Genomic DNA, 57,671 nt, shown 5'->3' with positions numbered 1-57,671 from the left:
GACAATATGCGTGAAGTGGCGGTGACCGACGGCGATAAAGTCGCGGCACAGATTAAATTCGGCTTCTCGGTGAATACCTGGGCGGTGGGCGATCTGGTTCAGGTCGTCAATGCCGTGAGCGACGGTGATATTAGCGCCCTGGTCGATGAGTACGAAAGCAGTTATCGCCTGACGGAAGCGGCGCAAATCCACGGCGACAAACGGCAGCACGTGATCGACGCAGCGCGTATTGAGCTGGGGATGAAGCGCTTTCTCGAAGAAGGCGGTTTCCACGCGTTCACCACCACCTTTGAAGATTTACACGGCCTGAAGCAGCTTCCGGGGCTCGCCGTGCAGCGCCTGATGCAGCAGGGCTACGGCTTTGCGGGCGAAGGCGACTGGAAAACCGCCGCTCTGCTACGCATCATGAAGGTGATGTCAACCGGTCTGCAGGGCGGCACCTCATTTATGGAGGATTACACCTACCACTTTGAGAAGGGTAACGATCTGGTGCTCGGCTCACATATGCTTGAAGTGTGTCCGAGCATCGCCGTCGATGAAAAACCGATCCTTGAGGTTAAGCCACTGGGTATCGGTGGCAAGGCCGATCCGGCGCGTCTGATTTTCAACACCAAAACCGGCCCGGCGATTGCGGCGAGCCTTATCGATCTCGGCGATCGTTTCCGCCTGCTGGTCAACTGTGTTGATTCCGTCGAAACCCCGCACGATCTGCCGAAACTGCCGGTGGCGAACGCCCTGTGGAAAGCCCAGCCGGACCTCCCGACCGCCTCAGAAGCGTGGATCATCGCCGGTGGCGCGCACCACACCGTTTTCAGCCACGCGCTGACGCTGGACGATATGCGCCAGTTTACCGAGCTGCACGACATTGAGATTGCCGTCATCGACAACGACACCCGCCTGCCCGCGTTTAAAGACGCGCTGCGCTGGAACGAAGTTTATTTCGGCTCAAAACGCTAACCGCAATGCCCGGTGGCGCTTCGCTTACCGGGCCTGTGACGCGTTGTTCGTTATGAAAACCACCATCCACAGGCCGGATAAGCGCAGCGCCATCCGGCATGGAGACCAACATGTTAGACGATCTCAAACGTCAGGTGCTGGAGGCAAATCTGGCCCTGCCAAAACACAACCTGGTCACCCTTACCTGGGGTAACGTCAGCGCCGTCGATCGCGAGCGCGGCGTGTTTGTGATCAAACCTTCCGGCGTCGATTATAGCGTGATGACGGCCGAGGATATGGTGGTGGTCAGCATCGATACCGGCGAGGTCGTTGACGGTACGAAAAAACCGTCTTCCGACACCCCCACTCACCGCCTGCTCTATCAGGCCTTCCCGACCATCGGCGGCATCGTGCATACTCATTCGCGCCACGCGACCATCTGGGCGCAGGCAGGACAGTCCATTCCGGCTACCGGCACCACCCACGCCGACTATTTCTACGGCACTATTCCCTGCACGCGTAAAATGACCGACGCTGAAATTAACGGCGAGTACGAATGGGAAACCGGCAACGTTATCGTTGAAACCTTTGAAAAACAGGGCATTGACGCCGCGCAAATGCCGGGTGTGCTGGTCCATTCCCACGGTCCGTTCGCATGGGGAAAAAACGCCGACGATGCGGTGCACAACGCCATTGTGCTGGAAGAAGTCGCCTATATGGGCATCTTCTGCCGCCAGCTCGCGCCACAGTTGCCGGACATGCAGCAAACCCTGCTGGATAAGCACTATCTTCGCAAGCATGGGGCGAAGGCGTATTACGGGCAATAATTAACACCGGAGCCGTCGGAGAAGCTATTTTCCGGCGGCATCATGCCCTAATGCCCATAGCGCCGAATAATCATGTCTCTTATCCACAACGCTCACCTTGTTATGCTCCTGCATTAACCGGCTTATTTTGCCATTACGTTAATCATGCTATTTTAGTGCCGTCAGAACGGAGATAATGATAATGACGGAAACTAAATATACATTAAATAAATCAATCATTACGAAATCATTAATAAAAGATAACTATTTTCCCATCGCCACCATTCCGTGCAGCATACTGTTTTTAGTCATCATTGCCTGTTTTCTGGGGCTGCCTATCATTGAGATGATCGTAACAGGCATTATCGTCACGCTGGCAGGCGAGCTTCTTTTCCTGGTGCCAGTTTATGGCTGGGCCTGCTGGCGAAAATCGACGACGCCAGCGGAGATCGTTATCGCGCCGGGCCGGCTGAGTATCGATAACCAAAGCTGGGCGCTGAACGATATTCAGACGTTGCGGTTAACACCAAATATTCATCCTATAAATAAAAAATGCTTTTTAACGGTGCTTGAAACTAATGGCAAAAAACAGCTTTTTATTTAGGCTCCAGTGCTGCCGCTGAAGAAATGGTTTTCGACCAATATCCGCTATTTTGTGACCACATCGCTTTTTTATGCAAAGATAACCCGGGTCAATTTCAGGCAGAGTAATGCAGTAAGGACAAGCAGAGATGAAACTGAAATATGCAGGCCGGGGGGCAGGACTTATTCTTGTACTCATCGCTATCGTATTTATTTACAACGCCGTCGCGATTTACCACTTCAGCCAGCAGGATCAAACGCAAAAGGCTGACTGCGCGATTGTGGCCGGCGCTGGCGTCGAGGGGGAGCGCCCTTCCCCGGTCTTTCAGGCGCGCCTCGATCACGCTATTCATCTTTGGCAAGAAGGACTGGTGCGGATCAATATTTTAACGGGTGGGCTTAGCGCGCATGCACAGCACGCTGACGCCGCCATCGCCCGCCAGTATTTGCTTGAACAGGGCATTCCCGCCTCTGCCATTCTGACTGAAGAAACCTCGACAAAAACCCGCGATAATGTCCAGAATGCCAAAGCATTAATGCAGGCGCACCAGTTAACCACCGCGTTGATGGTTAGCGACCCGCTGCATATGTATCGTTTAATGCTTATCGCCTGGGATAACGATATTCAGGCCTGGTCCTCCCCCGCGCCGGGTTCACTATACCGAAGCTGGTCGACGCGTCTTTCCATGCTGACACGTGAATCGCTCTGGTATACCGGTTATCGTATTTATCGTCTGATGCCGCAAACCGCTGTACAAAAAGTCAGTACCTGACGCCAAAACAGGTTATAATTACGTCTGACTTTAGCGGACAGGAACTGAGCGTGGCGCAGGCGCGAGAAGGCTTTATTTTAACCCGGCACTGGCGGGATACCCCGCAGGGCACGGAGGTCACATTCTGGCTGGCGACAGATGACGGTCCCCTGCACATTACGCTGCCGCCGCAGGAGTCCGTTGCCTTTATTCCTGCCGACCATGTTGCCCGCGCGCAACAGGTACTCAGCGGCGAACACGGCTATCGACTGACCCCGCTTGAGCTAAAAGATTTTCACCGCCGCCCGGTTTACGGCCTGTATTGTCGCTCGCACCGCCAGTTGATGAATTACGAAAAACGACTGCGTGAGAATGGCGTGACGGTCTATGAAGCCGACGTGCGCCCGCCTGAGCGCTTCCTGATGGAACGGTTTATTACTGCGCCCGTTTGGGTTGACGGTGAAGAGCAGAATGGCGCACTGATCAACGCCCGCCTGAAGCCCAATCCGCACTATCGGCCACCATTGAAATGGGTATCGCTGGATATTGAAACCACCCGCCACGGCGAACTGTATTGCATCGGCCTTGAGGGCTGCGGTCAGCGGGTGGTGTATATGCTGGGTCAACCTGACGGCGAGGACCCACCGCTCGATTTTCACCTTGAGTACGTGGCCAGTCGTCCACTGCTGCTGGAAAAACTTAACGCCTGGTTTGCTGAGCACGATCCGGACGTGCTGATTGGCTGGAACGTGGTGGGATTCGATTTACGAATGCTGCAAAAACATGCCGAACGCTATCGCATTCCGCTGCGTCTGGGCCGCGGTAATAGCGAGCTGGAATGGCGTGAACACGGTTTTAAGAACGGCGTATTTTTCGCACAAATGAATGGCCGGGTGATTATTGACGGTATTGACGCGCTGAAATCGGCCTTCTGGAATTTCTCCTCTTTTTCACTGGAGTCGGTCTCGCGCGAGCTGCTGGGCGAAGGGAAATCCATTGATAATCCGTGGGACCGGATGGACGAAATTGACCGCCGTTTCGCCGAAGATAAACCTGCGTTAGCCACCTATAACCTCAAAGACTGTGAGCTGGTCACCCGTATTTTCCATAAAACGGAGATCATGCCCTTCCTGCTGGAGCGGGCGACGGTTAACGGCCTGCCGGTTGATCGCCACGGCGGTTCGGTCGCCGCCTTCAGCCATCTTTATTTCCCGCGTATGCATCGCGCCGGATACGTCGCGCCAAATATGGGTTCGGTGCCGCCACAGGCCAGCCCTGGCGGCTATGTGATGGACTCCCGGCCTGGTCTGTATGATTCGGTGCTGGTGCTGGATTATAAAAGTCTGTATCCGTCGATCATCCGCACCTTCCTGATTGACCCGGTCGGGTTAATTGAAGGGATGGCGCAGCCCGATCCTGAACACAGCACCGAAGGTTTTCTTGACGCGTGGTTTTCTCGTGACAAGCACTGTCTGCCGGAGATCGTCAGCCAGATCTGGCACGGGCGAGAAGACGCTAAGCGGCACGGCAATAAGCCTTTGTCACAGGCGCTGAAGATCATCATGAACGCCTTCTATGGTGTACTCGGCACCAGTGCCTGCCGCTTTTTCGATCCGCGGCTGGCGTCGTCGATCACAATGCGCGGCCATGCGATCATGCGCCAGACCAAAGCGCTGATTGAGGCTGAAGGTTATGATGTTATTTACGGCGATACCGACTCAACCTTTGTCTGGCTCAAACGTCCCCACAGTGAAGATGACGCCGCGCAGATTGGTCAGACATTGGTGCAAAAGGTCAACGACTGGTGGGCGACTGAACTGAGTAAGGAGCACTTAACCAGCGCGCTGGAGCTGGAGTTTGAAACGCACTTCTGCCGCTTTTTGATGCCGACGATTCGTGGGGCTGACACCGGCAGTAAAAAACGCTACGCCGGGCTGATTCAGGAAGGCGACAAACAGCGCATGGTGTTTAAAGGGCTGGAAACCGTGCGTACCGACTGGACCCCGCTGGCACAGCAGTTCCAGCAGGAACTGTATCTGCGTATTTTTCGTCGTGAACCGTATAAAGAATTCGTGCGTGAAACCATTGATAAACTCATGGCGGGCGAGCTGGACGACAGGCTGGTTTATCGCAAGCGTCTGCGCCGCCCGCTGAGTGAATACCAGCGCAACGTACCGCCACATGTGCGCGCCGCGCGGCTGGCCGATGAAGAGAATCTGAAGCGCGGTCGTGCGGCGCAATATCAGAATCGCGGGACCATAAAATATGTCTGGACCACTCATGGTCCTGAGCCGATTGACTATCAGCATTCGCCGCTGGATTACGACCATTATCTCACCCGTCAGCTGGAGCCAGTCGCCGAGGGAATACTCCCCTTTATGGATGATAATTTTGCTACACTAGTGACGGGGCAACTGGGGCTATTTTGATACGTGACGAATCCGTTGCCATCCAGTACCATAGCGCCCTTTCCATTCCTGGACCCAATTAATACCGCTGCCATTCCCGGATGGCAGCGGTAAGTTATTGCCTGTAATCAAAGAGATAGAGCCGAACACATATGCCTTTTACCCTTGGTCAACGCTGGATCAGCGACACCGAAAGCGAACTCGGACTTGGAACTGTTGTCGCGATGGACGCGCGTACTCTCACTCTGTTATTCCCGGCTACCGGAGAAAATCGCCTGTATGCACGTAGCGACTCACCCGTTACCCGTGTGATGTTCAATCCCGGTGATACAGTAACAAGCCATGAAGGCTGGCAGTTACATATTGATGATGTAAAAGAAGAAAATGGTCTGCTCGCCTACTCAGGTACGCGTCTGGATACCGAAGAAAAAGACGTGCTGCTACGTGAGGTGTTCCTCGACAGTAAACTGGTGTTCAGCAAACCGCAGGATCGCCTTTTCGCCGGGCAAATCGACCGGATGGATCGCTTCTCGCTGCGCTATCGGGCACGTAAATACCAGAGCGAACAGTATCGTATGCCGTACAGCGGCCTGCGCGGACAGCGCACCAGCCTAATCCCCCATCAGTTGAATATTGCCCATGACGTTGGCCGCCGCCATGCGCCGCGCGTGCTGCTGGCCGATGAAGTGGGTCTTGGAAAAACCATCGAAGCGGGGATGATCCTGCATCAACAACTGCTGTCCGGGGCGGCGGAGCGCGTGCTGGTGGTGGTTCCGGAAACATTACAGCATCAGTGGCTGGTCGAAATGCTGCGCCGCTTTAACCTGCGTTTCGCGCTGTTCGACGATGAACGTTATGCCGAAGCTCTGCACGATGCAGACAATCCTTTTGAGACCGAACAACTGGTGATTTGCTCGCTGGACTTTGTGCGCCGCAATAAACAGCGCCTTGAACATCTGTGTGATGCCGAATGGGATCTACTGGTGGTTGATGAGGCGCATCACCTGGTGTGGAGCGAAGACGCGCCGAGCCGTGAATATACGGCCATTGAAGAGCTTGCCGGGCGCGTACCTGGCGTCCTGTTGTTGACCGCAACGCCGGAACAACTGGGGATGGAAAGCCACTTTGCGCGTCTGCGCCTGCTGGACCCGGATCGCTTCCACGATTTCGCCCAATTTGTGCAAGAGCAGAATAATTACCGTCCGGTAGCCGATGCCGTCGCCCTGCTGCTGGCGGGCAACAAGCTCAGCGACAGTGAACTGAATACGCTGGGCGAGCTGATCGGCGAGCAGGATATCGAACCGCTGCTGCAAACGGCGAACAGCGATCGTGACGGTGCGCAGTCCGCCCGTCAGGAACTGGTTTCCATGCTGATGGACCGTCACGGCACCAGCCGCGTGCTGTTCCGCAACACCCGTAACGGCGTTAAGGGCTTCCCGAAACGCGAGCTTCACACTATTAAACTGCCGTTGCCGACCCAGTATCAAACCGCCATCAAAGTCTCGGGGATTATGGGCGCACGTAAAAGTGCGGAAGACCGAGCGCGCGACATGCTCTATCCGGAGCAGATTTATCAGGAATTTGAAGGTGATACCGGCACCTGGTGGAACTTCGATCCGCGCGTTGAATGGCTGATGGGCTATCTGACCAGCCATCGCTCACAGAAAGTACTGGTGATTTGTGCTCAGGCAACTACCGCCCTGCAACTGGAGCAGGTGCTGCGCGAGCGCGAAGGCATCCGCGCGGCGGTGTTCCACGAAGGGATGTCGATTATTGAACGCGACCGCGCCGCCGCCTGGTTTGGCGAAGATGACAGCGGCGCACAGGTGCTGCTGTGCTCGGAAATCGGCTCTGAAGGGCGTAACTTCCAGTTTGCCAGCAATCTGGTGATGTTCGACCTGCCGTTCAACCCGGACCTGCTGGAGCAGCGTATTGGTCGTCTGGATCGTATCGGCCAGGCGCACGACATCCAGATCCACGTGCCGTATCTTGAAAAAACCGCGCAGTCGGTGCTGGTCCGCTGGTATCACGAAGGTCTGGACGCGTTCGAGCATACCTGCCCGACCGGCCGTGCGATTTACGATACGGTTTATCACGATTTGATTAACTATCTTGCTGCGCCGGAAAACACCGACGGCTTTGATGATCTGATCAAATCCTGTCGCGCGCAGCACGATGCGCTGAAAGCCCAGCTTGAACAGGGGCGCGACCGCCTGCTGGAAATCCACTCTAACGGCGGCGAGAAAGCGCAGGCGCTGGCGGAAAGCATTGAAGAGCAGGATGACGACACTAATCTTATTGCCTTCGCCATGAACCTGTTCGATATCGTGGGCATCAACCAGGATGACCGGGGAGAAAACCTCATCGTTCTGACGCCGTCCGATCATATGCTGGTGCCAGATTTCCCCGGCCTGCCGGAAGATGGCTGTACCATTACGTTTGAACGTGATGTCGCACTGTCGCGAGAAGATGCGCAATTTATTACCTGGGAGCATCCGCTGATCCGCAACGGTCTGGATTTGATTTTGTCCGGCGACACGGGTAGCAGCACGCTTTCACTACTAAAAAACAAGGCGCTGCCTGTGGGCACACTGCTACTGGAACTGATTTATGTGGTGGAAGCGCAGGCACCCAAACAGCTTCAGCTAAACCGCTTCCTGCCGCCAACGCCGGTACGTATGCTGCTGGATAAAAACGGTACTAACCTCGCCGCGCAAGTCGAGTTTGAAACCTTCAATCGCCAGCTCAGTGCGGTCAATCGTCACACTGGCAGCAAGCTGGTGAATGCCGTCCAGCAGGACGTTCATGCGATCCTGCAACAGGGCGAAGCGCAGATTGAAAAAACTGCCCGTGCGCTGGTGGATGCGGCACGCAGCGAAGCCGATGAAAAACTGTCTGCCGAGCTGTCGCGTCTGGAGGCGCTGAAAGCGGTTAACCCGAACATCCGTGACGATGAGCTGGCGGCTATTGACAGCAATCGCCAGCAGGTGATGGAAAGCCTCGCGCAGGCGGGCTGGCGTCTGGATGCGTTGCGTCTGATTGTCGTCACGCATCAGTAACGGAAACGATGATGGGAATGGAAAACTACAATCCGCCGCAGGAGCCATGGCTGGTCATTCTGTATCAGGATGAGCATATTATGGTGGTCAACAAGCCGAGCGGCCTGTTGTCCGTGCCCGGGCGTCTTGACGAGCATAAGGACAGCGTGATGACGCGCATCCAGCGCGATTATCCGCAGGCGGAATCTGTGCATCGTCTGGACATGGCGACCAGCGGCGTGATTGTGGTGGCGCTGACCAAAGCCGCCGAGCGCGAACTAAAGCGTCAGTTCCGCGAGCGTGAGCCGAAAAAGCAGTACGTGGCGCGGATCTGGGGCCATCCGGCAAAAGCGGAGGGGCTGGTGGATTTACCGCTGATTTGCGACTGGCCGAACCGGCCAAAACAGAAAGTCTGTTTTGAGACTGGCAAAGCGGCGCAGACGGAGTATGAGGTGGTGGAGTACGCGGCGGATAATACCGCTCGCGTGGTGCTCAAGCCGATTACTGGTCGTTCTCACCAGTTGCGCGTGCATATGCTGGCGCTGGGTCATCCGATCCTTGGCGATCGATTTTATGCCACGTCGCAGGCGCTGGCATTAGCACCGCGCCTGCTGCTGCACGCGGAAATGCTGACCATTACCCATCCGGCGTATGGTAATTCAATGACGTTTAAAGCGCCGGCAGATTTCTAAAACGTTTCACCCCGGCCCTCTCCCTGAGGGAGAGGGGGAAAGATGGTCTCTGCCATATGGGAAGATGACCGGAAACGTCAGGCGTCTCACCCTCACCCCGGCCCTCTCCCTGAGGGAGAGGGGGAAAAATGGTCTCTGCCATGTGGGAAGATGGCCGGAAATGCCAGGCGTCTCACCCTCATCCCGGCCCGCTCCCTGAGGGAGAGGGGGAAAGATGGTCTCTGCCATATCGGAAGATAGCCGGAAACGTCAGGCGTCTCCCCCTCACCCCGGCCCTCTCCCTGAGGGAGAGGGGGAAAAATGGTCTCTGCCATGTGGGAAGATGGCCGGAAACGTCAGGCGTCTCCCCCTCACCCCGGCCCTCTCCCTGAGGGAGAGGGGGAAAAATGGTCTCTGCCATGTGGGAAGATGGCCGGAAACGTCAGGCGTCTCCCCCTCACCCCGGCCCTCTCCCTGAGGGAGAGGGGGAAAAATGGTCTCTGCCATGTGGGAAGATGGCCGGAAACGTCAGGCGTCTCCCCCTCACCCCGGCCCTCTCCCTGAGGGAGAGGGGGAAAAATGGTCTCTGCCATGTGGGAAGATAGCCGGAACCGTCAGGCGTCTCCCCCTCACCCCGGCCCTCTCCCTGAGGGAGAGGGTGAAAAATGGTCTCTGCCATGTGGGAAGATGGCCGGAAACGTCAGGCGTCTCACACTCATCCCGGCCCTCTCCCTGAGGGAGAGGGAGAAAGATGCTCTCTGCCATATGCGGTGAGCGATCCTAAGGGATACAAGACGGGTACGGAGTGCTCCCTCTCCCCTGGGGAGAGGGCTGGGGTGAGGGGAAACCCCAGCTACCTTACTTAAACCCTTTCTGCTCTTTAATCAGCTCGTACGCTTTCTGAATTTCCTGCGCTTTTTGCTTCGCCATCTCCATCATTTCCGGCGGTAAACCTTTTGCCACCAGCTTATCCGGGTGATGCTCGCTCATCAGCTTACGGTAGGCTCGCTTGATGGTCATTGCATCATCCGTTGGCTTGACCCCCAGCACATTACAGGCGTCTTCCAGAGTAGGGCCTCGCTGCGCCTGTTGCCAGCCACCGCCGGACTGCTGCTGATAACCGCCGCCAAACTGCGCGCCCCCCTGCATCATGCGCAGGAACTGATCGAACTGGGTGCGGGAAATACCCAGCTCTTCAGCGATGACATACAACACTGCGCGCTCGTTGGGATGCAGTTGGCCATCCGCAAATGCCGCCTGGATTTGAATTTCCAGAAACATCCGAATCAAATCGGCACGACCAAAACAGATGCTGCGAAACGCACGCATTTTATCGCGCAGCGGGTAGTTATCCGCTTTCCCCACACGAAATGCCTGCTGGGCTGCGCTACGCGATTCACCATGCAGACTCATGCGATCCATAAATACGCTGGCAATATGGATATCGGCTTCCGTGACCCGGCCTTTCGATTTGGTTAAATGTCCCATCACCTCAAAGGTGGTGGCAAAAAACAGCGATTGTCGCTCCTGTTGATTAGCAAACCAGTTCAGTCGACGGCTCCGCGCCTTGTCAAACATATGGCCTATCAGTAGCCCAAGCACCGCGCCCCAGAAGCCGCCGCCCATCATTAATGCCACCGCTACGCCAATCACTTTGCCCCAATACTGCATATACTCCCCAAATCGTCATGCCTGCGACTAAAATATGTTTTATCATACCCGTCATTCTATGCCGTGCCTAACATAAGGGCATGAAACGGGCAGGATTAAGACTAGCGCGATGTGGACGAGTAAGTTAGTCTCTGACCGTTTGCTAGCCGCTACGCCACTGATGACGGAACAACACATAAAACGTATGAAAAAACGTATTCCCACCCTTCTGGCCACCATGATCGCCAGCGCCCTGTACAGCCAGCAGGGTTTGGCCGCCGATCTCGCCTCGCAGTGTATGCTGGGCGTGCCGAGCTATAACCGTCCTTTGGTGGAGGGCGAGCCGAATGAATTACCGGTCACCATCAATGCCGATCATGCTAAAGGGAACTATCCCGATGATGCGGCATTTACTGGCAACGTGGATATCAATCAGGGCAACAGCCGCCTGCAAGCCGATGAAGTTCAGCTTCATCAGAAAGACGCCGAGGGCCAGCCTGAGCCGGTTCGTACCGTCGATGCGCTCGGAAACGTGCATTACGACGATAACCAGGTGATCCTCAAAGGGCCAAAAGGCTGGGCCAACCTGAATACCAAAGATACCAATATCTGGGAAGGTGATTATCAGATGGTGGGCCGTCAGGGCCGCGGTAAAGCAGATCTGATGAAACAGCGTGGCGAAAACCGCTACACCATTCTGGAAAATGGTACGTTTACGTCCTGTCTGCCCGGCTCCGATACCTGGAGCGTCGTCGGTAGCGAAGTGATCCACGATCGTGAAGAACAGGTGGCGGAAATATGGAACGCTCGCTTTAAGCTGGGCCCGGTTCCGGTCTTTTATAGCCCCTACCTGCAATTGCCGGTCGGCGACAAGCGCCGTTCAGGTTTCCTGATCCCCAACGCCAAATACAGCAGCAAGAACTACTTTGAGTTCACCCTGCCGTATTACTGGAACATCGCGCCCAACATGGACGCCACCATCACGCCGCACTACATGCACCGTCGTGGCAACGTGATGTGGGAGAACGAATTCCGCTACCTGACCCAGGCGGGCGCGGGCTTGATGGAACTCGATTACCTGCCGTCAGATGACGTGTATCAGGACGATCATGATAAAGAAGGCAGCCGCCATCGCTGGTTGTTCTTCTGGCAGCACGCTGGCGTGCTGGATCAGGTCTGGCGCTTTAACGTCGACTACACCAAAGTCAGCGACTCGAACTATTTTAACGACTTCGACAGTAAATACGGCTCCAGTACCGACGGTTATGCCACGCAGAAATTCAGCCTCGGCTACGCGGTGCAGAACTTTGATGCCACCGTATCGACCAAGCAGTTCCAGGTCTTTAGCGATCAGAACAACAGCAGCTACTCCGCAGAGCCGCAGCTCGACGTTAACTACTACCAGAACGATGTCGGCCCGTTTGATACCCGCATTTATGGCCAGGCGGTGCATTTCGTCAATACCGAAAGCAACCAGCCAGAAGCGACGCGTCTGCACCTTGAACCGACTATCAACCTGCCGCTGTCTAACGGCTGGGGCAGTGTAAATACCGAAGCCAAACTGCTGGCGACCCATTATCAGCAAACCAATCTGGACACGTATAACCGTAATAACACGACGCAGCTTGATGACTCGGTCAACCGCGTGATGCCGCAGTTCAAAGTCGACGGCAAAATGGTTTTCGAGCGTGATATGAACTGGGCCGCAGGCTATACCCAGACGCTGGAACCGCGTGCGCAGTACCTTTACGTACCGTATCGCGACCAGAGCCACATCAATAACTACGACTCATCCTTACTGCAATCTGACTATACCGGTCTGTTCCGCGATCGCAGCTACGGCGGTCTTGACCGTATCGCGTCGGCAAACCAGGTAACGACCGGGGTGACTTCACGTATTTATGATGACGCCGCCGTGGAACGTTTTAACGTTTCCGTGGGTCAAATCTACTACTTCACCGAGTCGCGTACCGGTGATGACGATAATATTCATTGGGAAGATGACGACCAAACCGGTTCACTGGTATGGGCAGGCGATACCTACTGGCGCATCTCTGACCGCTGGGGTCTGCGCGGTGGTGTGCAGTACGATACGCGTCTGGACAACGTGGCCACCAGCAGCGCAACGGTAGAGTATCGTCGTGACCAGGATCGTCTGTTGCAATTGAATTACCGTTACGCCAGCCCGGAATATATTCAGGCGACGCTGCCGTCTTACGCAACGTCAGACGAGTATAAAGAGGGGATCTCTCAGGTCGGTGCCGTCGGCAGCTGGCCGATTGCCGATCGCTGGTCGTTCGTTGGCGCATGGTATTTCGATACCAACGAGAAAAAAGCGGCCGATCAGATGGTGGGCGTGCAGTACAACTCCTGCTGTTATGCGATCCGCGTCGGTTATGAGCGTAAACTTAACGGCTGGGAAAACGATCAAAGCGTGTACGATAACGTCATCGGCTTTAATATTGAACTGCGTGGCCTGAGTTCAAACTATGGTCTGGGCACACAGCAGATGCTGCGCTCGAACATTTTGCCTTACCGTAGCTCTCTGTAATGCAGTTGTTTGAAAACGTAATCCGCATTGCGGTTAATTGAAATGGAAAATGTATGAAGAACTGGAAAACGCTGCTTCCTGCTTTCGCCCTCGCACTGGTGGTGAATTCAGGGTTCGCTGCCCCGCAGGTTGTCGATAAGGTAGCAGCCGTCGTCAATAACGGCGTTGTGCTTGAATGCGACGTCGATGGCCTGATGCAGTCGGTAAAAATGAATGCGGGTCAGGCCGGGCAACAGTTGCCGGATGATGCCACGCTGCGTCACCAAATCCTTGAACGTTTGATCATGGATCAGATCATCCTGCAAATGGGGCAAAAGATGGGAGTGAAAATCTCCGATCAACAGCTCGACGAGGCCATTGCCAACATCGCTAAACAGAACAACATGACGCTGGATCAAATGCGCAGCCGTCTGGCCTACGATGGTCTGGATTACAACACCTATCGCAGCCAGATCCGCAAAGAGATGACTATCTCGGAAGTGCGTAACAACGAAGTGCGTCGCCGTGTTACCGTGCTGCCGCAGGAAGTCGATTCTCTGGCAAAGCAAATTGGCAACCAGAACGATGCCAGCACCGAACTTAACCTGAGCCATATTCTGCTGCCTCTGCCGGAAAATCCGTCTTCCGAACAGGTCAGCGAAGCGCAGGAACAGGCCAATTCCATTATTGAGCAGGCCCGCAATGGCGCTGACTTCGGCAAACTGGCTATCAGCTATTCTGCCGATCAGCAGGCATTACAGGGCGGTCAAATGGGCTGGGGCCGCATTCAGGAACTGCCGGGCCTTTTTGCGCAGGCGCTGAGCACGGCGAAGAAAGGCGATATCATCGGCCCTATTCGTTCTGGCGTTGGCTTCCACATCCTGAAAGTTAACGACATGCGCGGCCAGAATCAGAACATTTCTGTCACTGAAGCCCATGCCCGTCACATCCTGCTGAAGCCATCACCGATCATGACTGACGATCAGGCGCGGGTGAAACTGGAAGAAATTGCAGCGGACATCAAGAGCGGCAAAACCACCTTCGAGAAGGCAGCAAAAGAGTTTTCTCAGGACCCGGGCTCGGCGAATCAGGGCGGCGATCTGGGTTGGGCGACCCCGAATATGTACGATCCGGCTTTCCGCGATGCATTAATGAAGCTCAACAAAGGCCAGATGAGCGCCCCGGTGCACTCCTCTTTCGGCTGGCATCTGATCGAAATGCTTGATACCCGCCAGGTAGATAAAACCGACGCGGCGCAGAAAGATAAAGCCTACCGTATGCTGATGAACCGGAAAATGTCAGAAGAAGCGGCGACCTGGATGCAGGAACAGCGCGCGACGGCCTACGTTAAAATTCTGAGCAACTAATGGCGCATCCGCATCGTGTGGCGATCACTCCCGGCGAACCCGCCGGGATTGGTCCGGACCTTGTGGTCCAGCTTGCACAGCGTGACTGGCCGGTTGAACTGGTCGTTTGCGCTGATGCTACCCTCCTGACAGACCGGGCAGCGATGCTCGGTCTGCCGCTTTCTCTGCTGCCTTATTCTCCGTCAAAACCCGCTCAAGCGCAGCGTGCCGGCACCCTGACGCTGCTACCGGTTGCACTACGTGCGCCCGCCATCGCAGGTCAGCTTAGCGTGGAGAACGGGCATTATGTCGTTGAGACGCTGGCGCGCGCCTGCGATGGCTGCCTGAACAACGAATTTGCCGCGCTGATCACTGGCCCCGTGCATAAAGGGGTGATCAACGACGCGGGTATTCCTTTCACCGGCCATACCGAGTTTTTTGAAGCGCGTGCGCAGGCAGAAAAAGTGGTGATGATGCTGGCGACAGAAGCAATGCGCGTGGCGGTGGCAACCACTCACCTGCCGCTAAGAGACGTGGCCGATGCCATCACCCCTGATTTGCTGCGCGAGGTGATTACCATTCTGCATGGCGATCTGCAGAGCAAGTTCGGTATTAAACATCCGCATGTGCTGGTGTGCGGCCTGAACCCTCATGCCGGTGAAGGCGGGCATATGGGCACTGAGGAGATCGACATCCTGATCCCGGTACTCGAAGAGATGCGCGCCAAAGGCATGAACCTGAGCGGGCCACTGCCCGCTGACACGCTATTTCAGCCGAAATACCTCGACAATGCCGACACCGTGCTGGCGATGTACCACGATCAGGGTCTCCCCGTGCTAAAATACCAGGGCTTTGGCCGCGGCGTAAATATTACGCTCGGCTTACCCTTTATTCGTACTTCCGTTGACCACGGTACCGCGCTTGAACTGGCGGGCCAGGGGAAAGCGGACGTCGGCAGTTTTATTACGGCGCTTAATCTCGCCATCAAAATGATTGTTAATAGCAAATGAATAATCGAGTCCATCAGGGCCACTTAGCCCGTAAACGCTTCGGGCAGAACTTCCTCAACGATCAATTTGTGATCGACAGTATTGTTGCGGCCATTAATCCGCAGAAAGGCCAGGCAATGGTTGAAATCGGGCCTGGTCTTGCCGCCCTGACCGAGCCGGTTGGTGAACGTCTTGATAAAATGACAGTGATTGAGCTGGATCGCGATCTGGCCGCGCGTCTGCAAACGCACCCGTTCCTTGGCCCTAAGCTGACTATCTATCAGCAGGATGCGATGACCATGAACTTCGGCGAGCTGTCAGAGACGCTGGGGCAACCGCTGCGCGTGTTCGGCAACCTGCCGTATAACATTTCCACCCCGCTGATGTTCCACCTGTTTAGCTATACTAACGCCATCGCCGATATGCACTTCATGTTACAAAAAGAAGTAGTCAATCGACTGGTTGCAGGACCGAACAGTAAAGCGTATGGTCGATTAAGCGTCATGGCGCAGTATTACTGCCAGGTGATCCCGGTGCTGGAAGTTCCGCCAACGGCGTTTACGCCCGCGCCAAAAGTGGATTCCGCCGTGGTACGTCTGGTGCCGCATGCTGTGATGCCGCATCCGGTAAAAGAAATTCGCGTGCTGAGCCGTATTACCACAGAAGCGTTTAATCAGCGCCGTAAAACCATTCGTAACAGCCTCGGCAACGTGTTTAGCGTTGAAGTACTGACGGAGCTGGGGATCGATCCGGCAATGCGCGCAGAAAATATCTCGGTTGCCCAATACTGCCAGCTGGCTAATTATCTGGTGGATAACGCGCCACCGAAGGAGAGCTAACCCATGATCGACTCGCCCCGAATTTGCGTACAGGTGCAAAGCGTCTACATTGAGGCGCAATCCTCTGCGGAAGATGAGCGCTATGTTTTTTCCTATACGGTGATCATTCGCAATTTGGGGCGGCATCCGGTTCAGCTTCTGGGCCGTTACTGGCTTATTACTAACGGTAACGGCCGTGAAACTGAAGTTCAGGGGGAAGGCGTGGTCGGCGTGCAGCCACACATCGCCCCCGGCAGTGAATATCAGTATACCAGCGGTGCCGTGCTTGAAACGCCGCTCGGCACGATGCAGGGCCACTATGACATGATCGATGAAGACGGTAATGCCTTCACCATCGATATACCCGTTTTCCGTCTGGCTGTTCCAACTCTAATCCATTAATACTATGTCGACTTATCTCATTGGCGATGTTCACGGTTGCTACGATGAACTGATCGCGTTGTTAAAACAGGTGGAATTTACCCCTGAGCAGGACACGCTATGGTTGACCGGCGACCTGGTAGCCCGTGGCCCCGGTTCGCTGGAGGTACTGCGCTACGTGAAGTCGCTCGGCGACAGCGTGCGTATCGTTCTTGGCAATCACGATTTACATCTTCTGGCAGTGTTTGCCGGCATCAGCCGTAATAAGCCAAAAGATCGCGTTACGCCGCTGCTGGAAGCGCCGGATGCGGACGAGCTGATTAACTGGCTGCGCCGTCAGCCGCTGTTGCAGGTCGATGAAGAGAAAAAACTGGTGATGGCGCATGCGGGCATCACGCCGCAGTGGGATCTTCCCACCGCTATCGCCTGCGCGCGCGATGTCGAAGCCGTGCTGGCCAGCGACTCCTACCCTTTCTTCCTCGATGCCATGTACGGCGACATGCCCAACAACTGGTCTACTGAGCTGACAGGGCTGGCGCGTTTACGTTTTATCACTAACGCTTTCACCCGCATGCGCTACTGCTTCCCGAACGGCCAGCTGGATATGTACGCCAAAGAAGCACCGGAAAACGCACCCGCTCCACTGAAACCATGGTTTGCCATCCCCGGCCCGGTATCAGAAGCCTACAGCATCGCTTTTGGTCACTGGGCGTCGCTGGAAGGCAAAGGCGCGCCGGACGGTATTTATGCGCTGGATACCGGCTGCTGCTGGGGCGGCGACTTAACCTGCCTGCGCTGGGAAGATAAGCAGTACTTTATCCAGCCATCGAATCGACAGATGGATTTAGGGGAAGACGAGGCGGTGGCGTCGTAACGCTTCATCAGATTGTAGATAGAATTATCATCAGGGAAGAAGAAATGGCTGACTATTTTGAGATTCGAGCCACCTACACTCAGCAAACCATAACGGTTTATCAGGCCTATAACGAACAAATCGCTGATGTCGCCATACGCCATCAGCGATTTGGTGCCCCCTTTTCGTTTAATCGTATGACATGGATTAAACCCTCCTTCATGTGGATGATGGAGCGCAGCAATTGGGGTCTGAAAAAGAATCAGGAGCGGATTCTTGCTATTGAGTTGAAGCGAACCTTCTTTGACTGGTTACTCGAACACGCGGTATTAACCACGCCAGAGCCACATGTCTATGCGCATGCTGGCGTGTGGGAAGAGTTGTTTAATCAGGCGAATGTCTATGTACAATGGGACCCGGAGCGAAGCCTCAACGGCAAAAAGCTGGAATATCGCTCATTGCAAATGGGTATTTCACGTAATTTAATTCGCCAATTCAATGACGAAGCCATCGTTGCTATTACGGATCTTTCTCCACTGGTGAAAAAATGCCATACCCTGCTTGTTAATGGAAAATCCAGCAAGGCTAAATCTTTTTTACCGGTGGAAAGGATTTATCCGGTGAGTTCTGCTGCCAGAAAAGCGACTGGAATGAAAAATATCTAGCCTTTAACCATACATACCATAATTATGTTTGATGAAAAAAGCACGATATTCAGGATAGCATCATGCTAAGCAGTCAGCGTGTTTAATAATATATCCCGAGACGCCCCATCACTCATGGCACGCAATAATGGAAACAAGGTTATGGTCAGATGGTTGGTATTAATGGATTGCATTCTATTTAGACATAAAGGAATAAAGTAATGTACTTAACAGACTGCCCCATCTGTGATGTTCATCCTGTTCATCTGCCCGATCATGTTTGTCAGCATTGCGCTGACAAATATAAAAAAGAATGTCTTATTGAATGTCCCGACATTATTTATACCAGGAATGATAGCAAATTTCAGCAGCAAACATTTGCCCGAGAAGCAACTCCATCCTACATGATTCATCCTGAAGAAGGTCTATCTGCTCACAGGATTATGGAGAAAATTCTTAATGATAATGATAACCCCACTTTTGCGGCTCAACGCGCCTGGCACCGCAGACGAATCGCTTTTTTATGTGACTGCATCGTGTTGCTCTCTAAAAGAGATTTTTTTGCCCCCCACTCCCGCAAGCAAATTAATCATATTGTCGAAATGGCATCCAATATTTGGCTGGCAGAAAATCGTGTGAATCATCTGTTTGATATCTGGAACACGCTTAAATTCCTTTATCCCCTGGAGATGAGAAATCAAGAACAGCGCACAGAAGAATTGCTTAGTCTACTACTCTGTAGCCCGGACGATCTCTCTATTTACGAAATCCCCTATATCATTGCTGAAGATTTTAGTGATGCCGATTGGATACCGTTATACAGGAAACACTTTGCGGATATTCTTCAGTGCTGGGCCGATAATCAAGCGTCGAATTGAAGAAGAGTGATTTCAGGCGTCGCAATAATCAGCCCTGCCATAACATCAACCATTGCTTCCGCTAAACCGCAGCGCATTTCCTCCACGCTATACATCCTGCTTAATACTCGCACTCATCACTAAAAGGCAACGCACGGTCCCGTGACCAGCGAGCATATAAGGCTAATATCGTATTAATGGCATCAGGCTCGAATTGAAATACCATTGCCTGAACATCAGTGACATTAAGATCGGTCAGGCCACTCATTTCCAGAAAAGCCTCATAATCCTCTTCATTATTTTGCGGGTCGAACACCGCTCGCAGGATGCGCATATAGCCAGCGGGGCCGCCGCAATCTTCGGGCGGGCAGGCCATAAGCCCTTCGATGCATTCAAAAGGGGTGAGCATGCGATCGTAAAAATAATTGTTATCTTCGAGCACAATGTCATGTTCCCAGCTATCACCGGGATCATACAGGTAACTTAAATGATTCCCCCGACTTTTTAACAGTGTATTCAAACGAACGGCGGCTTCGTCTTCCTCCTTCGCTGATGGCGGGGACGCGGTAAAAATTCGCTTCTTGAATTTGAAGTGATGCAAATGGTTGTCTTCCCATCCCATCACAATCTGAGCGACATCATGTAAACGATCGAGCGTGAGATTAGCGGGCACCACGAATCGCCGCCAGACAACCGGATCGATACCCTTGAGGGTGATTTTGAGTTGATAAAATGTAGTCATTCCACTCTCCATGAACAACGATACATTTTCCGGCGAACGGTGGTCGCCGGGAAGATTTAATTAGCGCCGCTCCAGAATCTCGAAGCAATAGCTGTGCGAGTTCTGCGCATCGGCATCGTGAAATTCGCTGAACACCGACTCCCATTCATCCGGCTCGTAATCCGGAAAATGCGTATCTCCTTCCACTTCGGCATCAATGTGCGTCAGATACAGCTTGTGGGCTTTTGGCAGGAACTGCTCGTAGACCCGCCCGCCGCCGATTACCATAATCTCCTCGGCATCACCGCAGGCGGCAATCGCGTCATCAACAGATTTCACCCACTGCACGCGTTCATCGGTACCAGGCTGGCTGCTGATGACGATAGTTTTGCGCCCCGGCAACGGGCGGCCAATGGATTCCCAGGTCAGGCGGCCCATGACCACCGGTTTGTTAAGGGTATTACGTTTAAACCAGGCGAGATCTGCCGGCAGGCTCCATGGCATGGCATTTTCCATACCGATGACGCGATCTACCGCTAACGCCGCAATCAAACTGATCATTGAAATGTTCCCGGATACAAAAAAATTGCCGCCACTATACGTAAAGCCTAATCTTTCGTCGACTGGCGGTAGAGTAAAGAATGAGAAAAATTTCTGTTTTGCGAAATCATCCATTACGGGTTGCGCATCCGGCCCCACTCACCAGAGGCTAAACAGCAAAAAGCCCCGACATAATTTGTGCCGGGGCTTTTGCTTTTTATTGATTAGTTATCGAGTTCATTCATGCCTTTAACCTGATCACGGTTAATCTGCTCTGTCTTGCCGGTTTCGGCATTTTCATAAGAGACCAGGCCGGTATCGCTGTCGACTTCCGGTTTACCATCGGTCACGATGGTTTTACCGTCTGTCGTTTTAACTGCCTGATTGGAGGAACAACCAGCAACGGTAAACAGGGCTGCGGCAGCAAAAATCGAAGAGATGAGTAAATGATTGCGCATGGTGTACTCCCTTGCTTTCAGTTGGATTTAGTGACTCACTTGATTATTTTAGGCTAAACGACTGAAAGCGCATGAAGATCCAGAAGGTTCTGAAATCAGGCATCCGGATGAGCAGATGCCTGAAGGTTGATCATTACTTTTTCAATTCCAGAATAGAACTCATCATCGTATGGTTCAGATTAGTCATGACTTCATAGTACTTAGTCGTTTCCTCACCGCCGGTTTGAGGATTACGCCATTTTTCCCGATTCTGCTTTTCAAATTCTTTCAGCAAATCCTTTTGATCGCTCGCCGAATCGGCATGAATAAATGCCGTATAAATTTTCGTCGCGTCATTCAGGTTAGTCTGCAGCTCCGGCGAATTGAAATGGGCGGTGATTTCCGGTGCCTGATAGCGAGATTCAGTGATCCGCATATTTTGGCTGTAATCCGTCGCTGGAGAGAATTCATTGGTGTAATAGTGCTTGAAATCTTCAACGCGGAAAATTTTAGTTTTGTAATTGTCTTTGGACGTCGAAGACATGGATTCCGGGAACGCCTCGACAGGAGCAAGCTCCCACTGATGGTTAAACGTATCAATAAACAACTCGCTTCCCAAATCGTCAAACGGCCCGGTGACCGTTTGACCATCAATGCTAAGCGTATGAACGTCGCTATTTTCAGTGGTAGGTTGTACGCCTTCCGCCAGATATTTTTGCACCACGTAGATATAGCGCGTGCGGGTCGGGTTAATTAAACCGCTGACGCCCGAGCGCGGCCAGGCGTCAAACACGCTGAACTTAACGCTTTCGCCATTTTCCAGTGCCAGAGTATGTTGCCCGGCATCCAGCTTAATATTTTGTGTTTCTTTTGCCGGAATAGTTATTTTTTCATTATCAATGGAAATAGCCAGTGGTTTGTCAGTGGGGTTATCAATGATGAATTCTTTACTGTCCCCAAAGCAGGCGGTCAGGGTAATACAGGCCCCCAGCAGCAACATTCTTTTAAACACGCGATTCTCCTTAAGCGTAAAAACAGAGGTGCATTCATTAAAACGTTTTAATGGTAATGGATGAATCTGGCGTTGTGAAAAGCTAATTGACTATTAAATCCAGGGGGAAAAGCGGAAAAACGGCGGACCTTACAGAGGACTGAAAATGGCTGAATTGGGAAATTTTGCCTGGCGGCGCGGCGCTTGCACAGGACTACAGATATAAATAAGCCATTGATATTAATAATGATGCAGGCCGGGTAAGGCGAAGCCGCCATCCGGCAGGGCGGCGCACTTCATAAAAAGTGAGATTTTTCAGCATTAAGGCCAGCTTTCGCTGGCCTTAATGGGAGAGGCTAACGCTTATTTCTGAATTTGCGCGTGCATTTCCTGCACCGAAATCACTTTCTCTGTCGCATCCGCATTCAGCGCCATCGCCGTGGCAAAACCGCCGTTCAGCGTGGTGTCGTAGTGCACTTTATACTGCAGCGCGCTGCGGCGAATCAGCTTGGAGTCCTCAATCGCCTGACGCCCTGCGGTGGTGTTGATGATGTAGGTGTACTCGCCATTCTTGATCCGGTCCTGAATGTGCGGACGACCTTCATGCACTTTATTGACCAAACGCGGGTTAATCCCGGCTTCGCCCAGCACCACTGCCGTGCCGTGGGTGGCATCCAGTTCAAAGCCCTGCTTAAGCAGCTTCGCCGCCAGATCCACCACCCGCTCTTTGTCGCCTTCGCGCACGGAAAGCAGCGCACGGCCCTTCTTCTTCATGGTTGAGTTACTGCCAAGCTGTGCCTTGGCGAACGCTTCGGCAAAAGTGCGGCCGACGCCCATCACTTCCCCGGTAGAGCGCATTTCCGGCCCAAGCAGCGGGTCAACGCCGGGGAATTTGTTGAACGGCAGGACCACTTCTTTCACCGAGTAATAAGGCGGGATAATTTCCTTCGTCACGCCCTGCTCAGTTAACGATTTACCTGCCATTACCCGCGCCGCTACTTTCGCCAGCGGTACGCCGGTGGCTTTGGAGACGAACGGGACGGTACGCGCCGCACGCGGATTCACTTCGATCAGGTAAACTTCGTTGTCTTTCACCGCAAACTGCACGTTCATCAGTCCACGCACCTGCAATTCAAAAGCCAGCTTCTGCACCTGCTGGCGCATCACGTCCTGAATTTCCTGGCTCAGCGTATAGGCAGGTAGTGAACAGGCCGAGTCGCCGGAGTGCACGCCTGCCTGTTCGATATGCTCCATAATGCCGCCAATCAGCACCATTTCACCATCGCAGATAGCGTCCACATCCACTTCTACCGCGTCGTCCAGGAAACGGTCCAGCAGTACCGGCGCGTCGTTCGAAACGCTAACCGCCGTCAGGAAGTAGCGGCGCAGGTCGGCTTCGTCGTAGACGATTTCCATCGCCCGACCACCGAGAACGTAAGACGGGCGTACCACCAGTGGGTAGCCAATCTCTTTCGCTTTCTCTACGGCCATTTCAATGGCGGTGACGGTAGCGTTAGCGGGTTGTTTTAGCTTTAAACGGTCAACTGCCTGCTGGAAGCGTTCGCGGTCTTCCGCGCGGTCAATCGCATCCGGGCTGGTACCAATCACCGGTACGCCAGCGGCTTCCAGCGCGCGCGCCAGTTTCAGCGGCGTCTGGCCGCCGTACTGGACGATCACGCCTTTCGGCTTCTCGATGCGCACAATTTCCAGCACGTCTTCCAGCGTCACCGGTTCAAAATACAGGCGGTCGGAGGTATCGTAGTCAGTCGAGACGGTTTCCGGGTTACAGTTAACCATGATGGTTTCATAACCGTCTTCGCGCAGCGCCAGCGAGGCGTGGACGCAGCAATAATCGAACTCAATGCCCTGTCCGATACGGTTTGGGCCACCACCAAGCACCATGATTTTGTCACGGTCAACAGACGGGTTTGCCTCACACTCATCTTCATACGTGGAATACATGTACGCGGTATCGGTAGCGAATTCAGCCGCACAGGTATCGACACGCTTATAAACCGGGTGCAGGTTATATTGATCACGCAGCTTGCGGATTTCCGCTTCACGTACGCCGGCAAGCTGGGCCAGACGGGCATCGGCAAAGCCTTTACGTTTTAACTGACGCAGGAAGTCGGCATCAAGACCGTTGATGCCGATGTCGGCCACCTTCTCTTCCAGGCGAACCAGCTCTTCAATCTGCACCAGGAACCAGCGATCAATGTTGGTCAGGTTAAACACTCCATCGACGGACAGACCCGCGCGAAACGCATCGGCGATGTACCAGATACGCTCGGCACCGGCATCTTTCAGTTCACGGCGGATTTTGGTTAATGCATCGGCATCGTCCAGATTTACCTTCGGATCAAAGCCGGTCGCGCCCACTTCCAGTCCGCGCAGCGCTTTTTGCAGGGATTCCTGCTGAGTGCGGCCAATGGCCATCACTTCGCCCACCGACTTCATCTGGGTAGTCAGACGGTCGTTAGCACCGACAAATTTTTCAAAGTTGAAGCGGGGGATTTTCGTCACCACGTAATCGATGGACGGCTCAAACGACGCCGGGGTACGACCGCCGGTGATATCGTTTATCAGTTCATCAAGGGTGTAGCCCACCGCCAGCTTGGCCGCGACTTTGGCAATCGGGAAACCGGTGGCTTTGGAGGCCAGTGCCGAGGAGCGTGACACGCGCGGGTTCATTTCGATCACAATCAGGCGGCCATTTTTCGGGTTGACCGAGAACTGGACGTTAGAACCGCCGGTTTCGACGCCGATTTCACGCAGCACCGCCATCGAGGCGTTACGCATGATTTGATATTCTTTGTCGGTCAGCGTTTGTGCCGGGGCAACGGTAATAGAGTCGCCGGTGTGAATGCCCATGGCGTCGAAGTTTTCAATTGAGCAGACGATGATGCAATTGTCGTTTTTATCGCGCACCACCTCCATCTCATATTCTTTCCAGCCAATCAGCGACTCGTCAATCAGCAGCTCATTGGTCGGTGAAAGATCCAGCCCGCGGGCGCAAATTTCTTCAAATTCTTCGCGGTTGTAGGCAATACCGCCGCCGGTGCCGCCCATGGTAAAGGACGGGCGGATGATGCACGGATAGCCCACATCAGCCGCCACCGCCAGCGCTTCTTCCATATTATGCGCAATGCCGGAGCGCGCGGTATCAAGGCCGATTTTCTTCATCGCCACGTCAAAGCGGCGACGGTCTTCGGCTTTATCAATCGCGTCCGCCGTCGCACCAATCATGGTGACGCCAAACTCGGCCAGCACGCCCTGACGCTCCAGCTCCAGCGCGCAGTTCAGCGCCGTCTGGCCGCCCATGGTCGGCAGCACCGCGTCCGGACGCTCTTTTTCAATAATCTTGCGCACCACTTCCCAGTGAATTGGCTCAATGTAAGTGGCGTCGGCCATTTCCGGGTCAGTCATGATGGTCGCCGGGTTGGAGTTCACCAGGATAACCCGGTAGCCCTCTTCACGTAGCGCTTTACACGCCTGTGCACCGGAGTAGTCGAACTCGCACGCCTGACCGATAACAATAGGACCCGCGCCCAGAATCAGGATACTTTTTATGTCTGTACGTTTTGGCATTTTCTCACTACTCCTGATTACTTAGCGGTTTTACGGTATTGCTCGATAAGTTCGATAAAGTGGTCGAACAACGGTGCGGCATCGTGAGGGCCGGGGCTGGCTTCCGGATGTCCCTGAAAGCTGAACGCCGGTTTATCTGTGCGATGAATCCCCTGCAACGTGCCATCAAACAGCGATTTATGTGTCACGCGCAAATTCGACGGCATTGATGCCTCTTCCACCGCAAAACCGTGGTTTTGCGCGGTGATCATCACGGTATTATTGTCGATATCTTTAACCGGATGGTTGCCGCCGTGGTGACCAAATTTCATTTTTACGGTTTTTGCACCGCTGGCCAGCGCCAGTAACTGATGGCCGAGACAGATACCGAACACCGGGATATCAGTGTCGAGGAAGGTTTTAATCGCCGTAATGGCATAGTCGCACGGTGCCGGGTCGCCGGGGCCGTTGGAGAGGAAAATGCCGTCCGGATTCATGTTCAGCACGTCGTCCGCTGGCGTCTGCGCCGGGACCACCGTCAGGCGGCAGCCACGGTCTACCAGCATGCGCAGGATGTTACGCTTTGCGCCGTAATCATACGCCACCACGTGAAACGGCAGTTCGTCCGCCGCTTTCGCTTCCGGCAATTCACCGGCCAGCGTCCAGCTTCCCTGTGTCCAGCTATAGGTTTCCACTGTGGTGACTTCTTTTGCCAGATCCATCCCATTCAGCCCCGGGAAGGCTTTCGCCTTCTCCAGCGCTAATTGTGCATCAGGATTATCGCCAGCGATGATACAACCGTTCTGTGCACCCTTCTCGCGCAGCAGGCGCGTCAGCTTACGGGTATCGATATCGGCAATTGCCACGATGTTATGGCGTTTAAGATAAGAAGAAAGGTCCTCGGTATTGCGGTAGTTGCTGGCAATCAGCGGCAGGTCGCGAATAATCAGCCCTTGTGCATGTACCTGAGAGGATTCTTCATCGGCTTCATTGGTGCCGACATTGCCGATATGGGGATAAGTAAGAGTGACGATTTGGCGGGAGTAGGAAGGATCAGTGAGGATTTCTTGATAACCGGTCATTGAAGTATTGAAAACGACTTCCCCAACCGCCGAACCCGTTGCCCCAATGGCCCGACCGTGAAACTGGGTTCCGTCTTCCAGAACCAATAGCGCTGACTTATTCAAAACACCCTCCAGAGAATATTCACTCACTTTATTTGCATATTAATTCATAATCGTGACCTGAATCAATGCAAATTTTGTTCACCGGCGGATTTCTGGCAAACGGCGGCATTCTGAAGAGAAGTCGGTCCAAAGTCAACTTAAAACGTGATTTAAACGCTTATTTCACTGCTCACACCAAAAACAGCCGTAAGTATCGGTAAAAAACCAAACCTTCACCACAACGAAAACGCTTGCGCACCGTAGTAAGAAAATAAAAACCCCAAAAGAGTAAAAAGCCAGCATGAGGGGAGCAAAATCGTGGTGAAAGGATATAAAAAACCCATTAAAAAATTTTTTTTAAGACTTAAAAGACAGAAAACACACAGAAAGCGATAAAATAAAAGGGCAATAAATATTGCCCCTTGTAATCAATGCATTAAGATTACAATAACCACATCACGATGGGTAATAAATCACTATAAATCGTGTAATCCAAGCACATCCCGCATATCAAAAAGACCATTTTCCTTCTTAAAAATCCACAATGCCGATTTAACTGCACCATTGGCAAATGTCATACGGCTTGAGGCTTTATGCGTGATTTCTACACGTTCACCGATATCAGCAAACATTGCTGTGTGCTCGCCTACGATGTCCCCGGCGCGTACGGTGGCAAAACCGATAGTGCCGGGCACGCGTTCACCGGTATGCCCTTCCCGACTGTAGACCGCGCAATCTTTTAATTCTTTGTTCAGTGCTCCGGCGATAGCGTCGCCCATCGCCAGCGCGGTGCCTGAGGGCGCATCCACTTTATGCCGATGGTGCGCTTCGATAATTTCGATATCGGTATAGTCGCCCATGACTTTCGCCGCTTTCTCCAGCAGCTTTAGCATAACGTTAACGCCGACGCTAAAGTTAGCGGCAAACACGAGGCCGATATCCTGCGCCGCATCGCGGATCGCCTGCTTACCTGCCTCATCAAACCCCGTGGTGCCGATAACCATGTTTTTGCCATGTTCACGGCAAAAGGCCATGTGTGTTAACGTGCCTTCCGGGCGAGTGAAATCGATAAAGACGTCAAAATCATCTTTTACTGCTTCAAGGCTGCTTTGCACGGTCACGCCCGTCATCCCGGCTCCCGCCAGTTCGCCTGCGTCGCTGCCGAGGAGCGACGAACCCTCGCGCTCCAGCGCTGCGCCCAGCGCCACGCCGTCCATTGCCAGAGCGGCCTGAATCAACTGGCGTCCCATACGCCCGCCCGCGCCCGCGATGGCGACGCGGATTTGTGCATCATGCATAGTCTTACTCTTATGTTAAAAAATGATTACAAAACGTTCTCAGGTTACCCAGCTCAATGAAAAGCTGCCAGCCGAAAACAGCGATAATTAGAAATTTATGTTAAAGCGCCGACGGTATCAGTAAAAAGCATAGTGGCTAGCGAAAACCGCACGACGTGCGGACCACTAGCGCCGGAGGAAGAATAATGCTTTTCGGCGGCTCATCATTACCCTGAATGCGACTAAACAGTAACTCCCCGGCTTTACGGCCGATTTCTTTGGCGGCCACTGATACAGTCGTTCGCGCTGGCTGCACCAGCGCCGCTTCGCTAATGTCGTCAAAACCCACCAGTGCAAAGTCACGGCCCGGCTCTCGTCCCATTTTACGCAACGCCTGCATTACGCCTAATGCCACAATATCCTGGTAACATACGGCGGCGGTGATTTGCGGATAGCGGTTTAACAATACTTCGGCCACGCGTGAACCGTCACTTTGGCTGGCCTCCGCGGTAACCAGCCATTCTGCTTTTGGCGCTATCCCATGCTCCAGTAGTTTACTGGTGAAACCACCAATGCGCTGCGAGCGCGTTCCTGAACGCAAGCTCCCCCCGATAAAAGCAATATTGCGATGCCCCAGTTGCAGCAGATGCGCCGTTGCCATTTGTGTTCCGAGAAAATTATTCGTGCCGACAAAGTCAAACCCCGGATCGTCAGGCGGACGCACCACCATAATGGCGGGAATATTACGCCGTTTCAGGGCCTCAAAAAATGCTCGCGGTGTTTCACGCGCCGCACACAGCACCATGCCACAGGCATTATTACGCATGAGTGAATCGACAAACTTTTGTTGCCGCTCACAGGACTCCTCGCTATTTGCCAGAAACAGTAACAGCTCATGGCGTTCCATTTCATGACTTAATCCTGCCGTCATTTCGCCATAAAACGGGTTAGTAATGTCATGCAGCAGCAATCCGACCTGGTTACTGCTCCGATTACGCAGATTGGCGGCGGTCTGGTTATATACATAGCCCGACTCGTCCAGCGCCTTCAACACCCGCTCCCGTGTTACCTGGGAGATGCGCCCCCGGTTGCGTAAAACCATCGATACGGTCGCTGTCGACACTCCGGCACGTTTGGCAACCTCTGCCAGCGTAATAGTGGTCATCGTTATCCTCTCTTTTTATAAAAGATTAATCGAATAACCGCTTCGTTGCCCATTTCTTTGTGATTCAATTCACACATCCCCTGTAAAAACGCCGCTAACTAAGCATTATGACGGGTTAATCGCGTTAACCACTCTTTCCATATCAGGTTAATCGATTAATCTTAGCTTAGCTATTACGGAGAAATAAAATGAGCAAAACTCGGTATGATAGATTTCCGGAGGTGGTCATTCCGGGATTTAATAGCCAGGCCTGGAACGGCTGGGAGTCAATCATGGCGGAACTTAACGCGCGGCTGGCTGACGGTGTGCGGACGGTATTAGTGATTGATTGCTACCCCGGCGTGCGGCTTAACGAACTCCAGACGGCTCTGTTAACGGGTATAAACCCGGTACTCACGCTGAATGTCGAAACGGCACAGAAAAACGCGCAGGCACTGCATGATCTCCTGGCCCGTAATCTGACGGATGACCGGGTGTTTGGCGTTCTCTCCTGCCACCAGCTTGACGAATTCTTCGAAGATGCCCGGCTCAACGCGTTGCGCGCTCAGGTTGAGCAGACTCAAAGTGGGTTGATTGTGATTTATGGACCTGGCGCATCGCTGGTCCATCCCGGCGACGTGCTTATCTACGCCGACATGCCACGCTGGGAGCTCCAACAGCGGATGCGCAGCGGCGAATTGGGCAACTGGGGCGCAGAAAATCAAAATGAAGATATGCTCCGCCGCTACAAACGCGCTTTCTTTGTCGAATGGCGGGTGTTCGACCGTCATAAAACGCCGCTGCTTAAAAAAATGGATTATCTGCTGGATACCACTATCGCTGATGCCCCGGCGATGGTCAGCGGTGAAGCGCTGCGCGCGGGGCTTGAGCAAACCACGTGCCGTCCCTTCCGCGTCATGCCATTTTTTGATCCTGGCGTCTGGGGCGGACAGTGGATGAAAAACACGTTTGATCTCGATCCCACGGCACCAAACTACGCATGGTGTTTTGATTGCGTGCCCGAGGAAAACAGCCTGCTGCTACGTTTTGGCGCTGTGCGGATCGAGATCCCCTCCCAGGATCTTGTCCTGCTTTATCCCCGTTCACTGTTAGGAGAGAAAGTTCACGCTCGTTTTGGGACGGAGTTTCCCATTCGCTTTGATTTTCTCGATACCGTCGGCGGGCAGAATCTCAGTTTCCAGGTGCATCCGGTGACGGAGTACATCCAGCAGCAGTTCGGTATGCATTACACCCAGGATGAGAGCTACTACATTCTGGATGCACAGCCGGGCGCGACCGTATATCTCGGCACTAAAACGGGTACCCAACCACAGGAGATGCTGGCGGATCTGGAGGCTGCACAACGCGGCGAGAAATCGTTTGACGATGTGCGTTTTGTCAATGCGATCCCGGCGCGCAAACACGATCACTTTCTTATTCCGGCCGGCACCGTCCACTGCTCCGGCGCGGGAACTATGGTGCTGGAGATCAGCGCCACGCCTTATATTTTTACCTTTAAGTTATGGGACTGGGATCGACTGGGAATGGATGGACTTCCGCGTCCGGTGCACCTGGAGCACGGCAAACAGGTCATCGACTGGCAGCGCGATACGGCGTGGGTAATGAATAATCTGGTCAATCGCATTGAACCGCTTGAAGAGGGAGACGGCTGGCGGGAGGAGCGTACCGGGCTACACGAACGTGAATTTATCGAAACTCGCCGTCACTGGTTTACCGCGCCAGTTACGCACCATACCCACGGTGGCGTGAACGTACTGAATCTGATTGAGGGAGAGGAAGCGCGAGTGGAAAGCCCAGGCGGCGCTTTTGAGCCCTTTATCGTGCACTATGCCGAAACATTCATCATCCCGGCAAGCGTAGGAGAGTACCGGATTTCACCATGGGGTAAAGGGATGAATCAACAACTGGCGACTATCAAAGCCTGGGTAAGGGGGTAACGATGATCCATTTTCTTGTTGCCACTCATGGCCCTCTGGCAACCGCGCTACTGGAGAGCAGCCGAATGGTATACGGCACACTTCCTAAAGTGACTGCCGTAACGCTAACTGAACAGGCGGGTATTGAGGAGTTCAGAGAGGATTTTTCTCGTGCCCTGCACGCCGCCAGCATCGGAGCCGATGGCGTGCTGGTGCTGTGCGATATGCAAAGCGGAACGCCGTGGAATGTCGCCTGCCAGTTTGCCTTTTCGCCTCAAATGATGCCCCCGGTGGCAGTCGTAGCGGGCGTCAACTTTCCGATGCTGCTGCAAACGGACGAGGTAAGCCATTATGGCGACGTACAGACCGCCGCCCGGCAACTTATTGCGCTCACTCATCCCTCGCTGATTCTGGCAGAGCTAACGGTATCCGATCCGTCGGATGATTTTTAAGGAGACACGATGAGCATTTCATTTGTTCGCATTGATGACCGGGTTATTCACGGGCAACTGGTGACGCGCTGGGCGAAAGAGTTACCCTGCGACGGCATCGTGGCTATTGATGACGCTGTCGCCGCCGATCCCCTCCTCTCTTCCGTCATGAAAGGTGCCGTGCCGGATACCAAAGTCTGGCTTTTTACGACCGCGACAGCGATTGAAAAACTGCCGAAAGTGATTGCCAGTGAGAAAAATTATTTCGTGATTGGTAAGTCGCCAGTGACGCTGCAACGCCTTGAACAAGCGGGGATCAGCCTGAAAAATGCCAATGGTAAAATTAATGTCGGCCCCATGAGTGCGCGGGCGAATACCACTACCATTGGCCCTAACCAATCGGTTAATGCAGAGGAGATTGCTGCGTTTGACTGGCTCACGGCGCAAGGGCATAGCGTGGAATTCCGTCTGGTTCCCGATGCCAGCGCTTATCAGTGGCAGGACGCCCGGCAAAAACTGAAATAAGGAGACGACGATGTTTATTGAAGCCACATTGATCGGCATTCTCTGTTATCTCGGCGCGCTGAGTTGCCCGTGGCTACTGGGGCTAACTGGTGGCTGGTATTTAATTACTCGCCCATTGGTCTCCGGTTTACTGGTTGGGCTCATTCTCGGTGATGTGAAAACCGGTATTATGATCGGCGTGGCGGTGCAGGCCGTATACATTGCCATGGTCACACCCGGCGGTTCGATGCCCGCCGATCTGAATTTCGTCGCCTTTCCGGCGATTGCGCTGGGGGTACTTTCCGGTCAGGGGCCGGAGGTGGCCGTCGCGCTGGCTGCGACGATTGGTATCGCCGGAACCATTCTCTTTAATGCCATGATGGTGCTGAACTCATTCTGGAACCATCGTGCTGACCGAGCCATTGAGCAAGATAGCGTGCGTGGGATTTACCTGAACAGCGTTATTTTCCCCCAGGCCACCAACTTTGTACTGCGTTTTGTGCCCACTTTTATTGCCGTCTATTTTGGCGCGCAATATATCAGCGGCTTTATGGAAAGCCTGCCAAAAATCGTGCTGTCGACAATGAACGTACTGGGCGGAATTTTGCCTGCCGTCGGGATCGCTATTTTGCTGAAACAGATTATCAAGAGCTACTCGCTGCTGATTTATTTCCTGGTGGGTTTTGTCTGCATTGTTTTTCTGAAGCTCAATATGGTGGCGCTGGTGATTGTCGGCGCGTTGTTGGCGCTTATTCACTATAACTACAAACCGGAACCGCAGCTGAGCGTAAATGCTCCGCCCGCGGCGGATGATGAGGATGAATTCTGATGGAAGAACGCAAACTGAATCGTCGCGATCTACGTCGCTGTTGGCGAGCATGGATGATGCACAATCTGTCATCGATGAGCTTTGAACGCCTGCAATCTCTCGGTTTTTGTCTCAGCCTGCTGCCTGTCGCCCGTAAGCTTTACCCGGATGCAGCGCAGCGCACAGAGATGCTGCGCCGTCACGCCTCATTTTATAATACCGAACCCCAGTTGGGTGCCATCGTCAATGGCATGGTACTGGGGCTGGAGGAGAAACGTGCTAATGGCGAACCGATTGACGGTGAAACGATTAATACGTTGAAAGTCGGGTTAATGGGTCCGGTGGCAGGGATCGGCGATTCGATGATTCCTGGTATGTTGATCCCCATTTTATTAAGTATCGGGATGGCACTGGCGGCGGGAGGTAACATCCTGGGTCCGCTTTTTTATACCGTTGCCTGGCTGGCGATCATTATTCCTGGCTCGTGGTTGCTGTTTCTGAAAGGCTACAAAATGGGGTCCGGCTCGGTGGAAATGCTGGTGAGCAGCAAATCGACCCGCCTGCGCGAAGCGTTATCCTTGCTGGGCGTTTTCGTGATGGGCGGCGTGGCAGCCAGTTACGTGAAACTGGGTACGGGCCTGGAATTCATCACTAAAGATGGCGTGAATATTCACGTTCAGCAAATGCTGGACGGTATATTTCCACAATTACTTCCTCTCATTGTTGTGCTGGGTACCTGGTATCTGATGGCAAAACGAGGCGTGTCACCGGTAAAAGCAATGCTACTGCTGCTCGTGCTGGCGGCGCTCGGCGTGCTAACCGGCGTATTTAGCGGATAAGTTACCGGCGGATCAGTCTTCTTTTCCATAATAAGGAAGACTGAGATTAACGAATAAACTAATAACATTTTCTGAACTGGCATCATTCATTTTGCTAATTTTATAATAAAAAATCATAACGGCGATTGCCGTCATTTATTTGTGCAGCCACTTTTTTATTCTGAACATCAGGAGATAATTATGAATAAGATTGAAGGGGTGCTGGAAAAATGGCTTATCCCGGTGGGAAGCTGGGTTTCACAAAATAAGACATTAACAATATTAAAGAATGCAATGGTGTCTTTGATACCGGTGACTATCGGTGGGTCATTTGCGCTTATTATTATGTATTTCCCCTTTATTGACTCCGTCGTGAGTGCAGAAGCATTATTATTAATCAGGCAAATTCTTTCTCCGATCGTTGACATCACGTTAGGGCTCATATCGCTTTATCTGATCGTGTGTATCGCCTGGTTTTATGCTAAAGAATACGAAATGTCAGTGCTGTTTACCCTCTTTGTGGTGCTGGGCTCCTTTCTGATTTTGATCCCTTTCTCGGTCATAACTGAAAATGGCACTAGCAGCGTGAATATTCCCACCCAATATCTTGGCTCTGCGGGCATGTTTGTTGGGATCTTTGCTGCTTTCTTCGCATGCACCCTGTACCGTTGGCTGACCTCTAAAAACCTGGCAATCAAGCTACCGGATATGGTGCCGCCGAATGTAGCAAATTCCTTTTTATTTTTGATCCCGCTTATCATTACCTTCCTGTGCATGGCGCTGATCCGCTTTGGTTTCTCGCTGACGCCGTATGGAAGTATCAATAAATTTATTTATGAAGTTCTGCAATCACCGATGGTCAACATCGGTACCGGCCTGATCCCTACGGTGATCGCTACCCTCTTCGTACAGCTTTTCTGGTTTATGGGGCTGCATGGCCAAAGTCTGGTCGGCGCAATTATGTCGCCGCTCTGGCAGGTGGCTTCAACCGCTAACGCCTCAGCTTTTGCCGCTGGCGAACCACTACCGTATATCGTCACCCAACAGTTTATGGAAGTGTTTATCTGGCCACAATTTTTCTCACTGGTCATTGCCTTGCTCCTCTTTGCTAAAAAAGCGACCGCTGGCGCTGAAATAGGCAAGATATCCGTGCCTGCAGGGCTATTTAATATCTCAGAACCCGTTGCGTTTGGCCTACCGGTAGTATTAAACGTATTTATTCTTATTCCCTGGGTACTGGTCATGGTGGTTTTTGTAATCAGTACTTATGCCTTTATGTATTTCGGCATTGTTCCCCGCCCTACCGGCGTGCAAATTCCCTGGACCACTCCCCCACTACTCTCCGGATTTCTGGCAACCAACTCCATTATGGGCGCGCTACTTCAGGCATTTAACCTGTTTATTGGCGTACTTATCTGGCTACCGTTTATTCGGATTATGAATAAACAGAACACAATAAAATAAAAGGAGCTTATTATGTTTTATCAATTTCCACACCATTTTTCCTGGGGCAGCGCCATTTGGGCGCAAGGAACGGAAGGAGCCTGGGATCAGGATGGCAAGGCACAAACGGTATATGAAAAATATTACCAGATGCAGCCCACGCGCTTTTATAACCAGCAAAGCCCCTATGACACGCTGGACTGGTACCATCGCTATCCAACTTATCATGATTATCTTTCCCGGTTAAATCATCAAAGCTTTCGCACCTCAATTCTGTGGGCAAGGTTAATGCCTGATGGCAAAAATGTTAACCCTCAGGCGGTAGAGTATTATCGGACGCTATTCCGTGACTTAAAGCAACGTGGTCTTGATGTCTATGTTGTGTTGTACTGGTTTGATATGCCTGTGCTGTTTGAAGATCGCGGTGGCTTTGGCAACCGTGAAGTTATTGATGATTTTGTGGCCTACTGCCAACAATGTTTTGAATTGTTCGATGACCTGGTCGATATCTGGCATATTTATAATGAGCCACGGGTCGATGCGGATCTGAAGTATTATGATGACCGCTGCTATCCAAATATTGTTGATTTTCGCTATCACAGCCAGGTGATTTTTAACATGGTGCTGGCACATGCTCGCGTGGTCGAATGTTATAAAAAGCATCACTTTACCAAAAAAATTGGCTCCGTTATTGATATCAACCATGTTTACCCGCGTAGCCAAAACGCGGAAGATGTGCAGGCGGCGGAGGCTTTTGCGTTATTAAACTACCGCTGTTTTCTCGATCCGCTCATCCACGGTCATTTCCCGGAAAATTATTTCACCATGCTTGCAGAGATCGAAGCGGCACCGGAATATACCACTGACGATCTGCGTATCATTGCCGACAACACTATTGATGTTCTCGGCATTAACTATTATTTCCCTGCTCGGGTCAAAGCAAAAGATCCTCAGTCTGCAACAACGCAAAAACAGGATCGCGATGCATTTTATGATCCTTACATTATGCCCGGACGAGTCATGAATACCTCTCGTGGCTGGGAGATTTACCCTCAGGCGCTATACGATACGCTGATGATGATTAAAAACGCCTATCGTAATGTTGAATGTTATATCAGTGAAAACGGGATGGGGGTTGAAAAAGAAGAGAAGTACCGGGGCGAAAACGGCGAAATCCAGGACGATTATCGTATCGAATTTTTACAGCAGCATCTGCGTTGTGTTCACCAGGCGTTGACTGACGGGGTTAATCTTCATGGCTACCATCTGTGGTCGTTTATTGATTTATGGTCGCCAAGCAATCAGTTTAAAAATATGTATGGATTAGTTGAGTTTAATCCACAAACAAAAGAGACCCGGTTGAAAAAAAGTGCTCACTGGTATCGTCAGGTCATTAACGATAACGGATTTACCATTGTCTAAAAAGCATCAGGTTGCAGGATACGCCTGCAACCTGATATTCACTTCTCAGGGGTGAAAATTAAGCCAGCTGGCTGCTGCTTTTTCCGGTTTTGAAATAAACTGAAAACGCGCCGGATCATTTATAAACTGCTGATAGACTGGCTCGTCGGTAATGCCAAATTCAGTATATTTTCTCGGCGTGACGACCTGAAGCCGCCCGGGCAGATAATGAGAATTATGTTGCCAGATAATGTTGTTATTTTGCACCAGCGGATACCAGGCCAGCCCCTTGTGAGCACGTACTGCCTCATACTCAAATCCATATTCCCGATCGCACCAGGCCCCGAAGGTTAGCGCTTCATCCGGACTGGCTGAAATCGTAGCATGTCCCCACCCTGGCGGTACCAGCACTTTTTCACCAGGCCCTGCCAGTACGGCAAAACAGCGCCCCGGTTCATCTTCAACGAACTCCTGCATGTAAATAATGGCCTTGCCCTGCCAGATTTCGTAAAGTTCAGGCGGCGACCAGCCGCTGTGCTGACTGATGCGATGTACGTGCCCCTGGCTACGAATGGGTTCGTCGCCTAGCTGGCCTGCCGCGTATGTCACCACGCCAAATAGCAGCATCCGCTTTTGTAATTCCTCCCGATCCTGAAGGCGCGCGACATCCATCGCAATGGCATACACCTGTTCCGGCCCGTCGCAGTCAGGATCGCGCAGCGAGCCACGGATCTGATCGAGAGTACGGATTTCCGGCATCGGTCCGATCACGTCATTGCCATAGCTGAACCCCAGTGGCTGTTGATGGACAGACATATCCAGACCATAGTCAGTCATGATGATATTCCTTCAACTGAACGCGCCCCACTTCTTCCACCACCCGCAGATTAAATCCCTGCGTCAATGCGGCATAATCATGCCCCGCTGCGCACGGCCAGACGGCCAGCGCGGAGAGAATATCATTGCCGGTGTTGATCAGTCGGTGAGCCGTAAAACCAGGGATGATATGCACCGAGCCGGGAAAGACAGGCTCAAGGCGCGCCGTGCCCTTCTCATCCTGGAGCAGCAACAAACCGCTCCCGCGCAGGCCATAGTAAACTTCCCCCTGCTCGCGCTGGGCATGAAAATGACCGCGGGTCATAAAATACTCATCGCCTACTTTTCCCGGCTGTAGATGCGTTACGCCGGTGTACAACGCGCCAGCAATCGGAGCGCTATCCACCATCTCCACGTCATAAACAATTTGCTGCGGATCGCACGCCAGCCAGGCTTTTTCATCCATAAAGACGTGAGTAAGGTTTTGCAGACGCGTTGATTTGCGGATGAGCGGTCCGTTGGTGAACTGACCACTGGCCCATGCCACCTGCGGCGGCTGAGTGATAGAGATTGTCATATTTTTCTCCGGCCCAAGGAGAACAGCGATAAAATAATAGCAGGTTAATCGATTAATCCTGAGGGATGGATCACTATTTTACCCTGGCAGCAGGCATGCTTCTGGCGTTCGGCAAGAGGTTAATGGCTGAGTTAACCGCATGTTTGCACGACAGACGTTACCGCCAGCGTCATCATCACGTTTTTTATGACTTTGACAGGTTAATCACATTTACCACTCATTTTACCTGAGATTAATCGATTAACCTGGTGTGTAATGTGACGTTGACATGGAATCACGCTCACGTAACGGAGGCAGCATGATATTAAGTCACGTCACATCCCCCGATCTGATTGTCCTGGATAGCCCCTGGCAAAACCGCACGGAGATCCTTGAACAGTTAAGCCAGCGCTTGTTTAACCTCGGTAAAATCAGCGACAAAGACCGTTTTTTACAGGCGGTCTGGCAGCGGGAAAGCCTTTCTGAAACCGGCTTTGAACAAGGTATTGCCATCCCTCATGGTAAATCAGATACCGTTATCCACCCGGCTTTCGCCGTCGCCCGCCTTACCCGGCCTGTTGAGGACTGGCCGACGATGGACGGTGAAGATAAGGTCGATTTAGTTTTTTTACTGGCCGTGCCAGAGCAAGATGATGCAGGCCATTTACGCTTACTGTCGGCGCTCAGTACGGCGCTGATGAATGAAGAAAATGTTTTAGCACTCAAGCAGGCACAATCGACAGCGGAATTCCTCTCTCTGCTGGATAGCGCGGAAACCACGCAGTCGCATTCGCTGGTCAACGATACTGGTAAAAGCATCATTGTCATTACCTCCTGCTCTGCGGGCATTGCGCATACATATATGGCCGCAGAAGCGCTGGAAAAAGCCGGTGCCGCCTGCGGGGTGACCGTATACAGTGAAAAACAGGGCGCGAGTGGCATTGAGGATGCGGTCAATGAGACGCAAATCAGGCAGGCCGAAGGGGTGATATTCGCCGCGTCCCTGCCGCCAAAGGGTAAAGCGCGTTTTAACGGTAAACCTTTTGTCGCCACGTCGGTATCAGAGCCGCTGAAAAATGCCGAAGGATTAATCGAGAGGCTACTTCATCATCCTGATGGTATCGTGACGGCGGCAAGTGAAACCGACGAGCGCCCGGAAGGCCAAAAACAGGGCTTTCTTTCTCAGCTTTATATGGGCGTCTCCAGCGGCATCTCTTACATGATCCCGGTGATCGTCGCAGGGGGTCTGATGATCGGTATCGGGCAGCTTGCCGCCAGTATTTTTGGCGTCACCGATATTGGCAACGCTACATTCGCCACGCACACCAATACCCTGCTGGTCATTTGTCACTTCCTGACGCTCTACGGCAACATGATCATGAAGTTCATGTATCCGGTATTTGCCGCCTATATGGCTTATAGCATAGCGGACAGACCGGGGCTGGTGCCGGGCTTTATCGGCGGCGCGTTTGCCGCCGGATTGCACTATACCTTCTGGGCCGTCAGTGGCGGCATACCTTCCGGTTTTCTCGGCGCGCTGATCCTCGGCATGCTGGCAGGCATCATCGCCAATTATCTCAATCGCCATATTCGGCTGCATAAACATTTGCAGGCCATGAAACCGATGCTGATCGTTCCCGGTCTTACGGTGCTGATACTGTTCTTTATTAACTTCTATTTTGTCGATCCGGTCTTCGGGAGCCTCAATCAGTTCTTCCAGCAATTTATCATCAACCACGGTAACGGCAGTGCGTTGACTCTGGCGGCGATTATTGCCTCACTGACAGCGTTCGATTTAGGCGGACCGGTCAATAAATCTGCCGGTGCCATCGCCATTGGCCTCGCCGCGGATCATATCTTCCCACTGACCGCCCGCACGTTAGGCATCGTTATTCCACCGATCGGGATTGGTCTGGCAACAGTGATTGACAAATACATTGTTCGTCAGCGGGTGTTTGATGCCAACCAACGTATTACCGGTACCACTTCGTTGATCCTCGGCTTTTTAGCCATCGGTGAGGGGGCGATTCCGTTCATGTTAAAGAATCCGGTGATCACCATTTCTATCAACATCCTTGGCGCAGTGCTGGGCGCGATTATTGCTATTAGTCTCGGCTCGGTGCAGTGGTTCCCCCTGCCCGCTATCTGGGGCTGGCCGCTGGTGGAACATCTTCCGGCCTATCTGGCCGGGATGTTCTCCGGCGTCATTTTTATTGCGCTGGCAAACGTACTGGTACGCTATCAGTTAATTAAGCGCGGTAAGATCATCATCCATTAACAGGGAAGTAAAATGCGTAAGAAAGAGGTTTATGTGGTGGCGCATTGCCACTGGGACGCAGAGTGGTATTTCACCTGTGAAGATTCCCACATTCTGCTGATAGAAAATATCGACTATCTGCTCAATCTGCTGGAATCCGATCCCATGTTTACCAGTTATACCTTCGACGGGCTGGCCATTGTGCTGGATGACTATTTACAAATCCGTCCGGAGAATGCCGAACGTCTGAAAGCCCTGATTTCGCAGCGGCGTCTGTTTGTCGGGCCGTGGTATACCCAGTGCGATTCTTTACTGATCCGCAGTGAGTCCCTGATCCGTAATCTGCAATATGGCATCGCCACGGCGGAACAATTTGGCCACAGCATGAACGTCGGCTATCTGCCGGATATCTTTGGTCAGCACTGCTACCTGCCATCGATTTTCCGCGATTTGGGCATTGATTACTGCGTGCTACAACGCGGGGTGTATACCGATCAGATTAACGGCAATCTGAATATGCACTGGCGCTCGCCCAACCAAAAAAGCGTGGCGATGAACTACCTCTATTACGGCTATGGTCCGGGTAAATTTCTCAGTGCTGACGAGGGTTACCTGAAAGGGCGTTTGCTGCCGATCCTTGATCAACTCAGTAAAATGAACACGGCTACCGATAAAGTCCTGCTGCCCTGCGGCGGCGATCAGGTCCTGCCCAACGCCACTTTTCCGGCCACGGTTGCCAGACTGAATCAGCAGGATCTGCCGTGGCACTTTACCATGGCAGACTACGAGTCCTATATGCGCGATGTCTGGTCAACTACTGAGTTCACTCATACGCTGGAGGGGGAGCTTTTTGCCTGCCAGAAATCACGCATTCACCGCACCTGCCACTCCACCCGCTACGATCTGAAGCGCCAGACCTGGCAGACCGAGCGTCTGTTGCTCGACCAGCTTGAGCCACTGACCGCCATTGCCGCCCTGCTCGGTGTCTCCTGGCCTGCGCCCCTTATCCATGAGATGTGGAAAAAAGTGTTCTCCGCGCACGCACACAACGGAATCGAAGCTTCTAATGCCGATGCGGTTAACCAGAACAATATGCATCGCCTGGTCAGCGTTGAACGCTCGGCATTAAGCCTGATTAATCTGCTGAAGAAAAAAATCAGCTATCAGATTAGCCAGCACACCGGGCATAGTCAGATTCTGGTGGTCTTCAACAGCGATATCTCTGCGCTGGATGGCGTGGTACAGGCCGTGATTTTCAGCCGGGATAAGAACATCACGCTCTATCATGGCGATACCGTGATTGACAGCACGATTGTCAGCCAGCAACAGCTTGATGGCGGGCAGATTGTCATCGTGACGGCTGAAGGGGAAAAACTGCAATCCGTTGATGATTATTACCGCAGCGAAATCCTGCTGCGCGTACCGCCGATGCAGGGGCTGGGTTACCAGACGCTGACGGTAAAAGAAGGCGTCGCCTGCCCGGTTTTAACCTCATCCAGCGCCGACACTATTGAGAATGAGCGTTACCGTCTGACCCTCAGCCAGGGTGCGTTGATCCTTGAAAATCGCCTTACCGGCCAGCGGGTCGAAGATGTGCTGCGTTTTAGCGAATGTGGCGATAACGGCGATGAATTTGATTTTGCGCCCCTGCCGGGTGACAACGATTTGTTTGCTGGTAAATTCCGCCTGATAAGCACTGAAACCAGCCCGCTGACTGCCCGAATGACGCTGGCATCGACGATCGCTATTCCGCTGAATATGCCAGCCCGCCTCGCTGGGGAGCCTTTACAGCCAATGACCATCACCACCACTCTGGAACTGCGTCAGCAGGAGTCTGTGGTGCGCGTGCGTCATCAGTTGGTTAATGAGGCTGTCGATCACCGTCTGCGGGTACAGATTAAAACGCCGATCGACAACCCGGCCTTCTCCTGGGCCGATCAGGGCTTTTCGCTGATTAAACGCGAAACCCGTAGCCGCTACCTGCAAGGGTGGCGCGAGAACGGTTTTGTGGAAAAACCGATGCCGATTTACACCATGGAAAACATGGTCTGCCTGCGTGAGGATCACGCGACAATGGGCGTAATAACACAGGGAATTAAAGAGTACGAGGTGTTACCTGACGAAAATAGCATTGCCCTGACGCTTTTTCGCAGCACGGGCCTGCTGGGAAGAGACGACACCCCATGGCGTCCGGGCCGCGCTTCTGGCATCAATAATAAAGTCGTGGAGACGCCCGATGCCCAGTTACTCAAATCCCTGACGTTTGACTATGCGCTGGTGCTGGATGATAACCTCGCCGATGCTGCACTGCTAAAACTGTGCGATCGCTACCGCGAGCGGCATCTTACCTACCAGATGCAGACCTTAAATACGTTTGAAGAACGACTGGAAAGGTTCACTATTCCGTTAGCGAAATCCCCCCTTATTCCTGACGCGCAATTTATCGCGCTGGCGAACGCGCAGCTTGTTCTGAGTTTATGTAAACCGGGGAACAATCCGCGCGAAGTGATCCTGCGGGTGTTTAATCCTGGCGACAAGCCGGAGCCGCTGGCGCTGAATATTGCTCAACCTCATCAGCGTTATCAACTCTCTCTGCGCGAAGAACGGCTCTCCCTCCTTAGCGAAAATGTCACTATTGCCGCTAGAGACTATCTGACCCTGGCCGTCGTGTTTGAGGAGGTATGTTGAAATGAGAAAATCAAATTACGACAAGTTTCCTGAAGTGACGGTCAGCGGTTTTGACCAGCAGGCATGGCAAGGCTGGGCGCAGATTATCAGACAACTGAAAGCCCGCTGCGCGAGTGGCGAAAAAACGGTCCTGGTGATGGATTGTTACCCCGGCGTGCGCCTGCAGGAGCTGGAGGAAAATGTGCTGCCAGCCCTGGGCGCTTCGCTCATTCTTAATAGTGAAACGGCCCGTAAATCCGCCGCCGCATTAAGCGCCGAGCTGGCCCATCATATTACCGACGATCGGGTATTCGGCGTACTCTCCTGCCACTCGCTGAGTGCTTTTTTTGATGCCGATGCATTAGCCCGGTTACGCCATCAGGTTGATATGCAGCAAAGTGGCCTGGTCATCGTCTACGGACCCGGCGCAGCGCTGGTGCACCCTGGTGATATTCTGCTCTACGCCGATCTGCCCCGCTGGGAAATACAGCAACGCATGCGCAGCGGCGAATTAGGTAACTGGGGGGCGCACAACGAGCATGAAGATATCCTGCGCCGCTATAAGCGGGCGTACTTTATCGAATGGCGCGTCTTTGATCGTCATAAGACCCCATTACTTCAACGCACCGATTATTTACTGGATACCACGCAGGCCGGTGCGCCAGCCATGATCGGCGGAGATGCGTTGCGATATGGTCTGGAGAAAACCACGCAGCGTCCTTTTCGCGTCGTGCCTTTCTTCGACCCCGGCATTTGGGGCGGCCAGTGGATGAAAAAAACGTTCGACCTTGATCCTGCTCAGCCTAACTACGCCTGGTGCTTCGACTGTGTGCCGGAAGAAAACAGCCTGCTGCTGCGTTTTGGCGAGATCCGTATCGAAATCCCCTCGCAGGATCTGGTTCTGCTCTATCCTCGTGCGTTACTGGGAGAAAAAGTCCACGCCCGCTTTGGCGCAGAGTTTCCGATTCGCTTTGATTTTCTCGACACCATTGGCGGGCAAAACCTGAGTTTTCAGGTGCATCCGCTGACTGACTATATTCAGCAGACCTTTGGTATGCATTACACCCAGGATGAAAGTTATTACATGCTGGAGGCCGAAGCCGGGGCAGAAGTGTATCTGGGAACTAAAGCCGGTATTGATCCACAGGAGATGCTGGCGTCACTGGCAGCGGCGGAACGGGGTGAAAGCGCGTTTGACGATGAAAAGTTTGTTAATCGCTTTCCGGCACGTAAACACGATCATTTTCTGATCCCCGCCGGAACGGTTCACTGCTCCGGGGCAGGAGCCATGGTGCTGGAAATCAGCGCCACCCCCTACATTTTCACCTTTAAACTGTGGGACTGGGGACGCAAGGGGATGGACGGTCTGCCACGTCCGGTGCATCTGCAACACGGCGCAAAAGTCATCGACTGGCAGCGTGATACCGACTGGGTCAAAGCACACCTGGTTAATCAGTTTACACCGGTTGCCGAAGGCGATGGCTGGTGTGAGGAGCAAACCGGCTTACATGAGCGTGAGTTTATTGAAACCCGACGCCACTGGTTTACCTCGCCGGTCATCCATGACACTGGCGGCGGCGTCAATGTTCTTAACCTGGTAGAAGGAACAGAAGCCCTCGTGGACAGTCCGGATAATGCGTTCGAGCCGTTTATTGTGCATTATGCCGAAACCTTTATTATCCCCGCGGCCGTAGGGAAATATCGTATTTCGCCCTGGGGAGAAGGAATCGGTCAGAAGCTTGCCACAATGAAAGCCATTGTCAGGTAGTGATTTTCGGTATCTCGTCGCCCTGACGAGATACCGGTACGTTCCGGTGAACTGGCACTCGTCGCATTGTGGCAGGTCCTTTTCTTATGCCAGGGTATAACTCACCAGCAGCTGGCCTTTTTTTACTTTTATCTGCGTGATTTCAACCTCTCCGACGGCCGCAAGATTCGCGACATGCGTTCCGCCACAGGGATACGCAAGTAAATCCCCGAAGCTGACCATTCGCAAACCGTCCTCACATGAAATATGCCGGGGAAGGTCGTCTGCCAGCCACTGATGAATCAGCGTCAGTAGCATGCTGACCTCTGGCTGAGCGGCGTGGCCAGAAGCTGCGAACGTGATCTTTCCTTCTCCGGGCCAGTGATGCGCTTTAACGGGACGCCAGCCACACTGTTCTCCTGCCAGACCAATTAAGTGTCCGGCGGAATGCAGGCGAGCGTGTTGCAGGCGAGTCGTGGCATCAACACGCATCTCAACCTCTCCCGTCGCCAGCGGCTCAGCCAGAAGATGTACAATGCGGTCATCGCGCTGTACGACGCCTTCAACCGTTATGCCCGCTATCTGCCCACGGTCCGCCGGTTGCCCTCCCCCCTGCGGATGAAAAAGGGTTTTATCCAGTTCGATCATATAACGACCTTCCTCATCAGGAGTGACGTTTATCACCTGCGCATGCCCCGTAAGGGCGTCGCTGGTGTAATACAGGCGTTCGGTCATGGTTGTTCTCCTTGTTGGCAGTACAGTATATTGATATCTGCAATGATGATAATCCCTCAAACCTTCAATGCACTTTTGCATACCAGGCACAAATGAACATCACTTTACTTCCCGATTTGGCGCTTTTTGTTCATGTGGTCGAACAGGAGAGCTTTTCAGCGGTGGCCCGCCAGTGTGGGATCACCCCGTCGGCGGTCAGCCGCAGCATCTCGCGACTGGAACAGGAAATGGGCTGCAAATTATTGCACCGAACCACGCGCAAGCTGCGCCTGAGCGACGTGGGCAGACCGGTGTATGAACATGCCAGGGCGATGCTGGAGGCGGCGCGTGAGGCCGTGGATTCTGCCAGTAGCGAGCAGGAAGTGGCGCAGGGCAGGCTGACGCTCAGCGTGCCAAAAGCGGTGGGCCGTTTTGTTATCCATCCGTTGATGCTGGAGTTTTTTAACTGCTATCCCAAAATTGATGTCTGCCTGCGGCTCGAAGACCGTTATCTGGACTTTGTGGATGACGGCATCGACCTGGCGCTGCGGATCACCTCTTCACCCTCGCCAGGACTGCACGGCAAACCACTGATGCCTGTAACTCATATTATTTGCGCCACCCCGGCATATTTGCAGCAATACGGCACGCCGCAAACGCCGCAGGACTTACGTGTTCATAGCTGTATCAGTCTCGGGGAATCACCTGCCGATGCACGCTGGAAGTTTCGCCGTGATGGAAAAACAGAAACTATTCAGACACACGGACGCTACGCCGCTAACCATACCGGTGTAAGACTTGATGCGGTAAAACAACATTCAGGTATTGGTAGCCTGCCGCTGTTTACCGCCCGCGATGCGCTGGCACAGGGTGAAATCGTACAGGTGCTAGCGGATTGGGAGTTTATCAGCAGCTATTCCGGCCAGCTTTGGTTACTGTGGGCGAGTAATAAACATATGCCCGCCAGAATGCGGGCAATGATTGATTATCTCAGTCGAAAGATGGCGGAAAAGGGATAATTAGTCGACTTCACGCACGTCCACACGCAGCTCTTTCGGCACTTCAAAGACGATGTTTTCTTCACGTCCTGCCAGCGGAATGGCTTCCCCGCCGCCAAGCGCCTGAAGACGCGCGATCACATTCTGCACCAGAATATCCGGAGCCGATGCACCGGCGGTAACACCCACGCAGTTAGCCCCGCTCACCCAGGCTTCCTGAATATCGCTCGCATCATCAATCAGGTACGCGGCTTTGCCCATGCGCTGTGCCAGTTCAGCCAGACGATTCGAGTTAGAGGAGTTTTTCGACCCTACCACCAGCACGACATCTGCCTGTTCCGCCAGCGCGCGTACGGCTTCCTGACGGTTGGTGGTCGCGTAGCAAATATCATCTTTCCGCGGGCCGACGATTTTCGGAAAACGTTCACGGAGGGCGTCGATAACGTCGGATGTGTCATCCACGGAGAGCGTGGTCTGGGTCATAAACGACAGTTTGGCGTCGTTTTTAATATCCAGCGTCCATACATCTTCCGGCGATTCCACCAGATACATCCCCCCTTGCGGGTTGCTGTACTGGCCCATCGTGCCTTCCACTTCCGGATGCCCGGCGTGGCCGATAAGAATAGACTCTTCGCCGCGACGGCTGGCGCGCGCCACTTCCATATGCACTTTGGTCACCAGCGGACAGGTGGCGTCGAAAACCGTTAAGTCACGGCTTTTGGCTTCGTTACGCACCGCCTGAGAAACGCCGTGAGCGGAGAAAATCAGGATTGCGCCATCAGGTACTTCGCTGATTTGCTCAATAAAGATCGCGCCGCGCTCGCGCAGGCTGTCGACCACGTAGCGGTTATGGACCACTTCGTGACGAACGTAAATTGGCGCGCCGTAAATCACCAGCGCGTTCTCAACAATGCTGATAGCGCGGTCTACCCCGGCGCAAAAACCACGCGGGTTGGCCAACAGGATCTGCATGTTATGCCTCCAGTACCGGATCGATTTCCAGTACTTCTATATCAAAATGGACGGTTTGCCCGGCCAGCGGATGATTAAAATCGACGGTAATGGAATCGCCATTGATTTCACGGATCACCCCAGGCATTTCGCTGCCATCCATTGCAGTGAAGAGCATAATTGCCCCAATCTCCGGCTCTCCCGCATCCATAAATTCACGGCGCGAGAAATATTGAATGAGATCCGGGCTGGCAATACCAAACGCCGCATCCGGCTCCAGGGAAAAAGCCGTTTTATCCCCGGTTTTCAGGCCCAGCAGATGCTGCTCCAGCCCTTCGGAAAGCGAGGCATCACCAAGACGAAACAGCGCTGGCTTGCCGTTATTACGGGTTGACTCAGCGGTGGAGCCATCTTCCAGCTTTAGTGTGAAATGGACCAGCACCGCGCTGTTGCTCTGTACAGATTTAGACATGCAGATTGCTCACTTGTTTTATCCGGTGACGTCAGGCGATCCGGATTTATAGGATGCAGCGAGTGTCGGGTGACGTTTGTCCGTTCCCGAGCCCGCATGCCCGGTGGCGCTGCGCTTACCGGGCCTACAGAAAATCAGACAGACATAACACTACCGGACATTACTTGAACAGACCTGCACTCAGGACGGCTCAACGCTTAACCTTTCCAGGATAAACTGGATAATCACTGATAGTCATGTAGGCCGGGTAAACATAGCGCCACCCGGCACAACAGCTACGCGCGCTCTTTCGCTGCGGCCTTCGGTAAAAAGCCTTCCAGCACGATCAGCGCCGCGCCGATACAGATGGCGCTATCGGCGAGGTTGAACGTTGCAAAGTGCCAGTTGCCGACGTAAAAATCGATCATGTCGACGACGAAGCCATGCCATAAACGGTCAAACAGGTTACCCAACGCACCGCCAATAATCAGCGCGTAAGCAATGTTATTCAGCTTCTGTGTCGCTTTTGTCCGGTACATCATCACTGCGAGGATCACGCTGATCCCTACAGCGATGCCGGCAAAGAACCAGCGCTGCCAGCCGCCGCTATCCGCCAGAAAACTAAATGCTGCGCCATAGTTACGCGCATAATGCAGATTAAGCGACGGGAACAGAGACACCGTATCCCCCAGAGCAAAGTTCTGGAGGATCAGGTATTTACTGCCCAGATCGATAATCAGCACGACGACCACCAGCCACAGCCAGCGTAGCCCTGTTGAAAAGATCGGTTTACTCATCAGGCGAACTTACGTTTTTCGCCGTCACCGGCGACGTTGACTACACAGCGTCCGCAAATTTCTGCGTGTTCCGCCACCTTACCGACGTCCTGAGTGTAGTGCCAGCAACGCGGGCACTTCTCACCTTCGGCTTTACTCAACGAGACTTTAAGCCCCTTGAGCAACTCGCTCTGCCAGGCATCCGCAGAGGCGTCGGCATAATCTGCGACCTGCGCCCCGGAGGTCAACAGGACAAATCGTAATTCGTCGCCCAGCGCCACCAGTTTAGCCGCCAGTTCCGGTTCCGCAAACAACGTAACCGTCGCTTCCAGCGAACCACCGACTTTCTTGTCGGCACGAGCCTGTTCGATGACCTTATTGACTTCGCCGCGCACTTTCAGCAGCTCGCTCCAGAAGGCATCATTCATGGCTTCCGTTTCTGCGAGACCAAACAGCCCTTCATACCACTCGCCGGTAAAGACGTACTGTTCACGTTCGCCCGGCAGGTAGCCCCAGATCTCATCCGCGGTAAAGGACATGATCGGTGCCATCCAGCGCACCAGCGCTTCCGCAATGTGATACAGCGCGGTCTGACAGCTACGACGCGCCACGCTATCTGCTTTCGCGGTGTACTGGCGGTCTTTGATGATGTCGAGATAGAACGAGCCCATTTCAACGGAGCAGAAGCGCATCAGGCGCTGCACAACTTCGTGGAAATCGTAATTTTCATAGGCCTTGAGGATCTCGTCCTGCGCAGCTTTCGCACAGCCGACGGCCCAGCGATCCAGCACCACCATCTCTTCCGGTTTCACCATGTCTTTCGCCGGATCAAAACCGTTAAGGTTGGCCAGCAGGAAGCGCGCGGTGTTACGGATACGACGATAGCTGTCAGCAGCGCGTTTGAGGATCTCATCCGAGACCGCCATTTCGCCGGTATAGTCGGTAGAAGCTACCCACAGGCGCAGAATATCTGCCCCCAGTTTGTTCATCACATCCTGCGGCGACACGGTGTTGCCGATGGATTTGGACATTTTGCGGCCCTGACCATCCACGGTAAAGCCGTGGGTCAGCACCTGGCGGTATGGCGCTTTGCCTTTCATTGCCGTGGAGATCATCAGCGAAGACATGAACCAGCCGCGATGCTGGTCTGAACCTTCCAGATACATATCCGCTGCGTGACCGGCAAACTCCGGACGCACGTCAACCACTGAGGAGTGGGTAGAGCCGGAGTCAAACCATACGTCGAGGGTGTCAGGCACTTTGACATAGTTATCCGCCTCATCGCCAAGGATGTCTCGGCTGTCGAGGTCCCACCACGCCTGGATACCGTCCACTTCAACCCGTTTGGCCACCTCCTCCATCAGTTCAAGAGTACGAGGATGCAGCTCTTCAGTATCTTTGTGCACGAACAGCGACATCGGTACGCCCCAGGTACGCTGGCGGGAGATACACCAGTCAGGACGGTTAGCGACCATCGATTCGATACGCGCCTGGCCCCAGTCAGGTATCCACTGTACGCCTTTGATTTCAGAGAGCGATTGCGCGCGCAGACCTTTCTGATCCATGCTGACAAACCACTGCGGCGTGGCGCGGAAGATGATCGGCGTTTTGTGACGCCAGCAGCACGGATAGCTGTGCTGCATTTTTTCGACGTGCAGCAGCGCGCCTTTTTCACGCAGCAGTTCAACAATCAGATCGTTCGCTTTGAAGACGTTGATGCCGTCCAGCCCCGGATAGGTTCCCGGCAGGTACGCGCCGTCGGGGCCGACCGGGTTAGCGATTTCCAGACCGTATTTCTGGCTGATGGTATAGTCATCAGGGCCGTGACCACCGGCGGTATGTACCGCACCGGTACCGGCATCCAGCGTCACGTGATCGCCCAGGATCGCGGGCACGTCGAAGCCCATGAACGGATGCGCAAACCGCATCAGCTCCAGATCGGCCCCTTTTACCGTGCCAAGAACGGTGTAATCCGCCACGCCGATACGCTGCATCACGCTTGCGACCAGATCTTTCGCCAGGATCAGCGCCTGGCCGTCGATCTGCACCAGCGCATAATCAAATTCAGGCGACAGAGAGATCGCGCGGTTAGCAGGCAGGGTCCACGGGGTGGTGGTCCAGATCACCAGCGAGATCGGGCCGCTGACGCCCGGCAGGCCGAATTTCGCCTGAATGGCAGCCTGATCGACAGCCTGAAAAGCCACGTCAATGGACGGCGAGGTTTTGTCGTAATACTCAACTTCCGCTTCCGCCAGCGCAGAACGGCAATCTACGCACCAGTGCACCGGCTTCGCGCCTTTGTGCAGGTGGCCGTTGCCTATGATTTTACCCAGCGCGCGAATAATGTTGGCTTCGGTTTTGAAGTCCATGGTCAGGTACGGATGTGACCAGTCGCCCAGCACGCCCAGACGGATAAAGTCTTTACGCTGGCCGTCGACCTGAGTGGCGGCGTATTCGCGGCATTTGGCACGGAATTCGGCGGCGGTGAATTTCTCACCAGGCTTGCCAAATTCCTGCTCCACTTTCAGCTCGATCGGCAGACCATGACAGTCCCAACCCGGCACATAAGGTGAGTCATAACCGGAAAGCCCTTTGGACTTCACGATAATGTCTTTCAGAATCTTGTTAACTGAGTGACCTATATGAATACTGCCATTCGCATAAGGAGGGCCGTCATGCAGAATGAAGGTTTTTTTGCCTTTTTTGGCTGCACGGATGATGCCGTACAGGTCATCATCGGTCCAACGCGCCAGCATTCCCGGTTCGCGTTTGGCGAGATCGCCACGCATCGGGAACCCTGTTTCCGGCAAATTCAGGGTCGATTTAAAGTCACTCATCAGATTCTCGGTTCCGTATTGATCACCCAGGCATTTAAGCCGGGTTCGTAAGCCCAAAAAATGCGCGGGCGGTTAATTCATCTTTGGCGATTTGCGCTTTCAGTTCGTCGAGCGAGGCAAATCGCTTCTCAGTGCGTATTTTCTTACGCAGTATTACATCTATATGGCGACCGTAAAGGTCCATTACAACGTCCAGCAGGTGAACTTCGAGCTGCTGGCGCACGCCAGCGACCGTCGGGCGAGTACCAATATTGGCGACGCCAAAAAAAGGCTGGGTGCCGAGCCCCGTCACCTCAACCGCGTAGACCCCGTTTACCGGAGAAACCTGCCTGCGAAGCGGCACATTGGCCGTCGGAAAGCCGATAGTGCGCCCCAGCGCATCACCGTGGACTACGCGTCCGGAGAGGGTGAAAGGGTGTCCAAGCAGACTTGCCGCCAGCTCAAGATCGTCAGCGGCCAGCGCCTGACGCACGGCGGTACTGCTGATACGTACCCCGCCTTCACAAAAGGTTTGCGTGCTGGTCACGTCAAAGCCAAATTCTGCACCCGCTCTCTGTAATAACAAGAAATCGCCCTGCCGACCAGCGCCAAAGCGGAAATCATCACCCACGGCGAGGAACTGGACGCCGAGCCGGTCTACCAGCAGCTCGCTGATAAATGCCTGCGCGGTCAGGGCCGCGAAGCGGCGATCAAAGCGCAGGCACAGCACGTAGTCAACGCCACACTCTGCCAGATAGCGCAGTTTTTCACGCAGCCGCGTCAGGCGGGCGGGTGCTTTTTCCGCAGCAAAAAGCTCCAGCGGCTGCGGTTCAAAAATCATCACCACCACCGGAAGATGGCGCGCCTGCCCCTCGGCGCGGAGGTTTTTCAGCAACGCCTGATGTCCGCGATGCACGCCGTCGAAATTACCAATGGTTAGCACACACCCGCGCGGGGCCTGGCTGAGGTTATGTATGCCGCGTATCAGCTTCATTTCTGGCTCAAAACAGTGAAAATCGTCGGATTATACCTTGTACAGGGGGCGACGTTAACCCGCGATTGCATCCTAAAGCAGAAAGGGCCGGGATTTCATTAACCTTGTCGCGGGATACAGGAAAATCTGTCGCTGTGATGCGAATTTTCTGGCAGAAAAGCTGTATTCACGCCGCACAAGCTGGTAGAATCCTGCGCCATCACTACGTAACGAGCGTCGCCATAATAACGGCGCTTATTTGCACAAATCCATTGACAAAAGAAGGCTAAGAGGGCATATTCCTCGGCCTTTGAATTGTCCATAAAGATCACATTTGGGAGTTGGACCTTGGCTAATATCAAATCAGCTAAGAAGCGCGCCGTTCAGTCTGAAAAGGCTCGCAAACACAACGCTAGCCGTCGCTCTATGATGCGTACTTTCATCAAGAAAGTATACGCAGCTATCGAAGCTGGCGACAAAGCTGCTGCACAGAACGCATTTAACGAAATGCAACCGATCGTGGACCGTCAGGCTGCTAAAGGTCTGATCCACAAAAACAAAGCTGCGCGTCATAAAGCAAACCTGGCCGCTCAGATCAACAAACTGGCGTAATCGCCTGACTGTTGTCGCTTTGTGAAAAACCCGCTGAACGGCGGGTTTTTTTATGTCTGTATGTCGGCACCATACGCCTTATCCAGCCAAAGCCATTGCGCGTCGCCCCGGGAATGCGTTTTCGACTGTTGTTTACCTGCTTTACCCGACGACCTGTGCAGGCCCTCACCGCCGCCCACCATATAGCCACTCTGAATTGTTCAAAAGATACACTATTTTTTATAAATTAAAATCATGCTACATATTGTCTATCGCAAATAAAAGAAAAATATTTTCATGTTGAAAATTCTTTTTTTTCATTCAGTACTTTTTTGTGAAACAGTTAACAATAAAAAAAGTTAGCCCGCAAAAAACCAATTACCGCAACCATAAAACAAAAAACAGCAATTGATTGCTCAGAATTTGTTAACTAGTTTCTCTGTATCTATCGCATCCTATTTCGCGACAGAAATAATATATTTAGAGAGAATATATCATCCACAAAAGCATTCAATCGGATAATATCATTTATCTGACGCTATCATTTTCCCCTAAGAAAATTAAGCGGTATTGAATGCAGGAATATTCAGATACAGGAGTTTTATTATGAGTTCTGTTATTGAAGAGTCAGGACATAACCTGTCTGGCACCCTGCCGATGATCCAGCGAATTAGTTATGGCTCTCTGGATGTTGCTGGCAACCTACTCTACTGTTTCGGCTCTACCTACATTCTCTACTTCTACACCGATGTCGCCGGTATCAGCCTTGCTATTGCCGGATTCATCCTTCTTCTGGCGCGCATCGTGGATGGTATCGATGCCCCGGTGTGGGGAATTATCATCGATAAAACCCGCTCAAAGTACGGTAAATGCCGACCATGGTTTTTATGGTTGCCGCTACCCTTTGCCATATTCAGCGTCCTGTCATTCTTTTCGCCTGATATTAGCATGACAGGAAAAGCCATATATGCAGCAATATTCTACATGCTGGCAAGAATTTTATTTACCGGATTGAACACGCCACTGTCGGCTATTCTCCCGCTGCTGACCCTGTCGCCAAAAGAGCGGTTAGTATTAAATTCCTTTCGTATGACCGGCGGGCAGATCGGTGTATTATTAATGAACGCCACCGCCCTGCCGCTGGTCGCATTTTTAGGTGACGGCAACGATAAACAAGGCTTTCTGTATACTGCTGGCGTCTATGCGTTAATATCTTGCGGGCTGACGCTTTTTGCCTTCCGTAATATCCGCGAGATTGACGCCAGTAAAGCGAAGCAAGAGCAAAAGTTGCCGATAAAAAAAAGTTTTACGGCAATGAAAGGTAACTGGCCGTGGGTGCTGATGGTACTGGCCAACCTGATTTTTTGGGTGGCGCTACAGCAACGCGCCACCACCATTGTCTATTATTTAACCTATAACCTCGACCGTAAGGACCTGGTCCCGCTGGTCAACAGCCTCGCCACCATCCAGATCCTGTTTATCGTCGCCATCCCTTTCTTCAGCCGCTATATGACCAAAACCTGGATTTGGATCGCTGGCCTGCTGGTCGCAACTCTCGGCGGTGTGCTGATGTGGGTAGCCGCAGATAATGTTCCGCTACTGATTGTCGGCTGGGTGACAGGCAATATCGGCAGCGGCATTGCCTGTTCAATGCCGTTCGCCATGCTGGGCTTTGCGGTGGATTACGGCAACTGGAAGACCGGGATCAAAGCCACCGGACTGCTTGTTGCCTTCGGCAGCACATTCTGCATCAAAATGGGCAGCGGCATCGGAACAGCGTTCGCTGCCTGGATCATGAACGCCTTCGGCTACATTCCTAATCAGGCGCAAACCACAGAAAGTCTACTGGGGATTAGCTGGGCCTTTATCTGGACCCCTTGCATCCTCTTCGCCCTCGCCACCATCCCGCTTCTGTTCTTCCGTCAGTATGAAGCCATGGAAGATCGTATTCATCACGATCTGCAAACCGCCACGCATTAAGTTAACCGCATAAACAAGGAGCACATTATGCCATTTGTAAAACAAGACGCTCACCGTCTCGTCTGGCAACAAAACGACCGTTACCTGTGGATTGACGCCTGGGGAGAAAACAGCCTGCGCGTGCGCAGCGGGCGTCATTTACCGGTGATGCGCAATGAAAACTGGGCGCTGGAAGAGACGCCAGCCCCCTGCGCGCCGCAGATTGTCTATGACAACACGCAGGCGACGATGATAAACGGCAAGATCACCGTCATCGTTAACCAGAAAGGGCAACTGGCGTTTTATCGTCATCCGGATAAGTGTCTGTTGCAGGAGTACTGGCGTCAGCGCGGCGAAATTGGCGAAGATGAATCCTCTCACGGCCAGTATGTCAGCGCCCTGAATCTGGAAGCCCGGGAATTCAAACCCATTCCCGGCGGCAAATACAGTCTTAAAGCCAGGTTTGAAGCGAGTGAAGATGAGAAGATATTCGGCATGGGCCAGTATCAGCAACCCAATCTTAATCTGAAAGGTTGTATTCTGGAGCTGGCCCAGCGCAACTCCCAGGCTTCCGTGCCGTTTATGATCTCAAGCCTCGGCTACGGCTTCCTGTGGAATAACCCGGCAGTAGGACGCGTCACCTTTGCTAATAACATCACCGAATGGGAAGCCAGTGTAAGCGAACAACTGGATTACTGGATCACCGCTGGCGACTCTCCGGCGGAAATCAGCCGCGCCTATGGCCGGGCGACAGGTTGCCCGCCGATGATGCCCGACTACGCAATGGGCTTCTGGCAGTGCAAACTGCGCTATCGTACTCAGCAGGAGCTGCTGGAAGTGGCCCGCGAGTATAAACGCCGCCAGCTACCGATTTCGGTTATCGTGATCGACTTTTTCCACTGGCCGAATCAGGGCGACTGGACTTTTGATTTACGTGACTGGCCCGATCCCGAGGCTATGATTGCCGAGCTAAAATCAATGGGCATTGAGCTGATGGTCTCCTTCTGGCCGACGGTAGAGTGCCGAACCGAAAGCTATAAAGAGATGCGGGAAAACGGCTGGCTGGTACAGACCGAGCGGGGTTTGCCAATCAATATGGATTTCCTCGGCAACACCACCTTTTTCGACGCCACCCATCCTGACGCCCGCCGCTACGTCTGGGAAAAAGCAAAGAAAAACTATTACGATAAAGGCGTTAAGTTGTTCTGGCTGGATGAAGCGGAGCCGGAATACAGCATCTACGATTTCGACAACTATCGCTATCACGCCGGACCGGTGCTGGAAGTCGGCAATCTTTATCCGCGGGTGTACGCGCAGACTTTTTTCGACGGCATCAAAGCCGCAGGCGAAGATCGGGTGATTAACCTGCTGCGCTGCGCCTGGGCGGGCAGCCAGCGCTTCGGTGCGCTGGTCTGGTCCGGCGATATCCACTCCTCCTTCCGCTCACTGCGCAACCAGTTTGCCGCCGGGTTAAATATGGGAATTGCGGGTATCCCGTGGTGGACCACCGATATCGGCGGTTTCCACGGCGGCAATATTCACGATCCGCGCTTTCATGAACTGCTGATACGCTGGTTTCAGTGGGCGCTGTTCAGTCCGGTGATGCGCCTGCACGGCAACCGCGATCCGCAGAAATTGCCGGAACAGCCTTACCGCGACGGGATAGCCCAGTGTCCGACCGGCGCGCCAAACGAAGTATGGAGCTATGGCGAGGAGGTATGCGCAATCCTCTCCGGTTATCTGACGCTACGCGATAAGCTCAAACCCTACATCAAAGCGGTGATGACGGAAACGCACCAGTACAATACGCCCGTCATGCGCACGATGTTCTTTGAGTATCCGGATCAGCGCGAGAGCTGGAATATTACCGATCAATACTGCTTCGGCCCGGATTTACTGGTTGCACCAGTGATGTATGAAGGAATGCGCGAGCGTGACGTCTGGCTGCCCGCAGGGGAAAATTGGGTGGATTTCTTCACCGGTAAACGTTATGAAGGCGGAGTCACGTTGAAGAATTATCGCGCGCCGCTGGAAACGCTGCCGGTATTTATCCGCGAGAAAGGACAACATGCCTCGCTGCTGATGCAATAACTATCACGAAACAGCCCCGGCTTACGCCGGGGCAGAAGGTTAACGATTAGTACGCGCCCAGATCGATCCAGACATCGCCCTGGTTGCAGTTGAGATCCGGCTGGTCGCCACAGGACCACCACTTAACCTGGTAGTTGTGACCTTTCCAGCTCACGGTTTCAAAAGCACCCCAGTTAGCGCCATAAACGGTGCTGGCGTTCCACCACGGGTGAGGCGCATTTTCATCGGCCTCGATCACTTCTTCCTCTTCTTCTTCCGGGTACGGCTCTGAATCGTCGTATTCATACTCTTCATCATCGTAATCGTACTCGTCTTCCTCATCAGCATCGGCGCTGGAGGCAAAAGGGACGACGGAAAGCACGAAGCGCTGCTGCGTTGACGGCTCGCCTTTGGAATCGCGGACGAACAGGGTGAAGATGAATTCGGTATCGACAGTGACTTTCGGTACCACGAATTCGATAGCTTCGGTGGTCTTATCAGTAACGTCAATATCCGCTGGCACACCCCAGCTATATTGCAGGCTGTCATTATCTTCATCAGACGATTTTGCGCCGCTCAGACGAATACGGGAACCGCCGATGACCAGCAATTCGATAGCCGCTTTCGGTGCGTGGTTTACCGTTGGTACGATTTCCTCGTCTTCCTGCTGCTCGTCTTCCTGCGTGTCGTCGTCTTGTTCCTGAGCGTCGTCTTCTTTTTCTTCTTCGTCCGCCGCGATGACATTGATACCTTCAAAATAGAACGGCTCCATGTCGATCACTTTCTTGCTGAGCTCATAACCCAGACCTTCACGCGCCGCGTTAACCAGCACGCCGTTATCCTGATCCACCGTCCAGGTAAACACACCGCCCAGACCCAGACT

Annotated in this window: 46 protein-coding genes and 2 pseudogenes (1 of these 48 running past the window's edge); 29 read left to right on the top strand and 19 right to left on the bottom strand. The window is 53.2% G+C overall.

What is annotated here, in order from left to right; genetic code table 11:
* The 7 genes from araA to rluA form a co-directional block, all read left to right on the top strand.
* On the top strand, positions 1 to 957 hold the 3' portion of the coding sequence (araA, locus tag CHU32_RS23110; protein ID WP_103678405.1) for an L-arabinose isomerase. Its footprint begins 546 nt before the window's first position; the window shows 957 of its 1,503 coding nt (coding positions 547-1,503); its start codon lies off the left edge, out of view; its stop codon occupies positions 955 to 957.
* A gap of 110 nt (positions 958 to 1,067) precedes the next feature.
* Positions 1,068 to 1,763 carry an L-ribulose-5-phosphate 4-epimerase gene (gene araD, locus CHU32_RS23105; protein WP_103678406.1) on the top strand — a complete coding sequence of 232 codons (696 nt, stop codon included), beginning with the start codon at positions 1,068 to 1,070 and terminating at the stop codon, positions 1,761 to 1,763.
* 181 nt (positions 1,764 to 1,944) lie between these two features.
* Complete coding sequence (locus CHU32_RS23100; protein WP_103678407.1) at positions 1,945 to 2,346, top strand: hypothetical protein; 402 nt, start codon at positions 1,945 to 1,947, stop codon at positions 2,344 to 2,346.
* Positions 2,347 to 2,473: 127 nt separating this feature from the next.
* Positions 2,474 to 3,097, top strand: a complete 624-nt coding sequence (locus CHU32_RS23095) for a YdcF family protein (RefSeq protein ID WP_103678408.1) — start codon at positions 2,474 to 2,476, stop codon at positions 3,095 to 3,097.
* Positions 3,098 to 3,147: 50 nt separating this feature from the next.
* Entirely contained in the window at positions 3,148 to 5,505 is a 2,358-nt protein-coding gene (gene polB / locus CHU32_RS23090; RefSeq protein ID WP_103678409.1) for a DNA polymerase II, read from the top strand.
* Positions 5,506 to 5,636: 131 nt separating this feature from the next.
* On the top strand, positions 5,637 to 8,543 hold the full coding sequence (gene rapA / locus CHU32_RS23085) for an RNA polymerase-associated protein RapA (protein ID WP_103678410.1): 2,907 nt from the start codon (positions 5,637 to 5,639) through the stop codon (positions 8,541 to 8,543).
* A gap of 11 nt (positions 8,544 to 8,554) precedes the next feature.
* Complete coding sequence (rluA, locus tag CHU32_RS23080) at positions 8,555 to 9,214, top strand: bifunctional tRNA pseudouridine(32) synthase/23S rRNA pseudouridine(746) synthase RluA (RefSeq protein ID WP_103678411.1); 660 nt, start codon at positions 8,555 to 8,557, stop codon at positions 9,212 to 9,214.
* An 837-nt stretch (positions 9,215 to 10,051) separates the two neighbouring features.
* On the opposite strand, the gene djlA is transcribed toward rluA, so the two are convergent.
* Positions 10,052 to 10,864 carry a co-chaperone DjlA gene (gene djlA / locus CHU32_RS23070; RefSeq protein WP_103678413.1) on the bottom strand — a complete coding sequence of 271 codons (813 nt, stop codon included), beginning with the start codon at positions 10,862 to 10,864 and terminating at the stop codon, positions 10,052 to 10,054.
* A 184-nt stretch (positions 10,865 to 11,048) separates the two neighbouring features.
* On the opposite strand from djlA, the gene lptD reads away from it, so the two are divergent.
* The 8 genes from lptD (at position 11,049) to CHU32_RS28665 (ending at position 19,282) form a co-directional block, all read left to right on the top strand.
* Positions 11,049 to 13,394 carry an LPS assembly protein LptD gene (gene lptD, locus CHU32_RS23065; protein WP_103678414.1) on the top strand — a complete coding sequence of 782 codons (2,346 nt, stop codon included), beginning with the start codon at positions 11,049 to 11,051 and terminating at the stop codon, positions 13,392 to 13,394.
* A 53-nt stretch (positions 13,395 to 13,447) separates the two neighbouring features.
* Positions 13,448 to 14,740 (top strand): peptidylprolyl isomerase SurA, encoded by a 1,293-nt coding sequence (surA, locus tag CHU32_RS23060; RefSeq protein WP_103750936.1) that lies wholly within the window; start codon positions 13,448 to 13,450, stop codon positions 14,738 to 14,740.
* Entirely contained in the window at positions 14,740 to 15,729 is a 990-nt protein-coding gene (gene pdxA, locus CHU32_RS23055) for a 4-hydroxythreonine-4-phosphate dehydrogenase PdxA (RefSeq protein WP_103678416.1), read from the top strand. Before surA ends, pdxA begins: the two co-directional genes overlap by 1 nt.
* Positions 15,726 to 16,547 (top strand): 16S rRNA (adenine(1518)-N(6)/adenine(1519)-N(6))-dimethyltransferase RsmA, encoded by an 822-nt coding sequence (gene rsmA / locus CHU32_RS23050; protein ID WP_103678417.1) that lies wholly within the window; start codon positions 15,726 to 15,728, stop codon positions 16,545 to 16,547. Before pdxA ends, rsmA begins: the two co-directional genes overlap by 4 nt.
* Positions 16,548 to 16,550: 3 nt before the next feature.
* Positions 16,551 to 16,928, top strand: a complete 378-nt coding sequence (apaG, locus tag CHU32_RS23045) for a Co2+/Mg2+ efflux protein ApaG (RefSeq protein ID WP_103678418.1) — start codon at positions 16,551 to 16,553, stop codon at positions 16,926 to 16,928.
* Positions 16,929 to 16,932: 4 nt separating this feature from the next.
* Positions 16,933 to 17,781, top strand: coding sequence for a bis(5'-nucleosyl)-tetraphosphatase (symmetrical) ApaH (gene apaH, locus CHU32_RS23040; protein WP_103678419.1), 849 nt, complete (start codon positions 16,933 to 16,935; stop codon positions 17,779 to 17,781).
* A gap of 44 nt (positions 17,782 to 17,825) precedes the next feature.
* On the top strand, positions 17,826 to 18,425 hold the full coding sequence (locus tag CHU32_RS23035) for a DUF4291 domain-containing protein (RefSeq protein ID WP_103678420.1): 600 nt from the start codon (positions 17,826 to 17,828) through the stop codon (positions 18,423 to 18,425).
* 200 nt (positions 18,426 to 18,625) lie between these two features.
* Positions 18,626 to 19,282 carry a hypothetical protein gene (locus CHU32_RS28665; RefSeq protein WP_245880263.1) on the top strand — a complete coding sequence of 219 codons (657 nt, stop codon included), beginning with the start codon at positions 18,626 to 18,628 and terminating at the stop codon, positions 19,280 to 19,282.
* 100 nt (positions 19,283 to 19,382) lie between these two features.
* On the opposite strand, the gene CHU32_RS23025 is transcribed toward CHU32_RS28665, so the two are convergent.
* The 8 genes from CHU32_RS23025 to CHU32_RS22990 form a co-directional block, all read right to left on the bottom strand.
* The gene (locus tag CHU32_RS23025) at positions 19,383 to 20,003 is read right to left on the bottom strand and encodes a plasmid pRiA4b ORF-3 family protein (protein ID WP_103678421.1); all 621 of its coding nucleotides are present in this window, start codon (positions 20,001 to 20,003) and stop codon (positions 19,383 to 19,385) included.
* 60 nt (positions 20,004 to 20,063) lie between these two features.
* Positions 20,064 to 20,543 (bottom strand): type 3 dihydrofolate reductase, encoded by a 480-nt coding sequence (folA, locus tag CHU32_RS23020; protein WP_103678452.1) that lies wholly within the window; start codon positions 20,541 to 20,543, stop codon positions 20,064 to 20,066.
* 203 nt (positions 20,544 to 20,746) lie between these two features.
* Entirely contained in the window at positions 20,747 to 20,980 is a 234-nt protein-coding gene (locus CHU32_RS23015; protein ID WP_103678422.1) for a YgdI/YgdR family lipoprotein, read from the bottom strand.
* A gap of 133 nt (positions 20,981 to 21,113) precedes the next feature.
* Positions 21,114 to 21,971 carry a hypothetical protein gene (locus CHU32_RS23010; protein ID WP_103678423.1) on the bottom strand — a complete coding sequence of 286 codons (858 nt, stop codon included), beginning with the start codon at positions 21,969 to 21,971 and terminating at the stop codon, positions 21,114 to 21,116.
* A 342-nt stretch (positions 21,972 to 22,313) separates the two neighbouring features.
* Positions 22,314 to 25,538, bottom strand: coding sequence for a carbamoyl-phosphate synthase large subunit (carB, locus tag CHU32_RS23005; RefSeq protein ID WP_103678424.1), 3,225 nt, complete (start codon positions 25,536 to 25,538; stop codon positions 22,314 to 22,316).
* A 17-nt stretch (positions 25,539 to 25,555) separates the two neighbouring features.
* The gene (gene carA / locus CHU32_RS23000; RefSeq protein WP_103678425.1) at positions 25,556 to 26,704 is read right to left on the bottom strand and encodes a glutamine-hydrolyzing carbamoyl-phosphate synthase small subunit; all 1,149 of its coding nucleotides are present in this window, start codon (positions 26,702 to 26,704) and stop codon (positions 25,556 to 25,558) included.
* Positions 26,705 to 27,159: 455 nt separating this feature from the next.
* Positions 27,160 to 27,981 carry a 4-hydroxy-tetrahydrodipicolinate reductase gene (gene dapB, locus CHU32_RS22995; RefSeq protein WP_103678426.1) on the bottom strand — a complete coding sequence of 274 codons (822 nt, stop codon included), beginning with the start codon at positions 27,979 to 27,981 and terminating at the stop codon, positions 27,160 to 27,162.
* Between the two features lie 136 nt (positions 27,982 to 28,117).
* Positions 28,118 to 29,125, bottom strand: coding sequence for a LacI family DNA-binding transcriptional regulator (locus CHU32_RS22990; protein ID WP_103750935.1), 1,008 nt, complete (start codon positions 29,123 to 29,125; stop codon positions 28,118 to 28,120).
* A gap of 188 nt (positions 29,126 to 29,313) precedes the next feature.
* Here CHU32_RS22990 and CHU32_RS22985 point away from each other — a divergent pair, with 188 nt between their 5' ends.
* The 7 genes from CHU32_RS22985 to CHU32_RS22955 all read left to right on the top strand — a co-directional run bounded on the left by CHU32_RS22985 (position 29,314) and on the right by CHU32_RS22955 (position 36,467).
* Positions 29,314 to 31,062 carry a class I mannose-6-phosphate isomerase gene (locus CHU32_RS22985; RefSeq protein WP_103678428.1) on the top strand — a complete coding sequence of 583 codons (1,749 nt, stop codon included), beginning with the start codon at positions 29,314 to 29,316 and terminating at the stop codon, positions 31,060 to 31,062.
* A gap of 2 nt (positions 31,063 to 31,064) precedes the next feature.
* On the top strand, positions 31,065 to 31,493 hold the full coding sequence (locus tag CHU32_RS22980) for a PTS sugar transporter subunit IIA (RefSeq protein WP_103678429.1): 429 nt from the start codon (positions 31,065 to 31,067) through the stop codon (positions 31,491 to 31,493).
* Between the two features lie 9 nt (positions 31,494 to 31,502).
* Positions 31,503 to 31,997, top strand: coding sequence for a PTS sugar transporter subunit IIB (locus CHU32_RS22975; protein WP_103678430.1), 495 nt, complete (start codon positions 31,503 to 31,505; stop codon positions 31,995 to 31,997).
* Between the two features lie 10 nt (positions 31,998 to 32,007).
* A complete protein-coding gene (locus CHU32_RS22970) occupies positions 32,008 to 32,805 on the top strand; it encodes a PTS mannose/fructose/sorbose/N-acetylgalactosamine transporter subunit IIC (RefSeq protein WP_103678431.1) in 798 nt (265 codons plus the stop codon).
* Positions 32,805 to 33,623 (top strand): PTS system mannose/fructose/sorbose family transporter subunit IID, encoded by an 819-nt coding sequence (locus CHU32_RS22965; RefSeq protein ID WP_103678432.1) that lies wholly within the window; start codon positions 32,805 to 32,807, stop codon positions 33,621 to 33,623. Before CHU32_RS22970 ends, CHU32_RS22965 begins: the two co-directional genes overlap by 1 nt.
* A gap of 180 nt (positions 33,624 to 33,803) precedes the next feature.
* Positions 33,804 to 35,066 (top strand): PTS sugar transporter subunit IIC, encoded by a 1,263-nt coding sequence (locus tag CHU32_RS22960; RefSeq protein WP_103678433.1) that lies wholly within the window; start codon positions 33,804 to 33,806, stop codon positions 35,064 to 35,066.
* Positions 35,067 to 35,078: 12 nt separating this feature from the next.
* Positions 35,079 to 36,467, top strand: a complete 1,389-nt coding sequence (locus CHU32_RS22955) for a glycoside hydrolase family 1 protein (protein WP_103678434.1) — start codon at positions 35,079 to 35,081, stop codon at positions 36,465 to 36,467.
* Positions 36,468 to 36,512: 45 nt separating this feature from the next.
* Here the strand turns inward: CHU32_RS22955 and CHU32_RS22950 are convergent, their stop codons facing one another.
* Positions 36,513 to 37,283 (bottom strand): glucose-6-phosphate isomerase family protein, encoded by a 771-nt coding sequence (locus CHU32_RS22950; protein ID WP_103678435.1) that lies wholly within the window; start codon positions 37,281 to 37,283, stop codon positions 36,513 to 36,515.
* A complete protein-coding gene (locus tag CHU32_RS22945) occupies positions 37,276 to 37,839 on the bottom strand; it encodes a glucose-6-phosphate isomerase family protein (protein WP_103678436.1) in 564 nt (187 codons plus the stop codon). The genes CHU32_RS22950 and CHU32_RS22945 overlap by 8 nt, the downstream gene beginning before the upstream one ends.
* A gap of 298 nt (positions 37,840 to 38,137) precedes the next feature.
* Between CHU32_RS22945 and CHU32_RS22940 the strand changes: the two genes are divergently transcribed.
* The 3 genes from CHU32_RS22940 to CHU32_RS22930 are packed head-to-tail and all read left to right on the top strand — an operon-like array spanning position 38,138 to position 44,510.
* Positions 38,138 to 40,096, top strand: a complete 1,959-nt coding sequence (locus CHU32_RS22940; RefSeq protein ID WP_103678437.1) for a fructose-specific PTS transporter subunit EIIC — start codon at positions 38,138 to 38,140, stop codon at positions 40,094 to 40,096.
* Positions 40,097 to 40,108: 12 nt separating this feature from the next.
* Positions 40,109 to 42,763 (top strand): glycoside hydrolase family 38 N-terminal domain-containing protein, encoded by a 2,655-nt coding sequence (locus CHU32_RS22935; RefSeq protein WP_103678438.1) that lies wholly within the window; start codon positions 40,109 to 40,111, stop codon positions 42,761 to 42,763.
* Position 42,764: 1 nt separating this feature from the next.
* The gene (locus tag CHU32_RS22930) at positions 42,765 to 44,510 is read left to right on the top strand and encodes a class I mannose-6-phosphate isomerase (RefSeq protein ID WP_103678439.1); all 1,746 of its coding nucleotides are present in this window, start codon (positions 42,765 to 42,767) and stop codon (positions 44,508 to 44,510) included.
* Positions 44,511 to 44,594: 84 nt separating this feature from the next.
* Here the strand turns inward: CHU32_RS22930 and CHU32_RS22925 are convergent, their stop codons facing one another.
* The gene (locus tag CHU32_RS22925; protein ID WP_103678440.1) at positions 44,595 to 45,224 is read right to left on the bottom strand and encodes an alanyl-tRNA editing protein; all 630 of its coding nucleotides are present in this window, start codon (positions 45,222 to 45,224) and stop codon (positions 44,595 to 44,597) included.
* A 92-nt stretch (positions 45,225 to 45,316) separates the two neighbouring features.
* Here CHU32_RS22925 and CHU32_RS22920 point away from each other — a divergent pair, with 92 nt between their 5' ends.
* Positions 45,317 to 46,222 (top strand): LysR family transcriptional regulator, encoded by a 906-nt coding sequence (locus CHU32_RS22920; protein WP_103678441.1) that lies wholly within the window; start codon positions 45,317 to 45,319, stop codon positions 46,220 to 46,222.
* On the opposite strand, the gene ispH is transcribed toward CHU32_RS22920, so the two are convergent.
* The 6 genes and pseudogenes from ispH to CHU32_RS28660 all read right to left on the bottom strand — a co-directional run bounded on the left by ispH (position 46,223) and on the right by CHU32_RS28660 (position 52,366).
* Positions 46,223 to 47,173, bottom strand: coding sequence for a 4-hydroxy-3-methylbut-2-enyl diphosphate reductase (ispH, locus tag CHU32_RS22915; RefSeq protein WP_103678442.1), 951 nt, complete (start codon positions 47,171 to 47,173; stop codon positions 46,223 to 46,225).
* Between the two features lies 1 nt (position 47,174).
* A complete protein-coding gene (gene fkpB / locus CHU32_RS22910; RefSeq protein ID WP_103678443.1) occupies positions 47,175 to 47,624 on the bottom strand; it encodes an FKBP-type peptidyl-prolyl cis-trans isomerase in 450 nt (149 codons plus the stop codon).
* A gap of 275 nt (positions 47,625 to 47,899) precedes the next feature.
* Complete coding sequence (gene lspA / locus CHU32_RS22905; protein WP_103678444.1) at positions 47,900 to 48,400, bottom strand: signal peptidase II; 501 nt, start codon at positions 48,398 to 48,400, stop codon at positions 47,900 to 47,902.
* Complete coding sequence (gene ileS, locus CHU32_RS22900) at positions 48,400 to 51,216, bottom strand: isoleucine--tRNA ligase (protein WP_103678445.1); 2,817 nt, start codon at positions 51,214 to 51,216, stop codon at positions 48,400 to 48,402. Before ileS ends, lspA begins: the two co-directional genes overlap by 1 nt.
* Before the next feature lie 34 nt (positions 51,217 to 51,250).
* A complete protein-coding gene (ribF, locus tag CHU32_RS22895; RefSeq protein ID WP_103678446.1) occupies positions 51,251 to 52,189 on the bottom strand; it encodes a bifunctional riboflavin kinase/FAD synthetase in 939 nt (312 codons plus the stop codon).
* A 7-nt stretch (positions 52,190 to 52,196) separates the two neighbouring features.
* Positions 52,197 to 52,366: pseudogene (locus tag CHU32_RS28660) on the bottom strand (hypothetical protein).
* A 150-nt stretch (positions 52,367 to 52,516) separates the two neighbouring features.
* On the opposite strand from CHU32_RS28660, the gene rpsT reads away from it, so the two are divergent.
* From rpsT to CHU32_RS22880, 3 genes are all read left to right on the top strand, one after another.
* On the top strand, positions 52,517 to 52,780 hold the full coding sequence (gene rpsT, locus CHU32_RS22890) for a 30S ribosomal protein S20 (protein WP_103678447.1): 264 nt from the start codon (positions 52,517 to 52,519) through the stop codon (positions 52,778 to 52,780).
* Between the two features lie 585 nt (positions 52,781 to 53,365).
* On the top strand, positions 53,366 to 54,739 hold the full coding sequence (locus CHU32_RS22885) for an MFS transporter (RefSeq protein WP_103678448.1): 1,374 nt from the start codon (positions 53,366 to 53,368) through the stop codon (positions 54,737 to 54,739).
* A gap of 27 nt (positions 54,740 to 54,766) precedes the next feature.
* Entirely contained in the window at positions 54,767 to 56,809 is a 2,043-nt protein-coding gene (locus CHU32_RS22880; protein ID WP_103678449.1) for a glycoside hydrolase family 31 protein, read from the top strand.
* Positions 56,810 to 56,855: 46 nt separating this feature from the next.
* Here CHU32_RS22880 and CHU32_RS22875 read toward each other — a convergent pair.
* A pseudogene (locus CHU32_RS22875) lies at positions 56,856 to 57,671 on the bottom strand (chitinase); the annotation flags it as partial.

Source organism: Superficieibacter electus (genome assembly GCF_002915575.1).
Taxonomy (GTDB): domain Bacteria; phylum Pseudomonadota; class Gammaproteobacteria; order Enterobacterales; family Enterobacteriaceae; genus Superficieibacter; species Superficieibacter electus.
This window is presented reverse-complemented; position numbering and strand designations above follow the sequence as displayed.

Bases quoted from the DNA above. Each gene is read 5' to 3' on its own strand.
- araD (WP_103678406.1), top strand. From the start codon at position 1,068: ATGTTAGACGATCTCAAACGTCAGGTGCTGGAGGCAAATCTGGCCCTG.
- CHU32_RS23100 (WP_103678407.1), top strand. From the start codon at position 1,945: ATGACGGAAACTAAATATACATTAAATAAATCAATCATTACGAAATCA.
- CHU32_RS23095 (WP_103678408.1), top strand. From the start codon at position 2,474: ATGAAACTGAAATATGCAGGCCGGGGGGCAGGACTTATTCTTGTACTC.
- rapA (WP_103678410.1), top strand. From the start codon at position 5,637: ATGCCTTTTACCCTTGGTCAACGCTGGATCAGCGACACCGAAAGCGAA.
- rluA (WP_103678411.1), top strand. From the start codon at position 8,555: ATGGGAATGGAAAACTACAATCCGCCGCAGGAGCCATGGCTGGTCATT.
- djlA (WP_103678413.1), bottom strand. From the start codon at position 10,864: ATGCAGTATTGGGGCAAAGTGATTGGCGTAGCGGTGGCATTAATGATG.
- lptD (WP_103678414.1), top strand. From the start codon at position 11,049: ATGAAAAAACGTATTCCCACCCTTCTGGCCACCATGATCGCCAGCGCC.
- surA (WP_103750936.1), top strand. From the start codon at position 13,448: ATGAAGAACTGGAAAACGCTGCTTCCTGCTTTCGCCCTCGCACTGGTG.
- pdxA (WP_103678416.1), top strand. From the start codon at position 14,740: ATGGCGCATCCGCATCGTGTGGCGATCACTCCCGGCGAACCCGCCGGG.
- rsmA (WP_103678417.1), top strand. From the start codon at position 15,726: ATGAATAATCGAGTCCATCAGGGCCACTTAGCCCGTAAACGCTTCGGG.
- apaG (WP_103678418.1), top strand. From the start codon at position 16,551: ATGATCGACTCGCCCCGAATTTGCGTACAGGTGCAAAGCGTCTACATT.
- apaH (WP_103678419.1), top strand. From the start codon at position 16,933: ATGTCGACTTATCTCATTGGCGATGTTCACGGTTGCTACGATGAACTG.
- CHU32_RS23035 (WP_103678420.1), top strand. From the start codon at position 17,826: ATGGCTGACTATTTTGAGATTCGAGCCACCTACACTCAGCAAACCATA.
- CHU32_RS28665 (WP_245880263.1), top strand. From the start codon at position 18,626: ATGTACTTAACAGACTGCCCCATCTGTGATGTTCATCCTGTTCATCTG.
- CHU32_RS23025 (WP_103678421.1), bottom strand. From the start codon at position 20,003: ATGACTACATTTTATCAACTCAAAATCACCCTCAAGGGTATCGATCCG.
- folA (WP_103678452.1), bottom strand. From the start codon at position 20,543: ATGATCAGTTTGATTGCGGCGTTAGCGGTAGATCGCGTCATCGGTATG.
- CHU32_RS23015 (WP_103678422.1), bottom strand. From the start codon at position 20,980: ATGCGCAATCATTTACTCATCTCTTCGATTTTTGCTGCCGCAGCCCTG.
- carB (WP_103678424.1), bottom strand. From the start codon at position 25,538: ATGCCAAAACGTACAGACATAAAAAGTATCCTGATTCTGGGCGCGGGT.
- dapB (WP_103678426.1), bottom strand. From the start codon at position 27,981: ATGCATGATGCACAAATCCGCGTCGCCATCGCGGGCGCGGGCGGGCGT.
- CHU32_RS22990 (WP_103750935.1), bottom strand. From the start codon at position 29,125: ATGACCACTATTACGCTGGCAGAGGTTGCCAAACGTGCCGGAGTGTCG.
- CHU32_RS22985 (WP_103678428.1), top strand. From the start codon at position 29,314: ATGAGCAAAACTCGGTATGATAGATTTCCGGAGGTGGTCATTCCGGGA.
- CHU32_RS22980 (WP_103678429.1), top strand. From the start codon at position 31,065: ATGATCCATTTTCTTGTTGCCACTCATGGCCCTCTGGCAACCGCGCTA.
- CHU32_RS22975 (WP_103678430.1), top strand. From the start codon at position 31,503: ATGAGCATTTCATTTGTTCGCATTGATGACCGGGTTATTCACGGGCAA.
- CHU32_RS22970 (WP_103678431.1), top strand. From the start codon at position 32,008: ATGTTTATTGAAGCCACATTGATCGGCATTCTCTGTTATCTCGGCGCG.
- CHU32_RS22965 (WP_103678432.1), top strand. From the start codon at position 32,805: ATGGAAGAACGCAAACTGAATCGTCGCGATCTACGTCGCTGTTGGCGA.
- CHU32_RS22960 (WP_103678433.1), top strand. From the start codon at position 33,804: ATGAATAAGATTGAAGGGGTGCTGGAAAAATGGCTTATCCCGGTGGGA.
- CHU32_RS22955 (WP_103678434.1), top strand. From the start codon at position 35,079: ATGTTTTATCAATTTCCACACCATTTTTCCTGGGGCAGCGCCATTTGG.
- CHU32_RS22950 (WP_103678435.1), bottom strand. From the start codon at position 37,283: ATGACTGACTATGGTCTGGATATGTCTGTCCATCAACAGCCACTGGGG.
- CHU32_RS22945 (WP_103678436.1), bottom strand. From the start codon at position 37,839: ATGACAATCTCTATCACTCAGCCGCCGCAGGTGGCATGGGCCAGTGGT.
- CHU32_RS22940 (WP_103678437.1), top strand. From the start codon at position 38,138: ATGATATTAAGTCACGTCACATCCCCCGATCTGATTGTCCTGGATAGC.
- CHU32_RS22935 (WP_103678438.1), top strand. From the start codon at position 40,109: ATGCGTAAGAAAGAGGTTTATGTGGTGGCGCATTGCCACTGGGACGCA.
- CHU32_RS22930 (WP_103678439.1), top strand. From the start codon at position 42,765: ATGAGAAAATCAAATTACGACAAGTTTCCTGAAGTGACGGTCAGCGGT.
- CHU32_RS22925 (WP_103678440.1), bottom strand. From the start codon at position 45,224: ATGACCGAACGCCTGTATTACACCAGCGACGCCCTTACGGGGCATGCG.
- CHU32_RS22920 (WP_103678441.1), top strand. From the start codon at position 45,317: ATGAACATCACTTTACTTCCCGATTTGGCGCTTTTTGTTCATGTGGTC.
- ispH (WP_103678442.1), bottom strand. From the start codon at position 47,173: ATGCAGATCCTGTTGGCCAACCCGCGTGGTTTTTGCGCCGGGGTAGAC.
- fkpB (WP_103678443.1), bottom strand. From the start codon at position 47,624: ATGTCTAAATCTGTACAGAGCAACAGCGCGGTGCTGGTCCATTTCACA.
- lspA (WP_103678444.1), bottom strand. From the start codon at position 48,400: ATGAGTAAACCGATCTTTTCAACAGGGCTACGCTGGCTGTGGCTGGTG.
- ileS (WP_103678445.1), bottom strand. From the start codon at position 51,216: ATGAGTGACTTTAAATCGACCCTGAATTTGCCGGAAACAGGGTTCCCG.
- ribF (WP_103678446.1), bottom strand. From the start codon at position 52,189: ATGAAGCTGATACGCGGCATACATAACCTCAGCCAGGCCCCGCGCGGG.
- CHU32_RS22885 (WP_103678448.1), top strand. From the start codon at position 53,366: ATGAGTTCTGTTATTGAAGAGTCAGGACATAACCTGTCTGGCACCCTG.
- CHU32_RS22880 (WP_103678449.1), top strand. From the start codon at position 54,767: ATGCCATTTGTAAAACAAGACGCTCACCGTCTCGTCTGGCAACAAAAC.